Origin of the sequence: Trichocoleus sp. ST-U1, from assembly GCF_039961835.1 — a bacterium.
In the GTDB taxonomy this organism is placed as follows: Bacteria; Cyanobacteriota; Cyanobacteriia; order Cyanobacteriales; family FACHB-T130; genus FACHB-T130.
This window is the reverse complement of record NZ_JAMPJZ010000011.1, coordinates 56,384-108,235: the sequence shown is the minus strand read 5'-3', so window position 1 is coordinate 108,235 and position 51,852 is coordinate 56,384. Positions and strand designations below refer to the sequence as shown.

43 protein-coding genes (1 of these 43 running past the window's edge) are annotated in these 51,852 nt (G+C 46.4%); 22 read left to right on the top strand and 21 right to left on the bottom strand.

The window, feature by feature from the left end; genetic code table 11:
- Positions 1–658 (bottom strand): oligosaccharide flippase family protein (locus NDA06_RS06880; RefSeq protein WP_348251697.1); only part of this gene is annotated, 658 nt, incomplete at its 3' end.
- A gap of 874 nt (positions 659–1,532) precedes the next feature.
- Between NDA06_RS06880 and NDA06_RS06875 the strand changes: the two genes are divergently transcribed.
- The 3 genes from NDA06_RS06875 (at position 1,533) to NDA06_RS06865 (ending at position 2,665) form a co-directional block, all read left to right on the top strand.
- On the top strand, positions 1,533–2,012 hold the full coding sequence (locus NDA06_RS06875; RefSeq protein WP_348231937.1) for a hypothetical protein: 480 nt from the start codon (positions 1,533–1,535) through the stop codon (positions 2,010–2,012).
- Between the two features lie 146 nt (positions 2,013–2,158).
- A complete protein-coding gene (locus NDA06_RS06870) occupies positions 2,159–2,338 on the top strand; it encodes a hypothetical protein (protein ID WP_190532706.1) in 180 nt (59 codons plus the stop codon).
- A gap of 141 nt (positions 2,339–2,479) precedes the next feature.
- Positions 2,480–2,665, top strand: coding sequence for a hypothetical protein (locus NDA06_RS06865; RefSeq protein WP_190678293.1), 186 nt, complete (start codon positions 2,480–2,482; stop codon positions 2,663–2,665).
- Positions 2,666–3,367: 702 nt separating this feature from the next.
- Here NDA06_RS06865 and NDA06_RS06860 read toward each other — a convergent pair.
- The 4 genes from NDA06_RS06860 to NDA06_RS06845 all read right to left on the bottom strand — a co-directional run bounded on the left by NDA06_RS06860 (position 3,368) and on the right by NDA06_RS06845 (position 11,680).
- On the bottom strand, positions 3,368–4,555 hold the full coding sequence (locus NDA06_RS06860) for a glycosyltransferase family 4 protein (protein WP_190411463.1): 1,188 nt from the start codon (positions 4,553–4,555) through the stop codon (positions 3,368–3,370).
- Positions 4,552–5,799, bottom strand: a complete 1,248-nt coding sequence (locus tag NDA06_RS06855; RefSeq protein WP_190430324.1) for a glycosyltransferase family 4 protein — start codon at positions 5,797–5,799, stop codon at positions 4,552–4,554. Before NDA06_RS06855 ends, NDA06_RS06860 begins: the two co-directional genes overlap by 4 nt.
- A gap of 1,097 nt (positions 5,800–6,896) precedes the next feature.
- Positions 6,897–9,110, bottom strand: coding sequence for a polysaccharide biosynthesis tyrosine autokinase (locus NDA06_RS06850; protein WP_190411461.1), 2,214 nt, complete (start codon positions 9,108–9,110; stop codon positions 6,897–6,899).
- 773 nt (positions 9,111–9,883) lie between these two features.
- Positions 9,884–11,680: a serine/threonine-protein kinase gene (locus NDA06_RS06845; RefSeq protein ID WP_190436322.1), complete on the bottom strand. Its 1,797-nt coding sequence runs from the start codon at positions 11,678–11,680 to the stop codon at positions 9,884–9,886.
- 422 nt (positions 11,681–12,102) lie between these two features.
- Between NDA06_RS06845 and NDA06_RS06840 the strand changes: the two genes are divergently transcribed.
- The 7 genes from NDA06_RS06840 to NDA06_RS06810 all read left to right on the top strand — a co-directional run bounded on the left by NDA06_RS06840 (position 12,103) and on the right by NDA06_RS06810 (position 17,505).
- Positions 12,103–12,279: a hypothetical protein gene (locus NDA06_RS06840; protein WP_190430326.1), complete on the top strand. Its 177-nt coding sequence runs from the start codon at positions 12,103–12,105 to the stop codon at positions 12,277–12,279.
- Between the two features lie 56 nt (positions 12,280–12,335).
- A complete protein-coding gene (locus NDA06_RS06835; RefSeq protein ID WP_190430327.1) occupies positions 12,336–13,019 on the top strand; it encodes an S-layer homology domain-containing protein in 684 nt (227 codons plus the stop codon).
- A gap of 148 nt (positions 13,020–13,167) precedes the next feature.
- Entirely contained in the window at positions 13,168–14,010 is an 843-nt protein-coding gene (locus NDA06_RS06830; protein WP_190436622.1) for an FAD-binding domain-containing protein, read from the top strand.
- Between the two features lie 48 nt (positions 14,011–14,058).
- Positions 14,059–14,475, top strand: coding sequence for a hypothetical protein (locus tag NDA06_RS06825; RefSeq protein ID WP_190411456.1), 417 nt, complete (start codon positions 14,059–14,061; stop codon positions 14,473–14,475).
- Between the two features lie 15 nt (positions 14,476–14,490).
- Positions 14,491–15,177 carry a chromophore lyase CpcT/CpeT gene (locus NDA06_RS06820; protein WP_199324054.1) on the top strand — a complete coding sequence of 229 codons (687 nt, stop codon included), beginning with the start codon at positions 14,491–14,493 and terminating at the stop codon, positions 15,175–15,177.
- 48 nt (positions 15,178–15,225) lie between these two features.
- Positions 15,226–16,566 carry a hypothetical protein gene (locus NDA06_RS06815; protein WP_190985545.1) on the top strand — a complete coding sequence of 447 codons (1,341 nt, stop codon included), beginning with the start codon at positions 15,226–15,228 and terminating at the stop codon, positions 16,564–16,566.
- A 90-nt stretch (positions 16,567–16,656) separates the two neighbouring features.
- A complete protein-coding gene (locus NDA06_RS06810) occupies positions 16,657–17,505 on the top strand; it encodes an XcyI family restriction endonuclease (protein WP_190985546.1) in 849 nt (282 codons plus the stop codon).
- Between the two features lie 193 nt (positions 17,506–17,698).
- Here the strand turns inward: NDA06_RS06810 and NDA06_RS06805 are convergent, their stop codons facing one another.
- Complete coding sequence (locus NDA06_RS06805) at positions 17,699–17,917, bottom strand: hypothetical protein (RefSeq protein ID WP_190532721.1); 219 nt, start codon at positions 17,915–17,917, stop codon at positions 17,699–17,701.
- 80 nt (positions 17,918–17,997) lie between these two features.
- Here NDA06_RS06805 and NDA06_RS06800 point away from each other — a divergent pair, with 80 nt between their 5' ends.
- From NDA06_RS06800 to NDA06_RS06770, 7 genes are all read left to right on the top strand, one after another.
- On the top strand, positions 17,998–19,215 hold the full coding sequence (locus NDA06_RS06800; protein WP_347276189.1) for an RNA ligase family protein: 1,218 nt from the start codon (positions 17,998–18,000) through the stop codon (positions 19,213–19,215).
- 168 nt (positions 19,216–19,383) lie between these two features.
- Positions 19,384–20,739, top strand: a complete 1,356-nt coding sequence (locus NDA06_RS06795; protein ID WP_190985547.1) for a sorbosone dehydrogenase family protein — start codon at positions 19,384–19,386, stop codon at positions 20,737–20,739.
- A gap of 33 nt (positions 20,740–20,772) precedes the next feature.
- Complete coding sequence (locus tag NDA06_RS06790) at positions 20,773–22,065, top strand: pentapeptide repeat-containing protein (protein ID WP_190411448.1); 1,293 nt, start codon at positions 20,773–20,775, stop codon at positions 22,063–22,065.
- A gap of 131 nt (positions 22,066–22,196) precedes the next feature.
- Positions 22,197–22,700, top strand: coding sequence for a pentapeptide repeat-containing protein (locus NDA06_RS06785; protein WP_190411447.1), 504 nt, complete (start codon positions 22,197–22,199; stop codon positions 22,698–22,700).
- A 143-nt stretch (positions 22,701–22,843) separates the two neighbouring features.
- A complete protein-coding gene (pyk, locus tag NDA06_RS06780; RefSeq protein WP_190678307.1) occupies positions 22,844–24,628 on the top strand; it encodes a pyruvate kinase in 1,785 nt (594 codons plus the stop codon).
- A gap of 244 nt (positions 24,629–24,872) precedes the next feature.
- Positions 24,873–25,808: an ABC transporter permease gene (locus tag NDA06_RS06775; RefSeq protein WP_190532732.1), complete on the top strand. Its 936-nt coding sequence runs from the start codon at positions 24,873–24,875 to the stop codon at positions 25,806–25,808.
- Entirely contained in the window at positions 25,805–26,464 is a 660-nt protein-coding gene (locus tag NDA06_RS06770; RefSeq protein ID WP_190426660.1) for an HAD family hydrolase, read from the top strand. Before NDA06_RS06775 ends, NDA06_RS06770 begins: the two co-directional genes overlap by 4 nt.
- 10 nt (positions 26,465–26,474) lie before the next feature.
- Here NDA06_RS06770 and upp read toward each other — a convergent pair whose 3' ends face one another.
- The 4 genes from upp to NDA06_RS06750 all read right to left on the bottom strand — a co-directional run bounded on the left by upp (position 26,475) and on the right by NDA06_RS06750 (position 30,986).
- Entirely contained in the window at positions 26,475–27,110 is a 636-nt protein-coding gene (gene upp, locus NDA06_RS06765) for a uracil phosphoribosyltransferase (protein WP_190426659.1), read from the bottom strand.
- A 267-nt stretch (positions 27,111–27,377) separates the two neighbouring features.
- Positions 27,378–28,613 carry a URC4/urg3 family protein gene (locus tag NDA06_RS06760; protein ID WP_190985548.1) on the bottom strand — a complete coding sequence of 412 codons (1,236 nt, stop codon included), beginning with the start codon at positions 28,611–28,613 and terminating at the stop codon, positions 27,378–27,380.
- Positions 28,614–28,685: 72 nt separating this feature from the next.
- The gene (locus NDA06_RS06755; protein ID WP_190678318.1) at positions 28,686–29,951 is read right to left on the bottom strand and encodes a GTP cyclohydrolase II; all 1,266 of its coding nucleotides are present in this window, start codon (positions 29,949–29,951) and stop codon (positions 28,686–28,688) included.
- A 480-nt stretch (positions 29,952–30,431) separates the two neighbouring features.
- Complete coding sequence (locus tag NDA06_RS06750) at positions 30,432–30,986, bottom strand: DUF2808 domain-containing protein (protein WP_190985549.1); 555 nt, start codon at positions 30,984–30,986, stop codon at positions 30,432–30,434.
- Positions 30,987–31,512: 526 nt separating this feature from the next.
- Here NDA06_RS06750 and NDA06_RS06745 point away from each other — a divergent pair.
- Both NDA06_RS06745 and NDA06_RS06740 read left to right on the top strand, forming a co-directional pair.
- Entirely contained in the window at positions 31,513–33,318 is a 1,806-nt protein-coding gene (locus NDA06_RS06745) for an iron uptake porin (protein ID WP_199324055.1), read from the top strand.
- Positions 33,319–33,423: 105 nt separating this feature from the next.
- Entirely contained in the window at positions 33,424–33,624 is a 201-nt protein-coding gene (locus tag NDA06_RS06740) for a hypothetical protein (RefSeq protein ID WP_190426651.1), read from the top strand.
- Positions 33,625–33,734: 110 nt separating this feature from the next.
- Here the strand turns inward: NDA06_RS06740 and NDA06_RS06735 are convergent, their stop codons facing one another.
- The 7 genes from NDA06_RS06735 to NDA06_RS06705 all read right to left on the bottom strand — a co-directional run bounded on the left by NDA06_RS06735 (position 33,735) and on the right by NDA06_RS06705 (position 45,585).
- A complete protein-coding gene (locus tag NDA06_RS06735) occupies positions 33,735–34,835 on the bottom strand; it encodes an ABC transporter ATP-binding protein (protein WP_190985572.1) in 1,101 nt (366 codons plus the stop codon).
- A gap of 146 nt (positions 34,836–34,981) precedes the next feature.
- Positions 34,982–35,788, bottom strand: a complete 807-nt coding sequence (locus NDA06_RS06730; RefSeq protein WP_242033863.1) for a carbohydrate ABC transporter permease — start codon at positions 35,786–35,788, stop codon at positions 34,982–34,984.
- Positions 35,789–35,869: 81 nt separating this feature from the next.
- The gene (locus tag NDA06_RS06725) at positions 35,870–36,781 is read right to left on the bottom strand and encodes an ABC transporter permease subunit (RefSeq protein ID WP_190436357.1); all 912 of its coding nucleotides are present in this window, start codon (positions 36,779–36,781) and stop codon (positions 35,870–35,872) included.
- 127 nt (positions 36,782–36,908) lie between these two features.
- On the bottom strand, positions 36,909–38,237 hold the full coding sequence (locus NDA06_RS06720) for an ABC transporter substrate-binding protein (RefSeq protein ID WP_190985573.1): 1,329 nt from the start codon (positions 38,235–38,237) through the stop codon (positions 36,909–36,911).
- 591 nt (positions 38,238–38,828) lie between these two features.
- Positions 38,829–41,483 (bottom strand): response regulator, encoded by a 2,655-nt coding sequence (locus NDA06_RS06715; protein ID WP_190985550.1) that lies wholly within the window; start codon positions 41,481–41,483, stop codon positions 38,829–38,831.
- 204 nt (positions 41,484–41,687) lie between these two features.
- Positions 41,688–42,149, bottom strand: coding sequence for a response regulator (locus NDA06_RS06710; protein ID WP_190411433.1), 462 nt, complete (start codon positions 42,147–42,149; stop codon positions 41,688–41,690).
- A gap of 70 nt (positions 42,150–42,219) precedes the next feature.
- Positions 42,220–45,585 (bottom strand): PAS domain S-box protein, encoded by a 3,366-nt coding sequence (locus NDA06_RS06705; protein ID WP_190985551.1) that lies wholly within the window; start codon positions 45,583–45,585, stop codon positions 42,220–42,222.
- Positions 45,586–46,006: 421 nt separating this feature from the next.
- Here NDA06_RS06705 and NDA06_RS06700 point away from each other — a divergent pair, with 421 nt between their 5' ends.
- Both NDA06_RS06700 and NDA06_RS06695 read left to right on the top strand, forming a co-directional pair.
- The gene (locus NDA06_RS06700) at positions 46,007–46,192 is read left to right on the top strand and encodes a DUF4089 domain-containing protein (RefSeq protein WP_190411431.1); all 186 of its coding nucleotides are present in this window, start codon (positions 46,007–46,009) and stop codon (positions 46,190–46,192) included.
- The gene (locus tag NDA06_RS06695) at positions 46,189–47,589 is read left to right on the top strand and encodes an AtzE family amidohydrolase (protein WP_190985552.1); all 1,401 of its coding nucleotides are present in this window, start codon (positions 46,189–46,191) and stop codon (positions 47,587–47,589) included. The genes NDA06_RS06700 and NDA06_RS06695 overlap by 4 nt, the downstream gene beginning before the upstream one ends.
- A gap of 320 nt (positions 47,590–47,909) precedes the next feature.
- On the opposite strand, the gene NDA06_RS06690 is transcribed toward NDA06_RS06695, so the two are convergent.
- The 4 genes from NDA06_RS06690 to NDA06_RS06675 form a co-directional block, all read right to left on the bottom strand.
- Positions 47,910–48,098 carry a hypothetical protein gene (locus NDA06_RS06690; RefSeq protein WP_190411487.1) on the bottom strand — a complete coding sequence of 63 codons (189 nt, stop codon included), beginning with the start codon at positions 48,096–48,098 and terminating at the stop codon, positions 47,910–47,912.
- A gap of 193 nt (positions 48,099–48,291) precedes the next feature.
- Entirely contained in the window at positions 48,292–49,608 is a 1,317-nt protein-coding gene (locus tag NDA06_RS06685; RefSeq protein ID WP_242047428.1) for an aminotransferase class I/II-fold pyridoxal phosphate-dependent enzyme, read from the bottom strand.
- A gap of 250 nt (positions 49,609–49,858) precedes the next feature.
- Positions 49,859–50,500, bottom strand: a complete 642-nt coding sequence (locus NDA06_RS06680) for a class I SAM-dependent methyltransferase (RefSeq protein WP_199324057.1) — start codon at positions 50,498–50,500, stop codon at positions 49,859–49,861.
- A gap of 137 nt (positions 50,501–50,637) precedes the next feature.
- Positions 50,638–51,159, bottom strand: a complete 522-nt coding sequence (locus NDA06_RS06675; protein WP_190985555.1) for a hypothetical protein — start codon at positions 51,157–51,159, stop codon at positions 50,638–50,640.
- 208 nt (positions 51,160–51,367) lie between these two features.
- On the opposite strand from NDA06_RS06675, the gene NDA06_RS06670 reads away from it, so the two are divergent.
- Positions 51,368–51,852 carry the 5' portion of an FAD-binding oxidoreductase gene (locus tag NDA06_RS06670; RefSeq protein ID WP_190985574.1) on the top strand. 685 nt of this gene lie beyond the right edge of the window, so 485 of the gene's 1,170 nt are visible here — the first part of the coding sequence; its start codon is at positions 51,368–51,370; the stop codon falls past the right edge of the window.

The following is a 51,852-nucleotide window of genomic DNA, read 5'->3' as shown; positions in this document are numbered from 1 at the left end:
AGACTGAGGTGGAAAATCCGATGCTGTATCCCAGCATCTGCTTAACTAAAACCCAATTCCAAGCAAAGCGGGGACGATATCCGGCACTCCAGTAGAGTAGTGCTAGAGTTTGAACTTGCTGTAGCCACCATCCAGCCACCAGCGCCCAAACTCCGGCTCCCCGAAAAGCCATTGGAAAGGCTATCACGTAGTAAACTAACTGACCGAGAAGTTCAATTAAAGCTACCCGCTTGTAATCTAGATTGCGCTCTAGCCGAGCCATCGGGACTTGATTGAGGAGAACGACGGGAAGTCCCAGAAACAAGACTTGCGCTACCGGGCGAAACCCTTGGATATTCACCCAGCTTTCCACTAAGGGAAGCGCCAAAAAAGCTAAAAGCATTCCTGTAAACGCTTGCAGCAACAGCAGGGTGAAAGCTTGGTGATATACTCCGAGTTCCTCTTCCCCTTCCCGCCGCACCAGATAAACTTCAATGCCTAGCTGGCTGAGCATCTGAAGGTACAAAAATATACTGATGGTGGCAGCATAGAGACCGTATTTCTCCGGTCCTATGACTTTGGTAACTAGCATCACTCCTGCCAGACTGATGAATACTCCCAGTCCCTGACGCAGTACCAGGTAGACTCCTCCCCGCATGACTTGCGTTTTCAGGTTCATGCTTGACCCTCAAAGTAGCAAATATTACGGAGAAATCCTTGATGTTCTACCAATGAAGACTTCCAGAAAAAGAGATTTATAGATAGCGATCGCAGCTTGGGAGTCTTTAGCGGCGCAAGATGCGGGAAAATCGGTAGAATGCTCATCAATTTTTTGAGCAGGTGGCTCAGCTCCAGCACATTTTTCTCCTTAGTTTGCCTTGGTTCATCGCTACTGCATCAGTAGACGGCCTTCTAAGGTCGTCAGCATATTTCATTGAATAAATAGTCAATTGCTACTAACGCTAGTACAGATTGGCAAAAATATCTCAGCAACAGTTAAAGCGATCGTACTTGGGTGCCAATCTCTTTTTAAGCAAGCAAATTTAATTTACCACAGACAACAGTGTGGATTTGTGAGAATTCCCCCCCAAAGTTTAAAGCTTTTATAAAGACACTGAATATTTACACATTTGGCATTGAGCTATGGAAGGCTTGATAATTCTTCATTAGAACTTCAACTTTATGAAATAGATAACTTACATTATTCTCTGCAAAATGTCTGTAATCTTACCAGTGTTTAGGCAATCATGATATTAAAACTTCTCCATCGGGCTGTGGCTCCTGTGTTTATTGGCACTATGCTTGGGTGTACTGCTAGTAGCAATAGGTAGCAACCAACAGCCGATTGTAGGCGCGGATCTTGTGTCCGTACCGATGGCACCCACTTCCTACGTCGCTGGGCTAACGTGTCGATAGGAGGTGGAGGGTTTGTTACAGGTGTTTATACTCACAACGTACAAAAGGATCTGGTTTAGCTCAGAACCGACGTTGGTGGCTTTTATCGCTGGAATGCCGAAGATAAAACCTGCATTCGATTACATGACAGCTTCACAATGAAAGAGAAAACATATTACGGGGAAGAAGCGATCGCAACAGATCCCATCAACCCAAATATCGTTTACATGGCAGCAGGTAAATACTCCCAGCGGCAACCCAAAAGATCAATCTTTAAGTCCACAGAGCGAGGTAAAAACTGGACTAAACTAAACATCAACTTAGGGATAGACAGTAATGTTGAGCATGGCTGGGTGGGAAAAAGACTAGCTCTCAATCCGGCTAACTCCAACATTATTTTCATTGATTCGCGGCACGATGGGGTGTGGAGATACTCGGATGCAGGCGCGACAATGGGCGAAAGTCGCAACTTTATCCCCAACGCTTACCAAAGGCGTTGGCATCTCGTCTGCGTTGGCGGTTCAAGGTGGCACTCAACTTATACAGAAGCAACTTCAACAGACGCTGGATTAACCTGGAAGAAGTTTGCGTCGTTTCCGGCATCAATTACCACTGCGCGTAGCGATATCGGCAACTAATCCAAACTTGTTTGTTGTAGCTGTAAGTAAAGCTCTACCCCTACGCACCACTAATGGCGGCGCTTCAGGGAGTGCAGTGTCTGGACTACCAAATTGCTCAGAATGTCCCTGGTATTGAGATCAGCCCTTGGTGGCGAATAAAGTAGATGGAAATACTTTTTACTATTACAGCGACAGCAAAGTTTACCGCAGCACTGACCAAGGTGCATCCTTTAGCCTTTAGCATTGTCAACTCATCGATTCCCAATATTAAGAGTGACTACTATTCGTATGCGCTGAAAACAGTTCCAGATGCGAAAACTGAAGTCAGGCTCAGCTTAGACTAGGAAGGTTTATTTAACTCCACAGACGGTGGCAAAACGTTCGCTAAGCTGCCTTCAGTAGAAAAGGCGCATTTGTTTACTTTTGGGAAACCGCAGACCGGAAGGACAACTCCAGAGCTTTATTTGTATGGAAAAATTTCTGGTATGGGCGAGGGGATCTTCCGTTCTCTCGACAGAGGCAGAACTTGGATAAGCATTGGTTCTAGCCAAAATCCCATCGCTGGCGAGCCAAATGCGATGGAGGCGAGTTGGCAACAGTTTGGCTTGGTTTTCGTTGGTACCAATGGCAGGGGCATCTACTACGGAACTCCTGACGATTCCAAGGAGTAGGCTGCTTTATCTTCCGCGCCCGTACACGCAATTCGCCCCTGAATACTGGTTAAATTTACCCGAAAAGTACCAAGGCATTAGCCTTTAACAGAAGACGGTTCTTTCACGCTAGTAACACGTTCTGTTAAAGAATGATTTTGTAGTGCTGTTACTTGTGACAACACGTACGAGACGAGGGATTCAACCGTCATCAAGACTACCGAAAATGCCAATACTACGAAACCAGCAGCCGTGAAGAGAAACATGACGCTTGTAGAAATTAGTTTCTTGATAAAGGCGTTCATTTTGGTAAATAGTTTTGTTTACCCCTCTAGGATATGAAACACTACAGGGTCTTGACATCAGTGAATTTTTTGAATTTTTTGTAAAGAACTCCTTTATAAACCCGAAAACATACGGAGACGCTTTAAGTATATTTTTCTACAAATAAATTAAAGGATGTTTTTCTGATTTTGTCCTGAAAGCTAAGTTTTTTTAACTGAATGCTGCTAAATGCTGCTAGTAAATACGTAATTGAATGTAAATATGTGTGTCGCGCTTATAACACTAGTGAAGTGAGTGTTCATGGCTATTTTGTGTAAAAAAAATATAAAGATAATATAAAGACAAAAAATAGTAGGGGCGTACAGCTATTTGTGCGCCCCTATCACCTGGCAGGAAAATATTAAGTTATATTGACAATTTAGAAATGCAACAGCGCTTTTAAGCCTTGACCAGGTCTGATGGAACTGGAATTCGTTTGCCGTTTTCGTTGTCTAGTGGAGCAAGGGCGGTGAGTGTTCTGTACAACTCCAATGTTTCGCTAGTAATCTGGTTCCAGGTATAGTGTGCTTGCACATAACTCTGGGCGTTTTTAGCCATTACCGCCAATTCATTCTGGTGATTGATTGCCCATTCCAAGCTGCGGAGGCAGGAGTCTACATTTTTTACCTGGAAAAGCATCCCTCGGTTTTTGCCAATCAATTGCTGATGCACGGGAATGTCACTACCGAGTACGGGAACACCTTCCTGCATTGCTTCCAACATTGATAGAGGTAATCCCTCCAACTCAGAAGGAAGTACAAACAATCCCGCACCCCGAAGGATTTCTGCAAGACGGGGACCTCTAAGTTCACCTGTGAATATGATGTTCTTATTATTCGCCGCCATCTCGGTGATCTCCGAGGTGAACTCATTGGTATCGCTGGTACCGCCCACCATTACAAGTTTCCATCCTTCTTGCTGAAGATTTTGGAAGGCTTTGATGAGTAAGTCAGGGCACTTTTCCGGTACGAGTCTACCTAAAAATAGAATATAGCGTCCTTGTTCCAGACCTAGCGAAGTTCCATAGCTAAAAGTAGGGTCTGAATCACCCATATTTGAGGGTGCGTTAGGAATATAAATTGTCTCCTTACCGTAAGTTTCCTTAAAGTATGAGCGCAGTTCCTCTGAGACGACGATCATGCTATCAGAGAAGCGGACAGCAGCACGTTCGCCGCGACGGATTAGGTCGCTAGAAGCTTTGTTCCATTTGGCACGTTGCCAATCTAAGCCATGACAGGTAACAACAACTTTTGCCGAGGAAGCAATTTTGGGTAGCCAAGTAAAGAGGGCTGGTCCTAAAGCATGGAAGTGAACGATATCATAACGCTTCGCATTGCAAGCGATCGCTCCCAGCGCCGAACTCAACAGAGCATCCATTCCCTTGATATTCAAGCTGGGTATGGAAACAACCTTCACACCATGAACGTTATAGTGGCTGAGCGAAACATCTCCAGTGTATGAGGAACGGGCAAACAAATCCACTTCATGACCCTGTTCCACAACCCGTGAATAAATTTCTTCACAGTGGTGCTCGATACCACCCTGTTTAGCAGGCAACCCTTTTGCTCCAATTACGGCAATTTTCATGGCGAAACCCCGGTAAAAGTTTTTTGATTAATCTGGCTAGTAGACAAATTCCGCTGTTGCCAGCGGCTTAGCATATCGCTGTAGATATCACCCACGACAGTCTTGGCACTGTAAGGTTTGGCAGCTTTAACGCACGCCTCGATTGGATAATCTCCACCGTTGTGCAGTACCTTCCGCAAGGCATCTGCAATTGCGGCTGGCGATCGCTCCTCGCACACCACTCCACTATCAGTAGTGAGTAGGTTTGGAGTTTCGCCGCATTGGGTTGTCACCACTGGCGTACCACTGGCAAGTGCTTCGAGAACGACCATAGGAAGACCTTCATAGGCGCTCGTTAGTACAAAAACACTACATACACGTTGCAACTGTGCAAGTTCTGCCTGGGCTAATGGTCCCAGCAGCGTTACCTGTCCGGACAATCCAAGGCGGGAAATCTCAGAACGTAGCTTATCCTTTAAGTCTCCATCGCCTGCTATGAGGAGGTGAACATTTGAATCGTTCAGGGCAGCAATGGAGCGGACTAGCAAGACGGGGTCTTTCTGGGCGTGAAGGCGACCAGCAAATAGAATAAAGCGTGTATCTTCCGCTAAACCCATCTGCTGTGCAAGTGTGCGCCTACCTTTCTCTCGTTCATCTAAGGTCAATGGGTAGCAGATTTCGTTATCTACTGTGTTTTTGACGTAGGAAATGCGCTCTGCTATCTCTGGGTAATGCTGCTGGTAATGTTGCACCGATTCAGTATTACACGACAAGATTTGAGAAAACTGACTTACAAGATAGCGTTCGATAGCAAAATATGCTGCTGGAAAACGTTGCCACAGAATCGCATTTTTTTTGTCCGCAGAATTAATTTGCTTTTGAATATCGTTGTGAATAAAGAGAGTCTTTTCTCCTGACCAGTTGCGAGTAAAAAGTGTGGGTTCCAGCCTGTGAAAGTGCATGAAATCCGAACTCAAATTCCGACCCAAAAGGGCAGCCGTATATTTAATAGTGGTTGGTACTAATTTTTTAAAGTTATCGTTTTCTATAAAAAACAAGGGCATAAAGCGGATCTCTCTGCCTGCCAACTGGGCGTCTCTCCATACTCCTATGGGTTGCGATGGATCGTTCTCCGTTCCTACCAGCCGGATTTCAAACTCGCTAGGAGCGTATTTAACAAAAGTGCGTATGACTGTTTGTATACCCCCGATGCTAATGCTACTCGGATTGAACTGGTAGAAGATAGTCAAAACAGGTTTACGCATAACAATACCTATATATAGCTAGGTGTATTGGTTGTTTTTTTGTTGTGGCAAAGATTAATTAAGCAGTCTGTCAGTAGATTTATTTCAGCATGATTGCTTAGCTGACTTGAGAGTCTGAGATTCTCTTCCTCATAATTGCTTAGATTACTGTAAAACCCTACTTAAGTAAATTGAATTTGCCAGATTTTACAGAAAGTTCTCAAATTTCCCACTTGACTTCATGGCAACTTTATAATGAGGTTCAAGACGCTATGAAGGCAAAAAATGGCTCAATTTTAACACTGCCCAATAATTTCTCCCAAACCCGAAAAACCCTGACCCAGCCATTCCTAAGCTTTTACCAAATCTAATACCACCCTGAAAGAGAACTCGTTACTCCTACTACTACTATCAAAAGTAGGAGTTATAAAATACTCCTTATGGAAGATGCGGACTGAGTTTATACGTAAGATTACTTAGTTGTATGAATTGTACTTTGAAATTAACTTTCCGAAGGCTATTACTACTATCAAAAGTAGGAATTATGAATACTTCTTATGGAAGATGCGGACTGAGTTTATACGTAAGATTACTTAGTTTTATGAATTGTACTTCGAAATTAACTTTCCGAAGGCTATTACTACTATCAAAAGTAGGAATTATGAATACTCCTTATGGAAGATGCGAACTGAGTTTATACATAAAGCCGCTTAATTGTATAAATTGTACTTTCGTACTTTACAATTAACTTTCCGAGGCATCGGATATAGACTGCTAACGAAGTCTGTATTTAAAAGTGTAATTTGACAGCCACTATACAAAAATAGAATTTTATTTAATATTCTCTACTAGAAAATATTTCTTTGCCGATCCGCAGTAGCAGCCTGCAAGAGCGAATTTGCTTAGTTGTCCTATTGGTGAGGGGTATCAACGTAACGCATTTAAGCAAGTGTATATCAGCGGTCTTCTCTACACGGAAAGGGGACTCGCCTTTTTCCCATAACAAAATTCTCCTACCCCGAACACGGTTAGGAGAAGAGGATTCGCCATAAGCGTATAGAACGTCCTTACAACGGTACGCTTATGGTTCGAGCTAGAAGTAATCGATTAATGCTTGTTTAAGCGCGATCGCTATTTTTAGGAGCCTTCGCTGTCAGCATTTTTGGCGTACTGGCATCTTCCTTGTAGTATGCCTTGGCATGGTGGAAATAACTATCAGGTTCGTTTTCCACAATCACACCATTGACGACCAAGCCCAAGACCTTCTGACCTGACTGTACCAAAAATTGCTTACAAGCAGCAGCGCTGACAGTATCAACCACGCCTGGGCGAACTACCAATAACATACCATCAGTCATCTTGCCTACTGCCAGAGCATCTGCCACCAGAACAATTGGAGGCGTATCAAGGATTATAAAATCGTAGTCTTTAGAAAAATTGTCAATTAATCCAGCCATCCGCTTTGAGTCAACAAGAGCCAATGGATTAGGAGGAATCACCCCAGAAGGAAGCACATCCAAGTTATCCATCACTTCTCGCACAGCCATCTCAAACTCAGCTTGATTAACGATGACATCGCTCAGACCAATTGCATTAGTCAAGTCCCAGATATGATGCTGCATGGGATGGTGCAGATCCGCATCTATTAATAAAACTCGTCTTCCTAGTTGAGCCATAGCGATAGCCAAGTTGGCACAAACTGTAGACTTGCCTTCTTTGGAAACAGAACTTGTCACCGCAATGACTTTCAGCTCTTGATCTGGACTGAGAAACTTCAAGTTTGCCTGAAGCATACGGTAAGCTTCACTGATAACCGAATGTGGATTATCTCTAACAGGAAGCTGCGGAAGAATTCTTTCTAGTTTCTTACTGCGAAAAGTAACTTTTTTCTTCAAAGAAGGAATCATTCCCAGGACAGTATATTTAAATAACTCCCGCACCTCCTTTGCAGTTTTGATAGTTGGATCTTTCAGGTCTACAAGGAAAGCAGTAATTACATAAAGTAGACTGCCTGCAACAATTCCGGCAGCTATGATTATTAGCTTGCGAGTACCTACGGGCTTTTCTGGAACTGTAGCGGCGGAAATTAAACTAGCGTTGCCTACATTCTGATTTTCCGCAATCTGTACCTCTTGAAGATTTTTCAAAAGAATTTGGTAGGTAGATTGCGCGGCTTCTACTTGCCGTTGTAAATCCCGCTGACCCTGTTGCAATCTAGGTAAAATGTTCGCTCTTTGTTTGTACGCCTCCTGAGCGCGAGATAAAAAAGTCACTTGATTAGCCAAACCTAAGCGTTGCACTTCTGCATTGACTAATTCTGCGGTCAGTTTTTGTTCAAGTTCCCCAATTTGTAAATTTGCTTCGGATACTTGTTGGTTGGTGCCAACAATCTCTCCTACCCGTTCCTGTAGTAAAGCTTTTAATGCCGCTTGTTTGCTTTCGAGATTAATTATTTTGGGGTTTTCATCCTGAAAGCGGGTGCGCTCAACTGTCAACTCGCCTTCAATTTTTTGGAGTTCTATCAGCACTTGCTGAACTGCGGGAGATTGACTGAGCGAGTTTAGAGCCATAGCCCGCTGTGAATTCAGTCCTATCTTACTTTGGAAGGCGGCGACTCTAGCAGTTGCATCTTCAAGTTCAGCTTGAGTTTGCGCTTTTTTGCTGTCTAGCTCTGCGATCGCTTTTACGGCTGAGCTTCCTTCTTCTTCTAGAGCTACAATGTTATTCTGTTCTTTGAAACTACGCAAAGCGGCTTCTGCTTGACGAACAGTGGCTTCAGTCTTCGGTAGCTGCTTACTAATAAATTCGCGAGCCGCCGCTGCTTGAGCGCGGTTATTAAGTACATTCTTCTCGCGATACAAATCCATCAGTTTGTTGACTATCTTTGCAGCTTCCTGGGGATCTTTGCCTTTAACGGATATCTGCAAAACATCGGTTCCTTTGATCCCTTTTACCGTAAGCTGTTTTAGGAAATCAGCAGGTTTTAGGGGATCTCCCTTTTTGTCTTTTAGGTTTAGAGAATTTATCGTCTCTTGTATCAGAGGCTCAGAACGGACTATCTCGGCTTCTGTATCCAGAGGAGTATTCAAGACATTTAGCGGTTCCAACTGTCCGATTTTTGCCCCCGCCTCTGTGACTAAGGCAGAAGTCGTATTTTGCTTCTTAAACAAAAGCCTCCCTTCGGCTTCGTAGGTAGGCTTTTTTAAGAACGCAAATGCGGCGGCGAGTGCAACTGTAAATATAAAGACGGTACTGGCGGGTAGCCAACGCCGTTTGAGGATAAGCCAGTATTTTTTAAAATCTATATCTTCTGTGTATTGTCTAGTTTCCATAAGAGGCTCGTGTAGGAGAGTGGTAATAAGGTTGTTTTGGAGGCAGGTGTATTAGCCGCTCCCAGAAGCGAGTCCTTGCAGTGTAGATTATTTCCTCGCTTATCGAGAGGCAGCATCTGGTAGTTCTTACTCAGCCGACAATTGTATCCTAACAAGGCTAGTAAAAGTTGGAGTGATAAAAAAAACTGTTAATCAATGAAAGGATGAGCTTAAAGCTGTATGCAGTAGCATTCGGCTGGTAGCTCTAGATAAGAGGGATTAACAAAAGCGGGCTGCGAAATTTTTTTGATGCTGACGGACAACCGGACTATGGCAAAGAGTAGAAGTGCGATCGCTTTGGATGAAAGCACCTTAAGCTTACACCTTAAAGCAGGATTAACTGCGCGATCGCTATAGAATCACTCAAACAATTGAGTCGGAAATATTTTATGTCATATCGGAGGCAGTTTTGGGACGATTGCCGGAGTGACTGGAAGATTAATTTGGCACAAATATCTGGGAACATATTTCTGTTTTGTGCGATCGCCCTCAAAATCCTGAGATATCTGTATAAACATCCGATTATTCTTTAGCCAAGGAGATTACCACCAGCCTTAACAAATCGGACGATTGCCAGGATTCACGGCATGAATATCCTTGCTGTGTGAATGAAACCATCCCCGCTCCTGAAGATCAATCTCTTACCTTAAAGCTTTCAACCTGTTTGACAGGTTGAAAGCCTTTGCCTAAACTCCCTAAAAAAAGTTGCACGCGGCGTGAGCCAAATTGCCTGACTACGGCTTAATCAAATGTTGCTCAAACTTGCGATAGTTACCAATTAACCTTGCCCGCTCAAAAGGGGGATAAAACAAGATGGTTCCCAAAGGTAAACCAACTGCCAAAACAGCGCCCATCACCAAAGGATTTAGCAATCCAACTTGGAAGCCAACTCCTAAAGTCATGCCTAACGCCATTGCTAATAGCGACACCCCAATCGCGAGATTGGGACTAAATCCTCTTTTCAAACAACTAACTGCCAGACTCTGCGCCCCAAAACCAGCCATAAATACAGCAAAATCCACCGCTTCAAACCCAACCGCCGCCGAATTTGCCGCTCTAAATTGCTCGCCAAAACCCGTCACAAAAAAAGCGACAATTCCCGCAACCAACAAAGCTACAACCGTGTCTATACCCGCAAACTTAACTTTATACCTGGATAGAAGCTTAGCGACAAACACAGCCCCAGCCGCCGCCGTAGCCGCTGCTGCCACACCAAATGCAGCGACAAACAGCGTGATAAACCCAGCCATGACCACACCCATCGCCCCAACTTGGGCAATCGTTCCGCCCCAAGCGATTCCCTCAATCCAAGCCGCCGAGGCAGCAAGTGTCACCAGTAAAGCGAGCGCGATATAAGGTAGTTTTTTGTTCGCAATCGGAACCGGGGCAGTCTGAATCTTAACAGTAATATCGTGAGTTTCTGGCAGAGAATTTGTGTGTAATAACAGATGTCGCTCGTAGGTCTTATCTGCCATCAACCGGCTGGTATTCACATTGATTTTACACTTCGCCTGATTGTTCTCAAACTTAACGGAATCAAAAGAAATCCAAGTGTGAGTATCTGGTGTATGGGGGGGATCGCTTTCGTGGGGTGCCACTTCCCAATTTCCTTCCAGAAGGGTATCAGGAATCGAGTTCGTAACTGCGATTGTTTGAGTCACCCTTTCACCTAATTTTCTTGCCTTAAATTCTAGGATGGGTTTACTCAGCTTCGCTTCGGGTACGCGAATCACATAGATAGGCTTGAGAGCTTCCAAGGCGATCGCTGCGTTAGGATAGCGGTCTTTTGGTTTGATTTCCACCATCTTTTGCAACCAGTCAATCCACCGCAGACTGAGCTTGGGAACGAGATGCTTGAAATTAATTCGATAATCATCATCAATTAACTGGCTAATCTCAGAAGATTTGATGCCAGTTAATAAGCAAATTAGCGTTGCTCCCAAACTATATAAATCTGAGGCTTCAGTAAGCTGCCGATGGAATAATTGTTCGGGCGGCATGAACCCTAAAGTTCCTTTTGCCACGCTGTTCATCGTTACTTCCCCATCCCCAATTCGAGCCAGACCAAAATCAACTAAAAAAACATTGATGTTGCCATCAACCAAGATATTTTCGGGTTTAATATCTCGATGGATAACAGTGGGAATGCGATTTTGCAGATAAACGAGAATTTCTAATAAAGAAACCGCAATTTTCTTGATTTCATCAGGGTCGAAGCTACGGGGCACGGCTAAAGACGGTGCCTGTTTATACTCCTGAACCATACAAAAGCCATCGGAGGTCTGGAAGGAATCCAGGTAGCGGGGGATTCCGGGATGATTCAGCCCCTGTAACACTTGAATTTCGCGCTGGTAGGCGTCGTAGTCTGACCAGGTGGCGTTGATTTTAGCAAACTGAAACCGTTTAATGACGGCGGGTTGCCGTGTTTTCAGGTTGAGCGCCAGGTAGGTTACTCGACCACCGGCGCGGTTGTGTCCTAATTCTCGGACGACCTGATAACCGTGGCTGGATAAGTCTGGAAAGTTGCTCATGTGTGAGAGAACGAACGCAGGTTGAATGATTCTATGCAACCGCTACGCGAGCAGTTGCAGTTAGCGGGAGCAGCTAGAGCGAGTAGCCGCTAACTTGCGGCATACGCCAGAGCGATCGCGCAATCCGAACAAACCAGGGATGGCAGATAAAGGAAGTGGGTGTACGCCTTTTTTGAGACTTCATCTTTCCCCTTTTCCCAGTTGTCCCTTCTCATCCTAGTTCACCAGCTTAGGAGTAGGAATTTCTGTTTTCGCTGTGAAAGTTCATAAAAATAAAGTGAGTGAGCTACACCTAGTTAAGAACTTGATATCTAAGGATCGTAATTATGACACAGCTATCAGAAGCGAATGTGGCGATTTCTAAGGAAGTTAATAATTCGAGAGGTTCCGATTGTTTAGGTTGGGAGTGTCTAGGCTGATTGTTGCGATCGCCTTCTTCCTATGCGCTCTTAGCCGGGATCGTCGCCAGCGAATGCCACTTTTTGCAACGGCTCCTCGGAAGCATCCACGGTCTTAGCACTGGTTGCAACTTTGCAAACTCCAGATTCGTCACCATTATTGCCAACATCCCCGCTTGGATTGACCCGAATGGGCGATGAAGATTTGGTTCCAGTGTTTATACAGTGAAGTTAGCAACTGAAAAGTGATTTTAATTATGCGTCAGATCCTGGGCACTCTTTCTCTATTGGGGTTTCTACAATGTTTTCCAGCAGTTGTTTCTGCTCAAACACAACCTGCTTCAGACGCCCCATCTGACCCCATCGAACAGGTGATTGCTGCCAAATTAATGACTGCATATCCTGATGGACAGTTTCGTTCAGAACAATTCATCAGTCGTGCAGAACTTGCCTCAATTTTGGTCAAAACTTTTAAACTGGACAAACGAGCGGGTGCCACCAAACAAGAAGTTATTTCAGTTCAAGATGTACCTTCTTCCCACTGGGCATATAACGACATTCAGACAGTTTTAAAAACTGGCATTATGAAGGGATATCGGGGAGATATGTTCTTCCCCAACCAAAAAATCAATCGCGCTGAAGCTTTATCTATCTTTGCCCAAGCTCACGGTGTATTTCAGTTTCCGAATGACACCGTTGCTAAAATTCTTGCGAAGTATCCAGATTCCGGGAATATACCGGATTGGGCTAAAAAATCGATGGCAACTGCACTTTACGAGGGATTTGCTAATCCCGATGAACAAGGCAATCTGAATCCCCTAAATCCGATGACGAGAGGGGATATGGCTTACGCCTTGAGTAAATTTTTGGAGCGACAAGAAGCACCCGCACCGATGTTGGAAGAAGATTTACCTTCGCCAGCGAGCTTACCAATCCAATAAGTTCCGAAAAAGCCGTTTTCTTTGAGAAAACGGCTTTTTTGCTTTTGAAGAGCGCCAGAAGGCGGCTGGCTTGTTACACTCGATAAGTTTGGAGTGAAAAGTTTGGAGCGATCGCTAACCGATGAACGCCACGCCAAATAATCGAGATATGCGGCGAGATTTTGCCAGCCGCGACGATTTAATTACCTATCTCCGCGAACAATTCCCTACCGTCACCGAACGCGATGACGCGATCGCTACCACCGTAGGAGGACGTAAAGCCGCAGAAGCCTTCTTAAGTCAAGTAGATCCCGCCCGTTACGCCAAAACGCGCAATTCTTTTAGTGGCGCAGTCACGCGCCTTTCACCCTATCTCCGCTACGGCGTCTTGAGCTTGGCAGAAGTGCGGGATGCTGTGCTGGACAAAGTGGAAAACCGAGATGACGCACAAAAACTCATCAACGAACTCGGCTGGCGCGATTACTGGCAGCGTCTCTATGCCAAGCTGGGAAACGACATTTGGGAAGATCAAGAGCCTTACAAGACAGGCTACACAGCCAAAGACTATGCCGAAAAGTTACCGGAAGATGTTGACAAAAGTAGCACCGGCATGGTCTGTATTGACAGTTTTAGCCGCGACTTGCACTCCTCTGGCTACCTGCACAACCACGGGCGAATGTGGCTAGCCGCTTACCTAGTTCACTGGCGGCGGATTCGTTGGCAAGTCGGGGCAAGATGGTTTCTGCAACACTTACTGGATGGCGATCCAGCCAGCAATAATCTCTCCTGGCAGTGGGTTGCCAGCACCTTTAGCCAAAAGCCTTATTTCTTTAACCGGGAGAACTTAGAACGCTATACGGATGGCGTCTATTGCCGCCAATGCCCCCTGTACGGTCATTGTGACTTCGAGGGCAGCTACGATGAACTAGAGAAGCGATTGTTTCCTAAAGCTCAAAGCTTCGATCGAAGTGGCGGTAGCAAGAGTTTTCAGCGCGGGAAGAAGCGTCGGTAGTGCGTGAGTTTTGAGTGCGCGAGTTTTGAGTGCGTGAGCCTTGAATTAATGAAACAGCCGATTATTTGGATGCATGGAGACTGTTTAAGTCTTGGAAATCCTGCATTGCAAGCATACCCTGAAAGCCCCGCGATATGGGTTTGGGACGATGCTTTGATTGAAGAGTGGCAGCTGAGTCTCAAGCGGATTACTTTTATTTATGAGTGTTTGCTAGAACTGCCAGTAACGATTCGACGCGGTGATGTCGCTGCTGAAGTTATCGCTTTTGCCAAGGAACACAATGCTGATGGAGTCGTTACAGCAGAGAGTCCTAGCCCGCGATTTGACCACATTTGCGACAAAATTGAGGAATCGCTTCCTATCGAAGTGTTATCTGTTGAGCCATTTGTAAAATACGACGGATATATTGACCTTAAACGCTTTTCTCGCTACTGGCGCGTTGCCGAACGTTATGTTTTTGATTAGCACTGGGAGACTATTGTGAAGAATACAAGAACTCGGAGTTTGATCGCGATCGCCCTTGTCTCTTCAACTGGCACAGCGGCTTATTCGTGTCCGGCGAACAACCTCCAGGCATTGTTACCCATTCAGCAGCAAGTCGGGGAAGTGGTGTCGCATTTGGTAGGAGTGATGGATACTTCCGCACAAGCGCAAGCCAAACCAAAAGCTCCAAATGTGAGAATGACGACCTGTAAAGTTAGTGTGGCGGATACTAAACAAAATCCCCAGGCAATTTTTCTTTATCAAGAACAAGCCATGTCTGAGAATCTTGCTAAACCTTACCGGCAGAGATTCTTAAAAATTTCCCCCACTACCGATAATCAAAGCATTGAATCGCAATCCTTTAAACCCCCAACTCCAGACGCTTTCATTGGGTTGTGCAGTCAGCCAGAAGCCAAGCGGGTTGTGAGATTGAGCGATGTTGGTTCTGCCAAGTGTAGTGTATTCTTGAAACGCGATGGCGATCGCTACATTGGCGAGACACCAGAGGCGGGTTGTCCCAGCGACTACAAAGGCGCTGTCAAAGTAACAAACCGAATTGTCTTGCATTCTACGGGAATGGATACTTTAGATCGGGCTTTTGATGCCGCTGGTAATCAAGTTTGGGGGTCAAAAGGTGAACCTTACCAGTTTCGGCGGGTTAAGCCTTTGACACATAGCAGGTAAATCAATAATATCGTAGATACCCTCCCAAATTGCTCTGAGAGACTATTAGTGAAACAGTTGAGTTTATTTCCCGAATGGGATGCGTCTGTACAATCTGTAAAGCCAACAATTTATTCAGAGTTACAGCGAATTGAGGCAAAGTTTGCACCATTAATTTCTGAAGAATTGCGACTTGGTAAACTTGTTTCCTATGTTGGTAACAAATCCATCCCGATTCTTCGTCTTTATCGCTACAAAGAAGCATTTTCTTGGCAATTAGTTAAGGAGTTTATTACCCGGTTTGAGCTTAAAGAAGAGGATTATCTATTTGAGCCTTTCTGTGGAATGGGAACAACTCTTTTCACGGCTATGCAGCACAATGTTCCCGCAATAGGTATAGACAAGCTTCCAATTGCTACATTTGTTGCGCGCACACTTCCGCTTTTCTCCTCACTAGAAGGACAAACTTTACAAAAAACTTTTACCGCACTCAGAGGAAGAGTAAGCCAAGCTGAACTTGCCGAAGTAGCCTTAGACGTAGCCATTATGAAAGTTGCTTTTGCACCAGATACCTTTCTATCCCTACGCCGTTGGAAAGCAACAATAGACACATTGTCTTCTCCCATGCGAGATATCTTTCTGCTGCTATTTTTATCGATTTTAGAACCTTGTAGTTATACAGCTAAGGATGGGCAATTTTTACGAATGAAACGGGATAGGCTGATTCCCGATCCGGATGAAATAATGCAACAAAAAGTTTACGAAGCTGAAAAAGATATTCAATTAATACGCTGTTTATGGAAGGAAAATAAACAGACGCAACTTCCCCATGTTCAATTAGCAGATGCTCGTGACTTGAGTAGTGTAAATTTCGAGAAAGCACCGACAGCAATTATTACATCTCCACCTTATGCCAATCGTTATGATTATACTAGAACTTATTCATTAGAACTTTGCTTTAATTTTGTTAAAAACTTTGAGGAATTAAAAGCTTTGCGGTTTGGTATTCTTCGCTCACATATCGAATCGAAAGTCGAGGACACCGATAAACCATCTCATCCAGTCATTGAAGAAGTAGTAAACATACTCCGAAATAGGGGGAAAGCACTAAATAATCCTCGAATTCCTGATATGTTGACTGCCTACTTCGTAGATATGCGTAAGGTAATTAAGGAGTGGGCTAGAGTGCTGGCACCTGGTGGAAAAATAGCAATGGTAGTGGATAATGTTCGGTTTGAAGGGGAGATGGTGCCAGTAGACTTAGTGCTTTCAGAAATGGCAGAAGATGTTGGTTTCAAAGTTGAACAGATAATTATAGCTCGCTATAAAGGCAACAGTTCGCAACAGATGGGCAAGTATGGACGGGTTCCTGTCCGCGAGAGTATTGTCATTTGGCAAAAGGAAAAGTAATAAATGGCAAACTTCGGTGGACGCGAAGCTTGGTTAATCGATCAGCTAACGAAGAGTGAGTTTTTCCACGAGAAGCTTCATGAGTGGGGGATGCTAGAAGTTGCCTATCAAATCGAACAAGTTAAAGGGGAAACTCTGCTGTGGGATTGTGAGAATTTAGTAATTTCTAAAACAGCCTGGAACAAGGTCATTCATAGAGGAATAAAGCCAGTAATAATTTTTTCCCATCCCCAAGTATTGATGAGTATTTCGCGTGCTGTTAGCTACTACAGAATGCTGGCAATGGTTTCTCAAAAATCTATGAGTCAGGTTGGACTACAATGCATTAACTACGAGAAAGGGAATGTCTTACCTAATGAGCAAGTAGCCGATAGAATTACTCAACACTTGAACAAAATTATCAGCCTTTTAGTGGAAGCTGATGAACAGATAAACCAGAGAGAATTTGACTTATGGCGAGGGATGGCGGCTGGTTCTCAAGCACAAGGTTCCTGGCAAAACTCAAAGGGAAATAAGATTGAAATTCTTATCCAAGCTATGCTACGCCGCAGACTTCGTGAGGAGAACTGGGTTTCTATGGAAAGCGCCGATGATTTCCGCATTGTCTTGACAGATGGACGAACAATCGCATTCGCTGATGAGCCTGATATCGCAGTTTACCAAGATGACAAGATTGTGGCTGCTGTAGAAATCAAGGGAGGCATAGATAAAGCTGGTGTTTTAGAGCGGATTGGGGCAGCAATTAAAAGTTTGAGCCGAGCTAAAGAGGCTAATTCGGTGTCAACAACGATTCTTGTTCTGCAAGGTGTCTCGTTTACTCCACAAGCTAGAGACGATCTCAGGACGAACCAAAGCCTTGTTAATTACTGGTTCACTGTTGAAGAGGTGTTACAGGACGAGGAAAAGAAAGAAGAACTTTTTAGATTACTTGATATTTGAGCCGTCGTTGTGTTTAGTTTTTTCTGTGGCATCGCACAGCGATCGCATCCCTTCAACCAACCGCGCGATCGCTCTTGATAATCTTGAAGCTTCATCTAGTTGCGATTTTGGCTCGAAATTTTAGAATGCGATCGCTGCTGAGTTCAACGCCCATTGTCCTGGCAGCAGCAATGCACACTTTCTGACTTCGAGATTAAGCAGCAGCGGAGAGGTCAGCCACTACTGCTACCCGTCCTTTGAGTACAGAACGCAGCAGTCTGTTGACGCAACCTCTTTCTTCTTCATCCAAGGACTCATCCAGAGCAGCTGCCATCAGTCCATAACGGTCAGCCAGAGTCAGAATACCAGTTTCGCTGACAGAGGCTAGGATTTCAGAGATAGCACCGGGGAGTAGTTGGATTTGGGGAAGCATGGTTGTTGGGCGTCAACTCTACGATATTTAATATCTCACCCCTTTCCGTCCCGCCGAGCGATCGCTTCGATGAGTAACGTGTGAAAATTCTCAGCCTTTCGAGTGATCTGAGTTACATAGCACTCAAGGCACAAGCGGCTCAATCGCGATCGCATCCCTCAACTAGCCACGCGATCGCATTTTCTCAGCTTCTTTCCAAAAAAATAAAACCGATGGACAAACAAGAAAGCAACTTCACCGGCTGGACGCATATCAGCTATGAAAAAATACCGGAAAGCTCGAATAATTGGAATTTAACAGAATCAGATTATCGCATTTTCAAGAAAACTGCCTGGGTGGTAACTGAAAAAATTCACGGGGCGAATTTCTGTATAATCGCAGACGGATCAGACGTTCGCTTTGCCAAGAGAAAAGAATTATTGCAGCCAGACGAAGACTTTTTTGGATATCAAACGCTTAGATATAAATTAGCCCAACAAGCCAAAGATATATTCAAAATTATCCAGTTGGAACGTCCGGAAACGTTTAGAGTTTCTGTGTATGGGGAATTGTTTGGCGGAGAATATCCCCATCCTGACGTAGCGACTGTTCCTAGTGTTCAGGCTGTCCAAACAGGAATCTATTATTCACCTAAAATTGAGTTTTGTGCTTTTGATATTGCTGTTGAAGAAAATAATAGAACTGCCAAACGAGATTACATAGATTATGAGAAAGCGCTGAAATTATTTCAGCAAGTAGAAATGCTGGGTGCTAAACCGCTATTTACTGGAAAATACGAACAAGCGCTTGCACAGAAGATAGAGTTTAATTCTACTATTCCTGCCTTATTAGGTTTACCCAAATTGCCGTTTAGCAATCAGGCGGAAGGGATTGTCATTAAACCTGTAAAGTCGATCTATATAGATACTCCCAAGGGAAGAATTAGGCCGGTCTTGAAGAGAAAAATTCCAAAATTCGCTGAAGAGAGCCGATTCCATCAGGCAGAAAAGTGGGGCGACCAAAAATTAGCAACATCTTCTCACTATTTGAGTGATGAAAAATGGCTCCATGAGGCGATGCTTGCATTGGTTACAGAAAATAGATTAATGAATACTCTATCAAAAGTAGGCCGGGTTTCTGGTAAAGACCCAAAAGCAATAGACAAAGTTTTTCAATTATTTGTGAATGATGTAATAGAAACATTTAACGAATCTTATGAAAGCATTTTCAAAAGCTTACCTGAGAAAATTCAACAGACTTTAATCGAACAATTGGAGCAGGAATCAAAAAAATTGATAAATAATTACTTCAAAAAATAATATTTAGGAACAGGTGTAGGGTGAGCAGCGGCTAACTAAATACTCGATCTGAAACGAAGAGTGCGAACTGACTTTTTCTGCGCTAGGCTAACGCCTCGCTTCGCATGAGCGCGATCGCACTCTAGTCTTCAATGACTACCCTGGAATTAGAGTTCCCACATTGTTGACATGAAATCGATACGTTTCTTGCTGCTGCTCATCCTGACTACAGTAGCCGCCTGTGACTCAACTCAGGCATCCCTCGACCCCCAGACAACCCGACCAACCGAACAACCGACAGAAACTCCGGCACAGCCGAACCAACAGCTTTCCCAAGCGACGCAAACCAACAACGTGGTGCGAACCGAACCCCTGACACCCCAACCGATTCGCATCAACCTCGATAACTTACCCAAACCCTACGCCAGCGACAGCGCCTCCAACTCGCCCAACGTGGTGCCCATCCCGCAAAACCCCACCCTGCGCGTCCCGGCTGGCTTCGTCGTCAATGTCTTTGCCGATGGATTAGATGCACCCCGCTGGCTGGCACTCACCCCTAACGGCGATGTATTAGTCACCGAAACCCGACAAAACCAGATTCGCCTACTGCGTGACACCAACGGCGATGGCGTCGCTGATGTCCGCCAAACCTTTGCCAGTTCCCAAAATGGGGTAAATATCCCCTTTGGCATGACTTTTGCGGGCGGATACTTCTTCCTCGGCAACACAGGCGAAGTCCGGCGGTATCCCTACACGCAAGGACAACAACAACTCACTGGAACCGGCGAAAAAATCGCTAACTTAACCCCTGGCGGCTACAACCAGCACTGGACGCGCAACGTCGTTGCCTCACCCGATGGGCAAAAGCTCTACGTCTCAGTTGGGTCGGCATCCAACGCTTCAGAAGAAGCCATCCCCCGCGCCTCTGTACAGGTGATGAACCTAGACGGTTCCAACCAGCAAACTTTTGCGTTTGGTTTACGCAACCCAGTCGGACTCGACTTTCACCCCACCACCGGCGAACTGTATACCGCCGTGAACGAACGAGACGGACTGGGCGACGACCTGGTACCCGACTACCTAACCCGCATCCAACAGGGAGAATTCTATGGCTGGCCCTACGCCTACCTGGCACCAAATCTCCTTGACCCGCGTCATCTGGTCAACGGAAAGAGCAAACGTCCCGACCTGGTAGCGAAAACAAAGACGCCCGACGTTCTGTTCCAAGCCCACTCGGCTGCTTTGGGATTGCAGTTTTATGACGGTAATACCTTTCCAGAAAAATACCGCAATGGCGCTTTTGTTGCCTTTCGCGGTTCCTGGAACCGCAACCAAGGCACCGGCTACAAAATTGTCTTTGCCCCCTTCTCTAACGGGCGTCCTCAGGGCTACTATGAAGACTTTCTCACTGGGTTCCTGCTTGACCCCTCTGTCCCAACCACCTGGGGGCGTCCGGTGGGGTTACTCGTGCTACCCGATGGGAGTTTGCTGCTGACGGAAGAAGCCAATAACCGGATTTACCGCATCCAGTATCGTGGCTCTTAAGTAGTTGTTAATCGCGGCTCAAAGAACTGCCCCATGCGCCCAAAACTCGTTAATCAATTTGCTGTCCTTAAGCCCGCGAAGGCGGGCTTGGTTTGTTTAGCTGCGACTTCAGCCGTCGGAGTGTTAACGCTTGGCTTACCAACCCCAGCCCAAGCGGCAAACTCCAAAGACTTGCAGAAGTTACTGACGCTGAAAACTTGCCCTGGATGTGACCTAAAAGATGCCCAACTCAGGGGGATTAATCTCAGAAACGCCGACTTGAAGAATGCCCAGCTTGACGGTGCGGATTTAACGGCGGCTGACCTTTCGGGCGCTAAGCTAGAGGGTGCCCAGCTCAACGGTGCCAAACTAACTGCCGCTAATTTGGAAAAAGCGAACTTGAGACAGGCAAAATTGGCGGCGGCGAATAAAATTGTTGCTGATTTAACAGACGCTAAATTGCGGGGGGCAAACTTATATGCAGCGAACCTCACGGGCGCTAAGCTAGAGCGTGCCCAGCTAGCCCAAACTCAACTGAATTTTGCTCAGTTAGTTGGTGCAAATCTCGGACAAGCGAATTTGATCGAAGCGAATCTTTCGGGTGCCAATTTAGGCGGGGCAAACCTAAAAGACGCTCAGATGCAAATTGTTAACTTAGCTGGTGCCAATCTGACAGGTGCCAAGTTGAATAATGCCCAGTTAGAGACTGCCAATATGGATAGTGTCAACTTGAGCAATGCTGATTTGAGTCAGGCTTCTTTGAATAATGCTGACTTGAATGGGGGAATTCTCACGGGTGCCAATCTGCAAAAAGGATCGCTGACAGCAGCGAATTTCCAAAGTGCTACGCTCACAAATGCCAATTTGACGGGTGCCAATTTGACGGGTGCTGGTTTCAATCGTGCCAATTTGACGGGTGCTAAATTTAACGATGCTGATTTAACAAATGCCAAACTGCCGCTTGCCAATCTTACCAACGCTAATTTAGCGGGTGCTAACCTCCAGGATGCTTATCTGGATAGTACCAATCTCAACGGTGCTAATCTCAGCGGTGTAAACTTGCGTGGGGCGAATTTGCGGTCTGCCAATTTAAGCGGAGCGTCGATGATGGGTACCAACCTAGAAAGTGCCAATCTGACGAATGCTATTTTGACAGGAGCCAATTTGAGTTACACCAATTTCAGCAGTGCCGATCTCCGGGGTGCCAATTTAGGAAATACTAATCTGAGTTATGCCAACTTGACTCAAACAGATTTGGATCAAGCTAGCTTAGCGAATGCCAACCTGACGGGTGCCAACTGGAAGGATGCTAAGCTCAAAGGTGTCATTGGATTGAATGGATATTGAGCGATCGCATTCTATCCCCATTGACTCTTTTGTTCTGATTTTGTGCATTCTATAGCGCGATCGCGCATGGCTACCAAGAGGGTGTTTTGGCAGTTCAATCGATACTCATTTCCTCAGTTGGCTAGCCTCCCATGAAACCAGGAATCCTCGCTGTTGCCCTGTTGATGCCTGTCTGCTTTGCAGTGCCGGTCAAAGCAGAGAATCCAGAACACGTTCAGAGATTATTAATTTATAAAGAATGCCAATTTTGTGACTTGAGCAATGTGAACTTAACTGGGTATGACCTCAGCGGTGCCAACTTGAAGGGTGCCAATCTACTCAATGCCAATCTCACCAGTGTCGTGCTAGCTGGAGCCGATCTTACAGCAGCCACCTTGGAAAATGCGAATTTGAACAATGCGGTTCTTAATGGCGCGAACCTCAGCGGTACGAAGATGCGGTTTGCGAACTTGCAGTATGCGAGTCTACAAGGAGTCAAAGCGAAGGAAGCATTTGACGTGACAGGTGCCGATCTCACCGGGACAATTATGCCTTCCGGTCTAGTTTACAAGCCGCTTGCTGAGGGTCAAAAGAAACCGGCACCTGAGACCGGGAAACCCCTCAACCAAGACCGAAGCGACCCGATAAACCCGTAAAATCAATAAGCTTTTTAGTATAATACCCACACAGTAGAGAGGGGAACCAGCTCCAAAGCCCTAATAGGAGTTGGAACAAATGTGATAGTATCCCTTTGCTTTCCTGTTACACGCAGTCCTCTTCTGTCCCTGAATTTTGCCCCATGCAACTGCGAAATCCCCAGCGCCGGACAAAAATTGTCGCAACGATTGGCCCTGCTACCAGTAGCCCAGAGGTCTTACGCGCTTTAATTGAAGCGGGTGCGACGACCCTGCGCCTCAACTTTTCTCATGGAACTCATGAAGACCATCAGCGGAGCATTCGCTTGATCCGCCAGATGGCTTTTGAACTGAATCAGCCAGTGGGCATTTTGCAAGATTTGCAAGGCCCGAAAATTCGTTTGGGACGGTTTGAAACGGGGTCTATCGTCCTGAATAAGGGCGATCGCTTCATCCTAACCAGTCACCCTGTCCCAGGCACCCAAGAAATTAGCTCTGTCACCTACGAACCTCTAGCAGATGAAGTTCCAAACGGGGCAACGATTCTCTTGGATGATGGCAAAGTAGAAATGCGGGTCGAGCAGGTAGACCCCACTGCGCGGGAATTGCACTGTCGCGTTGTCGTCGGCGGCCCACTTTCTAATAACAAAGGAGTGAATTTCCCCGGCGTCTATCTGTCAATTAAGGCGTTAACTGACAAAGACCGTAAAGACTTGATGTTTGGTCTTGACCAAGGTGTTGACTGGGTAGCGCTGAGCTTTGTCCGCAACCCCCAGGATGTGCTGGAAATTAAAGAGCTGATTTCTAGTGCTGGTAAGCAAGTGCCGGTGGTTGTCAAGATTGAAAAGCACGAAGCCATCGACCAAATGGAAGCGATTCTCTCGCTCAGCGATGGTGTCATGGTGGCTCGTGGTGACTTGGGCGTAGAATTGCCTGCGGAGGATGTCCCCATTCTGCAAAAGCGGCTGATTGCCACGGCGAATCAACTGGGGATTCCAGTGATTACGGCAACTCAGATGTTGGACAGCATGGTGAACAATCCCCGTCCCACCCGTGCTGAAATTTCCGATGTTGCCAATGCGATTTTGGACGGAACCGACGCTGTGATGCTCTCCAACGAGACAGCGGTGGGTAAATACGCCGTCGAAGCGGTGGAGACGATGGCGCGGATTGCCGTGCGGATTGAGCAAGAACAAATCGCCCGTAACGTCCGGGGCACCACTCGCTCGATCACGAATGCGATTAGTCAGGCGGTTGGTCAAATTTCTGAGCAGCTAGGGGCAGCTGCGATTATGTCGTTGACCAAAAGCGGTGCCACTGCTCGAAATGTTTCTAAGTTTCGACCCTCTACGCCTGTTCTAGCAGTGACTCCCCATGTAGACGTGGCGCGGCAGTTGCAGATGGTGTGGGGCGTGAAGCCGCTTCTAGTGCTGGATTTGCCTTCTGCGGGTCAGACGTTCCAAGCGGCAATCAATGTGGCGCTGGAGAAACAGCTGCTGGCTGAAGGAGATTTGGTGGTAATGACTGCCGGGACGCTCCAAGGTATCTCTGGTTCAACCGACCTGATTAAAGTTGAGGTGGTGACATCCATTCTTGGAAAGGGAATTGGGATTGGTCAGGGATCGGTGAGCGGTCGAGCGCGAGTGGCTCGCACTGCCAGAGAGGTGGGCAATTTCAATCATGGGGAAATTTTGGTAGTACCGGGCACAAATGCCGATTATGTGGAAGCAATTCGCAAGGCATCTGGGATTATTACTGAGGATGAAAGCCTAACCAGTCATGCGGCGGTGATTGGCTTACGCCTTGGGGTGCCGGTGATTGTGGGCGTCAAGAAGGCGACGGAAATGATTCGGGATGGGGCGATTTTGACCCTAGATATGCAACGGGGTCTGGTTTACTCTGGTGCAATGGCAGGGACTTCTCAGACGACTCCGGCACTGCCAGTTTAAGTGCGATCGCGTCTGTTTATCTCTCATAAGCGATCGCGCTTTCCCCCAAACCTTCACAATGAGGTAAAGAAAGTAAGGATTTAATTTTTACTACACGAGACCACAAAAAACATAACCTCCAGCCCCCTTCGCATCTCTCTTCCTGCTCCTAATAGGAGCGGGAAGAAGAAATTTTTTATCTGCAAGGGATCTTTCTCCCCTCCCCTCGCAGGGGAGGGGTTGGGGGAGAGGTTCCTCATTCAGCATGGACACTCTCAACTTTTTCACCGACTATCTAATTGCTAGCCTGCGCCTCTCAGTACCATTAGCCTTTGCTGCCCTTGGTGGACTTTTTTCCGAACGATCGGGAGTGCTAAATATTGGACTAGAAGGAATGTTACTCTCCGGGGCATTTGCGAGTGCAGCAGGAGCATTTTTTACTGGCAATGTTTGGCTGGGAATGCTGTTAGCAATCGTCGTCGGGGGATTGGTCGGACTGCTTCATGCCTATCTGTGCGTTACCTTGCGCGTCGATCAATTAGTATCTGGACTTGCCATCAATCTTACAGCCGCAGGATTAACTTCTTTCTGGTCGCGTGTCTTATTTAATAGCGGTCAGGCGCAGCAGCTACCAGGAATTCAAATCATCGGCATTCCCGGATTAAAAAATATTCCAGTTATCGGTAATCTCCTCTTTAATCAAGACCCCTTAATTTACTTATTATTTCTGTTAGTTCCCCTGAGTACATACCTGCTATTTCGTACAAGTTTAGGCTTATCTTTACGTGCCGTCGGAGAATATCCCCGTGCTGCGGATACTGCTGGCGTTTCTGTCACCAAGGTGCGCTATGTTGCAGTCACTCTCAGCGGCTGTCTTGCCGGTTTAGGAGGAGCTTATCTAACATTAGTTCACGTCAGATTCTTTGTAGAGGATATGAGTGCAGGAAGAGGTTTTATCGCCCTTGCAGCTTTGATTTTTGGCAGATGGCATCCCGTCAGCACGGCTTTAGCTTGCTTGTTATTCGGTGCTACAGAAGCTTTGCAACTGCGAATTCAAGCCTTTAATCTGAATATTCCCTATCAATTTTTAGTAATGTTGCCTTATGTCATTGCCCTGTTGGCACTAGTCGGATTAGCTGGCAAATCAACCCCTCCCGCCGCCCTCGGTGTTCCTTACATTCCTGAAAGTCGCGAACAATGAGTCGATATCAGTTAATTATTTTTGACTTTGATGGCACTTTAGCAATTACGCATCCAGCTATCATATCCTGCGTTATCAAAACCTTCCAGACATTTAACATCGACCCGCCAGATGAGGAACAGATTCGCTCAGTCATTGGCGTTACGCTTGCCGAGGCTTTCCCGATTTTCCATCCAGCGATCGCGCCCGAAGAAATTCCTACATGGATTCAAACTTACAGACACTTTTATCAAACAGAAGGTTTATTAAAAATCAATTTATTTTCGGGAGTGAAGCAAGTGATTCAAGCTGCATCTTCCGAGGGTTTGAACTTAGCAATTGTTAGCGTCAAACACACTAAGTTTTTAAAGCTTGCTGTAGAAAAGCTAAAAATTAATACTGACTTCGATCTGGTTATTGGCGATGACGGACAAACGCCAACCAAACCGGATGCAAGATTATTCCACTCAGTCATCCAGCCAATTTATCCAGACATCCAAAGTAACGAAGTTTTAGTATTTGGCGACAGTCATGTAGACTTAATGTTTGCTAAAAATGCTGGATTAGATGCTTGTTGGGCTACTTATGGTTATGGCGATCGCGCAAAATGTTTACCACTCAACCCAACTTTTGTTGTTAACCAGATTTCCGAATTGATTTCAATCATCAAATCCTAAGTGCAAATCGCTACTTTGTCCCGTACAAGCGATCGCCTGCATCCCCAAGTCCTGGGACAATATAACCGTGTTCATCTAATTTTTCGTCAATTGCAGCCGTATAAATAGGCACGTCCGGGTGTTCGCGGCGTAAGTGTGCAATCCCCTCTGGTGCTGCCAGCAAGCACAAAAACTTGATTGACATCGGGCTAACTTCCTTAATTCTGTCAATCGCCGCGACGGCTGAATTTCCGGTTGCCAACATGGGATCGACAACCAAAATATCTCGCTGTTCAATATCATTCGGAACCTTGAAATAATACTCAATCGCTACATGAGTAGTCGGGTCGCGATATAAACCAATATGCCCGACTCTTGCTGAAGGAATCAGTTCCAAAATTCCATCTAAAATCCCCTGTCCTGCCCGCATAATTGAGACAATCACCATCTTCTTTTCAGCAGCCAGCATCGGTGCCAACATTGGGGCAATAGGCGTCTTAATTTCTTCATATTTTAGTGGTAAATCTCGCGTCACCTCGTAAGCTAACAACATTCCGATTTCTTTGAGGAGATTGCGAAATTTTCCTGTGCTAGTTTCCGTTTTCCGCATCAGGGTTAATTTATGTTGGATCAAGGGATGTTCGATTACAGTGACTTCAGCATTCATTAATAAATTCCTCTCGAAAGATGCACAAAGACAAAGCCTACCTACGCAGGCTTAAAAAATAAGCAAAAATTCCTTTTCACTTGAGTGCAATATATAAAAGAACCTCACCCCCAACCCCTCTCCGTAAACGGAGAAGAGGGAATATTTAACCCCTCTCCGTTTACAAGCAGGAGGGAATATTTAACCCCTCCCTGTTTACGGGGAGGGGCAGGGGTGGGGTTAAACTGCATCCAATAGAGCATTGCTATATTCACCAGCTAATTTCTATTAAAACACGGTTCCATCACTCGCAATTTCAATTGGAGGAACGCCGCCTTCTCGTAATTGTGTGGCAATTTTTCTCCCCGCACTCCAAGTTCCTCCTTGTAAAACTTTTACTAGGGGTAATTCATCAGCAGTCATATTCAGTTTTTGTCGAATCGTTGCCGCAATTTTATCTAACAAACTAACCGTTAAAGCCCTCCATTCTACAATTACCTCAGAACCTACTGGATGACGTTCCTGCAAAACTGCTGAATCTTTGACTTGTAACAATCCAGTATCTAGACATAAACCGCCATTACGATATTCGGGCAAACCTGTAAGTTCCTCTAGTCCAGTGATTTTTAAATCGAGTTCCTGAAGGGGTTCTAAAAGAGAATACGTTAACCACTGGGAGAGTTTGTGAAACGGCACATAATTGTCGCTTTTCTTATCTCCCTGTAAAGCGGAATGAATCCAGACATCGCCTAAGTTTACCCCAGCGATCGCAAGTCTCCCCGACCAAATTTCCCCCAACCCCTCCAAAACTGCACTCAACACCTTACTCGCAGCCAGTTGTCCATGATTGCTGCTATCCCACAAATAATTGACTAGATTGCCAAGACGCGGGCTTTCGGTGCCAAAAAACTTAGAATTTTGAGCGAGGACTTGTCCCAAACGCTGTAGCAGCTGAACGCGCCCTTCCACCCCTACTAGCGGATTTTTTTCACTAACTTGGAAACCCTGCGCTAAAGCGTCTTCTGTTAACTGTAGGAGTCCATCGGCATCTACCTGTAATGGTGATTTCGAGTGACTAGAGAAAGCACCTTGAAAAAACATTCGGAAGCTAGCCACGGCTAAGCCTTCCGAACGCCGAAACACTTGTCCCGTTCCTGGTTCGCAATACTCCCAATGGGTGCCTGCGCCTGCATCCAGTAAAACGCTAACAATCGCTAAATCAAACTTAACTTTCGCTTTTTCTAATCCAGTCAGTCTCGTTAAAGCTTGTTCAAGTTCCAAAAGACGAGGCACATTTCCAACTTCAAAATGTCGCCAGCGACTGTGAAAAGGAATATCGAGATCGGGATAGTCATCGCGCATCACCCCGATGACATAATCAGCGCATTTCTCTAACTGGGTTAAATCAACTCGAAAGTAACGCAGTTTATCTTCACAGCCTAAAAGAAAGAGGCGATCGCATCTTTCCCGAATTGCCGCCGGACTCCTCAAATATGCGATCGCTTCCGATTCAGAATTGCTCATAAACAATAAAAACGCAAAGATTAACTTTGCGTACCTTTGCGTAAACCTTTGCGTACCTTTGCGTTAAAAAACCTAATCCCCTAAACCCCGTCCCTTAATTTCTGCCAGAGTTGTCGCAGTGGGCACCTCTCCCGGCGTGTAGTAACCAGCGGCTTGCTTGGCAGCAATTTCCACCCACGCATCTTCTGGAATCCAATCATCGGGAATCGGGATGCGTTCGATTACCTCGATACCAGAATTTGTAATCGCGTTGTATTTCATATCACTCATCGACACCAAGCGGTCAATTCGCGTAATTCCTAGCCAATGCAACACATCCGGCATCAGTTCTTGAAACCGCATATCTTGAAGTCCCGCCACGCATTCAGTCCGGGCAAAATAGGCATCTGCGCGATCGCCTCCTTCCTGACGCTTCCGGGCATTGTAAACTAAAAATTTAGTTACTTCGCCCAAGGCACGACCTTCTTTGCGGAAATAGACAATCACCCCTGCGCCGCCTGCTTGTGCTGTCTGGACGCAAACTTCAATGCCATGCACCAGATAAGGGCGACAAGTGCAAATATCGGAACCAAACACATCTGAACCGTTGCATTCATCATGTACCCGCACGGCAAGCAGTCGGTTGGGATCTGTAATTGCGGCGACATCGCCAATCAGATAAATCGTCGTGCCGCCAATCGGTGGTAAGAATACGTGTAAATCTGGGCGCGTTACCAATTCTGGGAACATCCCGCCTGTTTGCTGGAAGAGAATGCGACGTAAATCGCTTTCTTCAATGTTGAGTCGCTTGGCAATCCCTGGTAAATACCAGACTGGATCGATTGCGACCTTTGTGACGACTAAATTACCGTTATTTTTGATAATTTGACCGTCAACTTGCAAGCGCCCTTTTGCCACAGAATCTTGCAATTCCGGCATATTAATGTGAGCTTTGGTGACAGCAATGGTGGGACGAATATCGTACCCCTCTTCATAAAATGAAGGGAAAACTTCACCCACAATTGCTCCAAATGGATCGAGTGAGACAATTTTGTTCGCATCTGCCCAACTGGGATATGGCCCAATGTGGACAACCGGAGAAGTATTGGTTAAATCGGCGCGGTGATTTGCCTGGAGTGCGCCAGATGCGATCGCAAGTGCCCGATAAACGGCATAAGATCCCGAATGCGTGCCAATTGCATTCCGTTGATTTGGGTTCGCTAATGTCCCAATAATGGGTCCTCGTTTAATCGGATCGCTTTCTCCCCAATGAACGGAAACGGATTTTTTACCCGATTTACCGGGATGGGATGTTAAAACAATATGCTTATGCGAAGATACTTTTTTTGGGTTTTCCATAAATAGCTCACAAGATGCACTCAAGATGTCGTCTAGGGCAATCTACGCAGGGAATTGGAAATAAGCTCTCATCATAGCAAGGGGATTTTGGCTCTCGGAGTATCCTGCACAGCCAAATCTGTTTGTGGTTGCTACCCTTTCATTTAGTATTATTTGCTACAAACTTATACAATTTCCAGATTTTTAAATTAACTTAATAGAAATCTAATCCTATCGCTATACTCCTATGAATTCATCCATACAAACGTTTGTGCTTAACTTTTCTCCTGAGGTTTTTAGAGGATTTTCATCGCTAGTTAGGCTTTATGAGTAAGCTCGATCGGCGCGATCGCGGCAGACGATCCCCGCACTACAATACAACGCCGATACAGAGAAATCATGCTTAACCGAGAATCACTATATTGTCAAGAATATTTACGAAAAAACCGCTAGAGAAAACTCCCCAGCGGTTGCGGCTTAGCTTTATTGATAATACAAACTTTACCGAGCATCAAAAAAGCGCAAAGGACCATAACCTAAAAATTGCTTTTCGGGTTTATCGCCTGTAGGAAACGCTGACACGCCAAAGTTATATATCCCAGAAACACTAGGATTTTCAAAGGGTCCAATGGCAACCGTTACAGTTTGACCGGGTTGAATTGGGGGATCGAATACTAGGTCAACTTCCTGAGTTTTTTTGTCAACTTTTACTTCGCCCAACTTACAATTCTCTTTGGGTTTCTCATTGAGAAACGCTTTAGTTTTGGCAGAATCGAATTCAACTAAATTGCCACCATTTTGACGAATTGTTACTCGATTTAAAGATTGAGACGCCGTTTTTGGTAAGTTAAAAGTGAAGTAATAGCTTGCGCCTCTGAACCGGACGCTGGCTTGACTCGTTCTGGTATTACTTAATTGAAAAGGAACACCAAAAGAACTTCTGCCATTTGAGAATTGAATCGCCTGCGCTGATGGATTGTTTACTCCAGAAGCGCCGACGCCAAAGGTAAGAGTGCCTGCAATTAATGCCAGAGACAATTGCTTAAGACGCTTCATTGTTGTGACCTCCTAGGGGTGCGAGTGTCTGGTAGATGCGATTCACGAACTTGGAAAGCTTTTCTAAAGGGAGAGCCATTTACGGCAAAGCGATCGCGTATATCATCTTCAACAATTATTCATGAAAATGATAAGCAACAATGCTACCTAAGAAGGATGCTTTATCTTTCTTACCTTTTTTATAGCAAAGAATTTTAAAAGTAGCTCCGCCTTGAACATATAATTTTAAACCTTCATTTAAGATTTGAGCGATCGCTCCTAATAATTCCCTTCAGATTTGTGCAGTTCTCATTCGCCGCTTCTAAGTTTACAGAATGTCAATAACTGCATCAAATCAGCTAAAAATCGGAAAATAATAGATAAAATCAAGCTACAGATTAATTTTTAAAGCGCGGTTGAGCAAAGCTGAGAACAACCGAGTTTTAACCTAACTACAAAAGATTTTGAAAAACTAGGGAGTTTTTCACAGGTTGTCTTTGCCGACTCAGCGCTTTCACCAGCGTGTATACAGGTGTGCGGAGGAACTATGTTTAAGCTATTCCGGGCTTTAGGACTTGGTATAGGCATCTGGGGTGTCGCTTTGCTATTGTGCAATCGTGCCGTTGCTATAGAAGCGATCGCCACAGAAATTGCCAATACCGAACCTAATACCACTTCCTTAGAAACAATTGCCTCATCTACCCCAGAAACCCTGGAGTCACCAAAAGCAAACAGCACCGAGCTTTCACCAATAGATGTCAGCTCAGTTGCCGTTCGATCTGAGCCGACTCCTGCCGATCTCAATTCAAATTTACCGGAAGCGCCAGTTATTGAATCAGTTATTGAAACCGGGTTAAGCGAAAAAGCGACAACAATAGGGCAAACCATCGACGGCTTGGAGCTAACCAGCCTAGATGAGCTAGAAGCTGACTCGATGGAGCAAGTCACTTCCGTCACTCAACTTTCCGATGTGCAGCCGACAGACTGGGCATTCCAGGCACTGGAATCCCTAGTCGAGCGCTATGGTTGCATTGCAGGTTATCCCGACAGCACCTTTAGAGGCAACCGCGCACTCAGTCGCTATGAATTTGCCGCCGGGTTAAATGCCTGTCTCAATCGAATCAATCAACTCATTCAAACCTCAACTGGCGAACTTGCGAGCCAAGAAGATTTAGGGACGCTGCAACGATTACAAACCGAATTTGCACCAGAACTTGCAACCTTGTTAACTCGTGTCGGTAACTTAGAGGCATCCGTTACTCAGTTAGAAGAACAACGCTTTTCGACGACAACCAGACTTCGGGGAGAAATCCTGTTTGCCGTCAGTGGAGTGGGTGGCGGTGAAGTCAACAACCAGGATGGCGATGCGAATGTTGTCCTCAGCAACCGAGTTGAATTGAATTTAGATACCAGTTTCTCTGGTCAAGACTTGTTGAGAACCCGATTAGCTGCTCAAAATACTCCTAACTTTGCAACGGTGACGGGAACTAACTTTGCCAAACTCTCATTCACCGGAAACAACGAGAATGACATTCAAATTGGCGGACTGTTCTATCGGTATCCGGTGACAGAACAAGCGATTGTTTACTTTGGTATTATCGGGATTGGCTTTGGTGATTTTACGCCTACCCTCAATCCCTATATCAACAATTCTCTTCTTGGCACCGTTTCTAACTTTGCCGGGGAATCACAGCTATTCGGGTTGAATGGAGGCACGGGGTTTGGTTTAGAATATCGCATTAGTCGAGCGGTGCGGCTGTCTTTGGGATATCTCGCATCGAACACCAATCAAGCGGAAACGGGTCTATTTGGGGGTCGTTACGGCGCGATCGCTCAAGTCACTTTATATCCTACAGACAGTCTGAGTGTGGGTTTGACTTATATTCATTCTTATAACATCGTCACTGGCAAAGGCAGTCGTAACGCCGAAGACCCTTTTAATGGTGCGGCTCTTTCTACCAATGCTTATGGATTACAAGCCTCTTACCAAGTCTCTCCTAACTTCAACATTTCCGGCTGGACGGGGTTAATTAATGCTCGTGCCGAATCCCAACCGAATAAAGGTAGCGACGCCAAAATCTTTACGTGGGCTTTAAGCTTTGCTTTGCCCGATGTCGGTGGACTGGGTAATCTGCTCGGATTCGTGATTGGTCAACCGCCTAAAGCGATTGAAAATGATGTTGTTGGGCGCGAAGATCCCGATACCTCTTTACATTTAGAAGCCTTTTACCGCTATCAAATCACTGATAATATTGCGATTACCCCAGGATTTTTTGTAGTCACAAATCCCGAACACAATGCTAACAACGATCTAATTTATGTCGGCACCGTCCGCACCAGTTTTGTGTTTTAAGAAAGTGTTTTAATCCTGTTACCATTCTGAGCATTACCGAAACGCGATCGCGTTTTGGTGCGTAGCACAGGCAAGTTCCGGAGAGCGTTAGCAGGTGTAGAGGGTATGGCAAAGAAAAAGCCCACACCCAAGCAGGTGTTGCCCGAACATCAGAACCGCTATATATTCCACTCAGAAATGTTATATAGCCCAATAGTTCTCGAATCAGGCAAACCTGACCCCCTCACCCCATTCCTAGTAGGAAATGGGGATGAACTCTTCGCTCCTCTCCGTCAACGGAGAGGGGTTGGGGGTGAGGTTAACTGAGAAATGCTATATACCCAGCTTTAGCAAAGAGCTAGGGAATTAAGTCCCTAGCTCTTTGACCGAGTCAAACTAAAATTTTTTCTGATTGCAAAATGAACCTTTAGTGTTGCCTAACGCCCAACCGCAAGCGGTTGCCGTCTAAAAACAGCATCCCCCGTCTGCACATCAAACCAGTGGATATTCTGAAGTGGCAATGCCAGTGTTATATCTTCGCCACTCCAGCGCCGATCCGTCGGTAACAAGGTACGAATTGTCGTGGGTTCGCCAGCAGAACCCTCAACCCGTACGCTTACTAAGTTGTTCATCCCCAAGTTTTCTACCAAAAACACCCGACCCCGAACGGTGTTTCTATCTTCGGGTTGTGCGATGCGAACATTTTCTGGACGAATCCCCAACACAATCTGCGGCGGCACGGTTGGAACTTCCGGCAGCGGGATTCTATGATTCCCTAGCATGGCGGAATTTCCCTGGCAAGGCAGCGTTAACAAATTCATCTGGGGACTGCCCACAAACCCAGCTACAAATAGATTTGCCGGATTATTATAAATACGTTCGGGGGGGTCAAGTTGCTGCACATCGCCCTTGTTGAGAACAGCGACTTTGCTAGAAAGCGTCATCGCTTCTGTCTGGTCGTGGGTGACGTAAACAACTGGAACGTGTTGAGATTCAAATAATTGCTTAATTTCAGCCCTGACGTTTTCCCGCAACAGCGCATCCAAGTTACTGAGGGGTTCATCTAATAAAAAGACATGAGGACGGCGTACCAAAGCCCGTGCTAGGGCGACCCGCTGGCGTTGTCCGCCAGACATTTGACCCGGTTTGCGGCTCATTAATTCGTCTAATCCCAATACTCTTGAAGCTTCAGCAACCCGTTGTTTAATCTCGTCAGAGGGTGTTTTTTGCAGTTTAAGACCAGAACCGATATTCTCGTAAACCGTCATGTGAGGATAAAGGGCATAGCTTTGAAATACCATTGCAATGTCGCGATCGCCCGGTCGCAAGTTTGTGACATCTTTATCCCCGATCGAGACCCGACCGCGAGTGGGTTCTTCCAAACCTGCAATCAACCGCAGAATGGTAGATTTACCGCATCCAGAAGGTCCAAGTAACGTGAGAAACTCACCATCTTCTACGCTTAAGCTAACGTCTTTGACCGGGATGACTTTCGGATTATAGGTTTTATTTAAGTTTCGGAGTTCGAGTCTAGCCATGATTTTAAACAGGTTGAAGGTTGAAAGTTGCAGAAAGTTGAAGGTTGAAAGTTTTTTTACCTCGGTTTCTGGCTCAGTCTGAGAAAAGGGATGATTTTTAAAGTTTGAGTGATTCATTCATCACTCAAAACTCAAAATTCATCCCTTTATCCTTTAACAGCACCCGCTGTTAAACCTTGGACAATCTTGCGCTGGAAGAACAACACCAGTAAAACTAGGGGCAAAGTCCCCAAGACCGTCGCCGCAGCAATTGGCCCGTATGGAATTTCAAATAGCGACGCACCGCCTAATTGAGCCGCCCCAACCGGAATCGTCTTCATATCTTCACGAGTAATAAAGGTGAGGGCGAAGATAAACTCGTTCCAGGCAAAAATAAAGGTGAGAATCCCAGTTGTTACCAAAGCTGGAACCGTCATCGGCAGTAAGATTTGCGTCAGCATTTGGAACGTATTATAGCCATCGACTTTAGCAGCATCTTCCAAATCTTTTGGCAATTGCTCGAAAAAGCTTCGCAGCACTAAAATCGTCAACGGTAAATTGATAGCAGTATAAGGAACTATCAGCGCCAAATAGTTGTTACCCAAGCGAAATGCCTGGACAATTTCTAACAGTCCCAAGAACAACAAAATTCCAGGGAATAAAGTAATGATTAGGACACCAGCGAGGATAACTTTGCCGCCCCGAAGATGCAATCGTGCCAGAGCGTAAGCAGCGGGTGCCCCAATGGCTAAAGCTAGAGCAGTGGAAGTAATCGAGACGAAGGCACTATTTAAGATGTAGCGCCAAAACGGACGACGAACGAATAACTCAATGTAGTGAGCAAGGGTGTATCGAGTGGGAAAATAGACCGTGGGAACGGCGGCAATATCCTCATTGACCTTGAATGAAGTCAGCAGTTGCCATAAAACTGGCGCTAGGCAGAAGATTACTACCAGGGCAACTGCCAGGGGCATTAAGATTTTTTTCCAGGAAAACTTTTTCCCCTTGGTTGGGGTTGGAGCGGTTGGGCGTTCTTGGGGAATGACAGTCATAACTTAAGCGGCTCCTGAAGTTTTGGCACGAGAGCGACTGAGCAAGAAACTAGCGATCGCTACTGCTACAATCAGCAACGTAAAGGTCACTACCACCAGCGCCGCACCATAACCAAAGTCTAAGTAGCGCATCACGGTGGAGTAGATGTACAGCGAGACCACTTCCGTCGAACCTCCAGGCCCGCCACCTGTCATCACCGCAATCAAGTCGAAAATCCCGAAAGATTGGGCAAATCGAAATAGCAGTGCAATTAAGATTTGCGGCATCAGCAACGGTAGCGTAATTCTAGTGAAGTTTTGCCAAGGGGTTGCTCCATCAATCGAATGGGCTTCGTAGAGGTCAGGCGAAATTGACTGCAACCCAGCCAAGAGCAGAATGCTGATAAACGGCGTGGTTTTCCAAACATCGGCAAAGATCACCGCCATCAATGCCAGCGTTGGATCTCCCAGCCAGTTAATCCCACCTTCTATGAGACCGACTCGTCTGAGAATGTCGTTGACAACGCCAAACTGGTCGTTAAAAATCCAACCCCAGGCAAGACCGATCAGAGCAGTCGGTAATGCCCACGGTAAGATAGCTGTCGTTCGCACCAAGCTTCTTCCCCGAAATTTCTGAGTCAGAACCAGAGCGATTCCCAGCCCTAGTAATAGCTCGATAATGACGGCTGAGGTAGTGAAGACTGTTGTTGTCCAGAAACTCTGCCAGAAACGACCATCCCCCGCCATCCGCCCGTAATTATCCAGACCCACGAAGACAGGTTGCAACTCGGTTCCTAGGTTCTTCGTAAACAAACTCAACCAGAATGCCCGGACAATCGGGTAGCCATAGACCAATAACAGGACAAGCAAGGCAGGCAGTAGTAAGATCCAGCCCGTGCGTTGTTCCCGACCTCGGATTGTATTCAAGTTCATCATGAAGTCAAAGGTAAAAATTCAAAAGACTAACTCTTAAACAAGTAAAAAGTCCAAGGTGAAAAGGCAAAAGAAACCGCAAATGATGCAATTGTTTTGATTTACTTTTGCCTTTTACAGGGTTGCCTGGTTATGCCGACGGTTTCGCTTGACCCGCGTTGAGGAGTCGGCGCGTTTCATTCGCGGCAGATTGCATTGCTTTTTCCGGACTCGTTCGGTTGGTGAGTGCGGCACTGAGGTAGCGTTGCAAAATATCAGAGGCTTGGGCATATTGTGCAATCGGCGGACGTAAGACGGCTTTTTGCACCACCTCTAAAATCTGCGGGTAGTGGGGGTATTTAGCGACAATCTGTGGGTCTGTAAATAATGCCCGTCGGCTGGGCAGATAGCCCTCTTTCAATATGAATTGCCGCTGTGTTTCTTCACTGGTAAAGTATTGAATCGCTTTCCAGGCTTCCTCTGGATGTCGAGAGGATTTAGAAATTCCAAAACCCCACCCGCCTAGGCAAGCCGCCCCACTTTGACCGGCGGCGTGAACCATCGGTTTAATCCCGATTTTTCCCTTGATGGGCGAAGTCTCTTCATTCGCTAAAGGCCAGACATAAGGCCAACTTCTTAAAAACGCTGCCTGACCGTTTTGGAAGAAGCGTCGGGTATCTTCTTCGTGATAGGTTGTCACCCCAGGCGGAGCAACACCCTCCTGAACGGTGCCGCGCAAAAACTCGATGGCTCTTAAGGCTTCCGGTCGATCTAACCCAACTTCTAACGTGTCGGGATTCACCCAGAAGCCACCAGCGCCTTCGAGAACCTCCATAAACATTGCCACCGCTCCTTCGTATTGGCGACCTTGCCAGAGGTAGCCCCATGTTACCTTTCCTGCCTTCTGCAAGGTTTTGGAAGCTGCCATCAAATCTTGAAAAGTTTCTGGCGGCTGCAATCCGGCTTCTGCTAGCAAGTCTTTCCGGTAGTAGAGCATCCCCGCATCAGAACGAATTGGCAGTCGGTACAGCTTGCCTTCGTAACGTCCCCCTTCGACATCATTGGGTGAAAATGCTGCCAATTCGTCTTGGGAAATCCGGTTGCTGAGGTCTAGCAGCCAACCCGCCGCCGCAAATTTTGGCGTCCAGATGATATCCATGACCACCAGGTCATAAGGAGATTCTCCCAAGATGAAAGCAGAGGTATAGAGGTCTTCAACCAAGTTTGTAGCGTTAGGACCTTCAACGATGTTGATGCGAATGCCTGGATTCTCTGCCTCAAAGTCTTTGATCATCCGCTGCAAGGGTGGGGCATCTGGGGCAGGCAGCAACAGGTTGAGCGTGACTGGCTGCTGAGCCATCACGAACCAGCTAAACAATACGATGCCCAAGAAAAGAAGAATAGATATCCCAACGCGACGCAAAGAGCGGAGGTTTGGTAGGAATTTTCGCAGTTTGTTTACCGATTGGCGATAGAACATTGTCGCTTTATCAAGCAAAGGTTTAATAGTTGATTGGGAAACAAATAAAGACAATTAAATTTTCTCAACCGGCTTATTTGATGGCTAGCTTACTCACTTTGCTTAAAATTGCTTAATACTCTGATAAGAAGCCCGAAAAAAAAGCTCGTGCTACAGATAAAGTTTCAGCTTGTCATCAATGCAGATGATTCCCTTGAAAAAGGCAAAGTTTGCAGAAACGTATCCTAGGCTGAACTGAGATCGTCTCTGGTTCTCCTAGGAGTACAAACTGTTTATTTCCGATAGATAAAAATGCTTTGATATCAGTAAATTAATTTCTTATTAATGAGAGATCAACCTTCCAAAGAGATAGCAAGCTATAAACAAAAAACTTTCCTGGGGGGTTTGAGTTGCAAACCTAAAAGTGGTAAAATCCTCGTTAATATAAGATTAAGTTTTATTAAATTTAAAAAAAGTTTGATTAACCTTGGAAGGGTTAAGACTCGCGATCGCTACGAAAAACTCTAAGGTTAAGACTAGCGATCGCTGCGAAAAACTACCCAATTGTACAAACCACAATTTCTATTGATATTCATCTATTAGAATTAGCAGTTATCGATTTGAAGTGCTTGCCGCCAGCTTTGCAACCACATTCGCCAATTCATCTGGCTCAACTGGCTTCGCCAAATGCATCTGAAAGCCTGCCGAGAGAGCCTGCGTGCGGTCTTCTTCCCTCGCATAGGCAGTCAGCGCGATCGCCGGAGTCTCTCCTCCTTGGCTGGCATCCAGTTTCCGCACTTTCCCAAGCAAAGAATAGCCATCCTCGTCGGGCATCCCAATGTCACTCACCAGAACATCCGGTCTGACTTGAGGGATTCGCTCAAATGCTTCTTGTGCCGATGCCGCTGCGATCGCTTCAGCGCCATATTGTTCCAGCATGAAGGTCAGAAATTCCCGCGTGTCAGTATCATCGTCCACAACCAGTACTCGCACGCCATCGAGTAAAGCGCTGCCGACGGAGGATTCAGAACCCAATAAAACATCTTCTTCCATTGTTAGTTTTTTCGCCTCACTCTTGATAAGTGGCAATATTACTGTGAAAGTTGCTCCCTGTCCTTCGCCCGGACTTTCTGCGTAGACAGTCCCACCGTGCAGTTCTACTAAATGATGCACGATTGCCAAACCGAGTCCCAGTCCACCGTGCTTCCGAGTCGTTGAGCCATCCGCTTGTCGGAAGTAATCAAAGACATGGGGCAAAAAGTCAGCACGGATGCCCTTCCCGGTGTCGAGGACTTGAATTTGGGCATAGTTGCGATAAGTCCTGAGTCCTTCATTTGTCATGAGTTCGCGTTCGTTGGCGAATGACTTTTGACCGCTGACCATTGACAGTCTTATCTCAACACGACCGCCTTCCGGCGTAAACTTAATCGCGTTTGAGAGCAAATTCCAAACAACTTGTTGTATGCGGCTGGAATCGCCCGAAACCAGCCCTACAGATGGATCGAGGAAAGACTGAAGCTGAATCGATTTCGCGTCAGCCGCCAGACGCACCGTGTCGATAGCTGCCTCAAGGGTAGAGACTAGGTTGATTGGGGAGATATTTAGACCGACTTTTCCGCGGATGATCCGCGAGACATCCAGCAAATCATCAATGAGCTGTGTCTGCAATTTAGCATTGCGCTCGATGGTTTCAATCGCACGAGCAGTGGTAGCTTGGTCAAACTTTCGGGTGCGGAGTAGTTGCGTCCAACCGAGGATTGGGTTGAGCGGCGATCGCAACTCGTGAGAAAGTATCGCTAAGAACTCATCTTTCATGCGATTCGCTTGCTGAGATTCTTGGTAAAGCTGTGCATTGTCAATCGCCGCCGATGCCATCTGAGCCATTTGTACCAGGATGGCTTCATCCTCTTCGGTGAATTCCCCGTCGTATTTGTCGGAAAGCTGAATTAAACCGATATTTTTTCCATTCCGACCGATCAGGGGTACAGCCAGCCAACCCCGCATCGGTGGGTGCTGGTCAGCCGCCTTCCCAAAACCTCGCCAAGCTGGATGTGCTTCTAGTTCGGCTTGCGTCATCCGCATCGGGCGCTTCATTCTACAGACCAGTGCATAGATGCCAGAACCATCGGTTGTTTCACTGTAATCTCGCCACTGCGCGTACTTATCTGACAGAGAAACTGAGTTAATCGCCTGTTCCCAGTTCTCGCCTACCGTGATGCTAGTGACTGACTGATGTGTCCCGATGATTTCGCGGGACTGTGCGGTAATCAGCGATAGCATTTCGTCGAGAGATAGGGTTGAGTTGATGGAAACGGATGCCTCTGCGAGGCGTTGCAAACGGCTGGTATATTGCCGTTGACGGGTTAACATTTGGGCGCGTTCTAATGCGATCGCTATCTGATCGCAAACAACCTTCATCAATTCAATTTCATCCGGCTCGAAACGGATGCGGTTGCGGGTGCCAAAAGAAAGGATTCCCATGAGCTGACCGTGGGCGAGTAACGGGTGACAAGTATAAGCTGTCATTCCCAGCGATCGCGCCATTTCTATTTTCGGGTCTGTGGATTGCTGAACGTTCTCTGCGACGAAGTGGTGACGCTCTAAAGCGACACGTCCACACACAGTTTCACCCAAATCCAACCACTCTCTTTCTTGGGAAACTTGCTCGGAAACTCCACCACAACAGTTTAAACGCAGAAGTTGTTTTTCCCGATCGACCAAGTAGTTGAAATAAACTTCAAGCCCCAGATGAGAAGAAAGTTCTTGAAATAGGTTTTCGATCAGTTCTTGCGGTCGATCGTTCAACAGTAACTTGCTTGCCGTTTCAGAGAGAAGCTTGAGCCGCTCGTGGCTTTTGTGTAGGTCTTGTTCGGCAGCTTTGCGATCGCTGCGTTCCTGGCTTTCTCGCAAAGCTCGCATGACTGATGGCACCAGTCGCTCTAGCCGTTGCTTCACCACGTAGTCTGTCGCACCGTTTTTCAGAGTGTCAATCGCCAATTCCTCCCCAATCGTCGCCGAGACAAAAATAAATGGCACATCGCAGCAAAGGGAGCGAGCGATTTTCAGCGCTGAGATGCCATCAAACGACGGCAGTGAGTAATCTGAGAGAATCAAGTCAAAAGAGTCTGTTTCTAGTGCTGTAACAAAGTCAGTGCGCGTCTCTACTTGCACCAACTCGCAGTCAATCCCACCATTGCTTAAATTCGCATAGATGAGTTCTGTATCTAGCAGACTGTCTTCGAGTAGGAGGATACGCAGTACTTTCACAGGACTCAAACCTTTTTTTGATTATTCAGCGCAACCGTGGAAATCAACATTACTGCTTAAAGCTGAAAACGAAAGTTTTGATTTTGAGTGATTAGATTTTTTTTTGATTCCAAATTTAAAACTCATAATTTAAAATTTTTTCGTTTATAATCCCTTATTTTCATGAATGAACTCCATTATGAATGCTTAATTTCTTCTACCTGCTTAGACAGTACAGGCAATGGGTAAAGAACCAGGTGGTGGCTGATTGACGATTGCCCAAAAAAGCCCGATTTCCTTGATGGCGTTCACAAATTCATGAAAATCAACTGGCTTCACAACATAAGCATTCACCCCTAAATCGTAACTCCTAATCAGATCTTGCTCCTCCCGTGAAGAAGTCAGCATGACGATTGGGATTACTTTCATCGTAGGGTCAGACTTCAACTGTGCTAGCACTTCCAGCCCATCCACTTTGGGTAATTTTAGATCTAGCAGTACCACGACCGGATTCCCTTCAATCCGCAGCTTAAAAATCCCCCGTCGATAGAGATAATCTAGCGCTTCCTCCCCGTCGCGCACGACCACCACTTCATTCGCTAGATGGTTTTCCTCTAGCGCTGCGAGTGTTAACTCAACATCGTTGGGACTATCTTCAACTAGCAAAATTCGTTTCAATTCTTTCATTCATCCCCCTGTATCAATTAAAAATTAAAAAATTTATTCTTCTTAATTTTTAATTTTGCATTTTTAATTTTCATGTTTTTCCTGCCAATTTTGGCAATGAGAAGTAGAAAGTTGCTCCACCCTCTACCGCACCCTCTGCCCAGGTTCGACCGCCATGACGATGGATAATTCGCTGGACGTTCGCCAATCCAATGCCAGTCCCCTCGAACTCTTGTTGGCTGTGCAGGCGCTGAAATACGCCAAAAAGTTTGTGTACGTACTGCATATCGAATCCTACGCCATTATCACGAATAAAAAAGACAACCTCAGACTCATTGTCAGTGCTGCCAATTTCTATTTCGGCATGGGTGCGTGTCTGCGTGTACTTAATAGCATTCGCCATCAGATTCTGGAGTACCAGCCGTAACATGGAAGGGTCGCCTTGGACTTCAGGTAAGTTTTCAAGTTGCCAAGTTACCGCCCGGTTATTGATTTCCGGCTCTAGATCGCGTTGGACTTCTCGAACCAGCCGATCCATATTAATCGATGCATAGCGCATCTCAGTGCGCCCCATGCGGGAAAAGGCGAGCAGTTCATCGACGAGAACTCCGGCTTGTTTAGTGGTCTGGGCAATCGTTTTGAGATAACGCAGACTGGTTTCATCGAGGGTTGTTGACCCTAGCCGTTTTAGGAGCAAGTCCACGAAACCGCTAATATGGCGAAGTGGTGCCCGCAAGTCATGGGAAACCGAGTAAGAAAAAGATTCAAGTTCTTTATTGGCGGCTTCTAGCTGGGTCGTGCGTTCTTTGACCCGTTTTTCTAAGTTTTCGTTGGCTTGTCGAATCGATGCTTCAGCAAATTTGCGATCGCTAATATCGATACACGAGCCGATATAACCCAGAAAAATGCCCTCTGGCGTAAATCGGGGAATCCCAATATCTAGAAGCCATCGGTACTCCCCATCAAAGCGTCTGAGGCGATATTCCATTTTTAAATCTTGACGGGCATCAAAGCCATTTACATAAGTGTCTAAACAAAACTGGAAATCGTCGGGATGAACTCCTTCCATCCAACCATTGCCCATCTCTTGTTCCGTTGTCCGTCCGGTAAAGTTCAGCCAGGGTTTATTGAAGTAATAACAGAGCTTGTCTAAACCAGACATCCAAATCAAGACGGGAGCCGTATCTGCCATCTGGCGAAAGCGTTCCTCACTTTCGCGTAATGCGGCTTCAGCGTACTTGCGATCGCTAATATTGCGGAAGTATAGCGATAGTCCTCCGGTTTCCGTAGGGTAAGCGCGGACGACAAACCAAGCGTCGAATGGTGGGTAATAGTCTTCCAGTTCCAGAGGCACTTGCTCGGCAATTACCCGCCGGTACATCTGATCGAAGCGGGTGTTGACAACTTCTGGCAACTCTTCCCAGAAGTTCTTGCCCAGAAGTTCTTCCGAGGAACGACCCAAAGTTCTGGCTCCCTCGCGGTTAACGTAGGTAAAACGCCACTCGCGGTCGAAGGCGAGAAAGCCGTCGGTGATGCTTTCGAGAATATTGGAGACTTGCTCTTTAGCAGTTTCTGCTTCCGCACGGGCGATTTGCTCCAAGGATAAAAGCAAAGCGCGTTCTGCCTCTACTTGTTTGCGATCGCTAATGTCCAGTAAAAAGGCGACACCCTCTTGCTGAGAGTCGTTAAGCAAGGCAATCCCCAGAACGATCGGCACTCGCTTGCCGTCCCGTTGGACGTACTCTTTCTCGTAAATATTGGAAACTCCCGTTGCTAGAACCTCTGCGATCGCTCGCTCATCTACGTGTTGGTACTCTGGGGGCGTTAGGTTTTTCCAACTGATTTTTCCCAATTCGGTAAATTCTTCGCGGGTGTAGCCAACCAAGCGGAGGTAAGCGTCATTGGCTTCAGTGATGAAACCATCCAAATTCCAGAAGGCAACGCCGCTCAGGTTGGAGTCGAAGAGTCTGCGGAAGCGCTCTTCCGAGCGACGCAACGCTTCCTCAGATGCTTTGCGATCGCTGATATCGCTAACTAAGCCGACAAATCCTTCAACTTGCCCAAGACTGTCAAACTGGGGAATGTAAGTGGCACTGATGTAGCGGATGCCACCATCTTGATAAGGGATTTCGGTTTCGTAAGTAACTTGTTTTCCTGACAAGACTGCTTCGATATACGGACGAGTCGCTTCATAAGCGGCTTCGCCCAGAACCTCCCGAACTTGCTTTCCATTCACTTGCGTGCCATAATCCCCGAACCATTCTTCATAGGCTTTGTTGTGAAAGCAATAGCGCTGTTCTGAATTGATATAGGCAATCAGGACTGGCAAGGCATTTGTAATCAGGCGGAGTTCATTTTCTTTTTTTTCCAGCGTCTCCTGCGCTTGCTTGCGCTCGGTGATGTCCCGGTAATAAATGCTCAGCCCGTCTTCGGAAGGATAAGCATGGATCTCTAACCAGATGCTTAACGGCTCGTAGAACACCTCGAAATGGACAGCCACCTGCTCGGTAATTGCCCGTCGATATTCTCGCTCAACTTTCGTCCCTACTGACCAAGGCCATTGCTCCCAGTGAGTTTTGCCAATGATTTCCTCCAGTTTTTGCCCGTTGAGCCTCGCTGTTTCATGGTTTACATAGGTGATCCGCCACTGGCGATCCAAAGCGACAAACGCATCAGTGATGCTCTCTAGGACGTTCGTAACGCGACGGGTGGACTCCTGTAGCACCAACTCTGCTTGCTTGCGATCGCTGACATCGGTAATCATGGCAAGCGTGCCGAGGAATTCCCCCCTGTCGCTGAAAATTGGACTGGTACATACAATTGCCCAGAGATCCGAGCCGTCTTTGCGGCGGAACTGCAAGTCATATTGAGCGGTGACGTCTGGGTTGGGTTGTAGTATTTTTTGCAGTGCTTCCTGGCGCGACGCTTCATCCACAAAGTCGAAAATGGATCGTTCCAGGATTTCTTCCACCCTGTATCCCAGCATTTGCGCCATTCGCTGGTTGACGTAGTCTGTCCGTCCTTGGGTATCGATTGTCCAGATGCCTTCGTTGGCAGTATCGATGAGGCGACGATAGCGCTTCTCACTTGCTTGTAGCTTCAGCAGACTCGTCTCTAGCCGCTGTTTTGCAGTGTGTAGTTCTGAGTTCAGCGAGCTGATCAAGAACGTCACCAGAATAAATACACCCAGTCGCACTACAAGGCTCGTGCTGGTGACGTTTACAGAATAGAGCGGCCCTAAGAAGAGGAAATTGGTAACTAAAGCCGATAAAATTGCAGCTAGCAGCCCCGGAACCATGCCACCATACCAGGCACTAATCGACACTGCTGCATAAAAGAAGGGGAAAATGAGCGGTCCCATCAGCGGCTGTAACAGGAGTGTCAGTAGCAGAGCTACCACCACACTCAATACAACCACGCCATAGCTCAAGAGTTGGGAGCGTGTTACTTTCAGCATGAACCTTTCAAGATCGAAATCCAAAGCGCACCTATCACCAAGGCTTTTTTAACCCTAAGGTAGATGACAATTTTTTGGCATTCACCTTATGGATTATTTATGGAGTTGTTAGGATTCGCAATAATTAGCAGCGATCGCGCTCAAAATCGCAACTCGCCACTTTTTCCCAGTATCTTTGGGTTTTAGTATCTAAATTCACGCGAATCTCGTTCATTCAATGCGATCGCTCTGGAAATTTATTCATAAAATTTAAATTAAACTCAGTTGATAAAAACGACATGAAAACAAAAAAATACTTGGCGCATAGAGTTCGCATCTGAATAAACTTATGCAAACCCTCCGCGAAAGTTAGTATGCTTTCATCGAACTAATCGGGGATCTGCCCAAGTAATCCGCACCATTAGCCATTCTCTTTTCCGCAATGACCACTGACGACATCGCTGAAGAATATGTCAATTTGATGGCAAAATTAATTGATTTGCCACTGGCTCCAGAACACCATCCAGGTGTGGTGGAGAATCTGAGTAAAATTGCTGCGATCGCGCAACTCGTCAACGAGTTTCCTCTGCCCGATGAAATCGAAGCCGCACCCGTGTTTCAACCATGAGCCAAGCCTATCCTGACGCTACTCAAATTGCCTATGCCGTGCGGAATTCTGAAGTTTCAGCAAAAGCCGTCGTTGCTGCTACCTTGGCGAGAATTGCCGACCAGAATCAGACGCTGAACTGTTTTACAGCTGTTACGGCTGAGACGGCAATTGCAGACGCCGAAACCATCGATCGCGCGATCGCTCAAGGCGACGATCCGGGTGTTTTAGCAGGGGTACCTTTCGCCGTTAAAAATCTCTTCGATATCGCGGGTTTAACCACCCTCGCAGGCGCAAAAATTAACGCCGAAAATCCTCCAGCGATCCAAGACGCCACCGCCGTCGCCAAACTCAAACAAGCAGGTGCCGTCCTAGTCGGGGCGCTGAATATGGATGAGTACGCTTACGGCTTTGTCACTGAAAACAGCCACTACGGTACATCAGCAAACCCCCACGATCTGACTCGCGTTACCGGAGGTTCCTCTGGAGGTTCTGCGGCTGCTGTGGCATCTGGATTAGTGCCGCTGACGCTGGGTTCGGATACGAACGGCTCGATCCGCGTTCCTGCGGCATTTTGCGGGGTTTTCGGCTTTAAGCCGACTTATGGGCGTTTGTCAAGAGCAGGCGCGGGATTGTTTTCGAGTAGCTTCGATCATATTGGGCCGTTTGCCCGTTCTGTGCGCGACCTAGCTGCCGTTTTTGATGTGTTGCAAGGGCCAGATGGTAGAGATCCGGTTTGTACAACTCGCCCCCCAGAACCGTGCTTGCCGCATCTTAAACGGAGCATTGAGGGGTTGCGAATTGCGGTGGCGGATGTTTATTTTGCCCAAGGTGCAGAACCAGAAGCGTTGGAAGCGGTTGCTAATGTCGCGCGGGCGTTAGGCGTGCAAGAAACTGTCACCATCCCGGAACCCCATCGGGCAAGGGCGGCGGCGTATGTGATTACGGCGAGTGAAGGGTCGAATCTGCATTTAGCTTCCTTGCGATCGCGTCCTCAAGATTTCGATCCGGCAACCCGCGATCGCTTTCTAGCCGGTGCCCTGATTCCGGCAAGCTGGTACATTCAGGCGCAAAGATTTCGGCAATGGTACCGCGATCGCGTTCGGGAAATCTTCAGCGAGGTTGATATTATTCTCGCCCCAACGACTCCCTGCGTTGCTCCTCCAATTGGACAAGAAAAAATGGCGATCGCTGGCGAGGAGGTGCTAGTCCGTCCCCACCTAGGACTCTTCACTCAACCCCTATCTTTTATTGGTTTGCCGGTTCTCTCTGTCCCCATTCATCGCCCCGATGCCATGCCTTTAGGAGTGCAAATCATCGCCGCGCCTTACAACGAGACGCTGATTCTCCGGGTGGCGGCGGTACTGGAGGCACAGGGTATTATTTCAGCGCCGATTGCTAATAGCGATCGCGCTTAACCCGATACATCTCGTTATCGAGATTCAGTTTTTAGAAATCCCATCCCTGATAACGTCGGGGTACGGGGGTTTCTGATCTATCGTTGCCCAAAAGTTAAAGGGTATCCCAAGAAAAAACCTCGGTTGTGTATGCCGAGGTTAATGTCTAGAGAAGAGATATCCGGTTTAGGAAAGTGTTTTAGCCGTGTTGAGCTTTTTCAAACCCCCGATCTTGCTATGGGTGTCAATCGCTCTAACAACCACTCTGTAACACTTCCAGAATTCTTTAATTTTTGAAGTTTCTGCAACAGTAAAGCCATTACACCTTCGTAGGGAGCGGTTTATGTGCGATCGCTTGGATTGGCTGCTACTGCTTTCTTCGGTTTCTTGCCTGCTTTTAGCTCTTGTTTTTCGTCGAAATGCATCTCTAGTGGTTCGCCGACATACACATCAGCCTCCATAAAGAAGCTGTCGGCAGTCATACACTCATCGAGGGTTAGGGTATTCCCTTCTTTATTGGTGTATCGCATGAATGTGTAACCTCGTGTGAACCTATGTAAACTAATATAACATCTTTTTTAATTATCTTGACAGAATTTCAATTTCATAATAAAAATCATGCTTTGGGAGGAGCATCCTGATGCATGCGAATTTAGTCCCACCGCCTCAAGCTTGGGGATATGTGCGTATTCAGTCCGCCTAGTCGCCCTTACATTTTTGCTGTCATGGGGCACACTTCATCGAATTGATTAATTGTGCAAGACACAATAGGTCATTTTCCGGTAAAGATTCAGACACGGGCAGGTAAAGCACATATTGGATCAGCCGTTGTGCATTCTCCGCTGCTTCAGTCGCTGGTTTGTCACCTGACGAAGCGTTATCTATATCTATATCTATAAAGGTCAAACTGGTATTTCCTTGAGTAGCGTCAAAACCAGACTCTCTAAGTTTTGCCATCATTGCTGGGGGATTTGAAACCAGTATGGGAACAACCCAAAACGAGTTGTACTCAGTTTGGCTTCCGGGGCAAGGAATTTCGGGTTTGAGAAGAGACAGAAATTTGCGGGCATTTTTTGACCGTCTTTCAAACCATTGGGTATTGCAGGTTCTTAATCTCCGCCTCAAAAGAACCAGCATCCGAGTCGGAGGACGATACCTAATTTTTGCCAGAATATCTCCTTGAGAAAACCCCCGTGTCATTGAGTTGATCGCGGAGTCGAGATTCTTTCCCAAGTATTTAAGAAAAACCAGTAGAGGGTAATATATCCAAGGAATGGAAAAAAGCTTTAAGCAAAAATACTTAAGGATACGTTTAAAAAACCAAGGCTCGCTCTTGGAGGGATATTGTTGCTCGATCTCTCTCATTTGTTGAGCAAGCGATCGCTCCTGAATGATAGCGATCGCTCCCCCAAGCGCCGTACAGGACTTGATCGGGCCAAAACTAAATAAACTTATATCCGCATCCTTAGAACCGTGATATTTATCTCCAGCAAAAGCTTGGGCACAATCCTCAACCAGGAAAATCTGGTGTTTCTTGCACAGTTCGGCATAAGGCTCCAGATTAATAATCGAACCGAATAAATGTGCCACAATCAAAACTTTACTTTTTTCCGAAATCAGAGATTCCAGTAATTTGATATCGGGTGCAAGTGTATCTAAGGAAATATCCACGGGTATCGGCACTAACCCGTGCCGTTTCACCACATCAACCATATCCCGAATATTGACAGCACTCATCAACACTTCCGATCCAGCAGGAAGGTTTAAAGACTGTAGCAGCAGATCGAGAGCTGTTCTAACTGAAAGCGTAACTAGAACCTTGCTACACTCATCAATTTCTTCGTCCCATCTACGCTTAAATCCAGGCTTATGGAGAATTTTGACGCGATCGTATTGTGTTTCTAAAAGTTCTCGCCCCAGCCAATCAAGTTGAATTTCTCGGATAATTTGCTCTCTGTTTGGGAAGTAAAGAAAGGAAAAAAGACTTGCTATAAGGTCGGCAAAGCTAATATGCAGACGCAATCTAGGATAAACTTTCAACCTTGTTACAGGCGACTTTAAGCTCGACGCTAACGATAAGTTGGTTGTCACATCTTTCACCAGTCGCATTACCCGCCCGGAGCTTAATTCCTGGCTAACAGAATCAAGTCTTCTAAGAGAAGACTGCCTAAGAATTTTAGTTTATTTCAATGGACTTGAGCGATGAGCCTTGAACTTGAGTTTAAGGCGGACTTGGGGCTACACAAAGAGCGCACTCCAAGCACTTCAATTACTTTCCCAAACAATCCTGCTACTTGGTCGCGACACCGGCGATTTGAGGGCTAACAATGGGGAAATCGATCTCAAACTTTTCGTAATTGAGGCGGTCAAAACCAGCGTTTTCCAATGCTACCCAAGTTTCTCGATCTGGGTTGCAACCATCGGCAAGAAATTTCCACACTGGACGCACTCCCTCCTGTACCCGTCGCAAGAAAGTACCTTGGGGTGCGGCGACGTGTTCGAGAAACAAGAAGCGCCCGCCGGGTTTGAGAACTCGCAAGATTTCATGGAAAGTTGCTGTTAAATCCGGCACCGAACACAAGACAAGGGTACTAACGACTGCATCGATACTGTTATCTTCAGCTTCCAGTCGTTGGGCGCTAATACTGCGGATATCGGGATTGTTTAAGCCATTTCGTTCGCCTTCTTTTCGCAGATAAGGATGCATATACGGGTTCGGCTCGATGCCAATCCAGCGAATGTCTTTGGGATAATAAGGGAAGTTAGCACCCGTTCCTGGGCCAATTTCCAACACATCGCCGTGCAAGTCAGAAAATAGATCGCGCTTGCGATCGCTTACCAGTTTTTCATATCCAGCGTTGCCTTTGGATAGCAACCACGCAAATAAGCGCTTATTCCAGCAACAGGGACAGCTTTGCATTTGTAACTCCATAGAAATTTCTTATTATCTACTAGCTGCTGACCGAGTGCTGAGTGGCTGTGCTGGGCGGCTATAAAAATACCCTAGGGGCATGGCAATACCATATCCCTAGGGAACACGAACTTTATACGTTATTTAAGCCCGATTCCTTATTCAATCGTCAACTTAAATGTGTATCTGGAATTGGTCAGCTTATAAGGCTGTGCAACCACAACCCGGTAATCGCCTGTTGATGTTGCCTCGAAATAAATATTTTGTGGGTGTTCCATCACTTCTCCGTTAGGCCAAACGAAGGTGAAGCCAGACAGTCCTTCGTCGTTGTTATCGGCACCTACGCGATCGCCTTCCCAGGTTACTTCTGTAATAATTGTTTGACCTTTCCGTGCCCTGAAAGTATAGATGTCCTTTTTGCCTAGGGGCACCGCTCCCTTAATCGTAGTAGAGCTTCTCCCCTGTGCAAACTGTACGCGCCGATTGACGCCGGTTTGGGGTTGGGCGGCAATTTGGAGGGTAGTATTGCCTACGTTAGTCTTAGAAACATGAATACCGGAAGCGTTGTTAGTGAGTGCTGTCGCCCATGCTTGGGAGTTCAACAATAGAAATGCCCCTGCACCGAGTAGCGCCAGCGTTGAAACATATTTGTAATTAAATTTACGAAGACCGAATGCCATGTGTTAACCTTCCTTTGAACTGAAGACGAGTTGTCGGCATCTGCACTTAGCACCCTTCAACTGCCTGCTTTTTGGTTCTTCAAATCGACGAAAAGCATTTCCAGAAATCAGGCAAAACCAAGGCTCGTTAGGGTTACAGAGCTTTACAGAGCGTGTGTGCGCGGGGAAGGAAAATAGTCATTAGACGCAGGAATGACCAATGGCAATGATGAAAACTTACGACTGGATTGTTGTCGGCGGCGGCATTACAGGCGCGGCGCTGGCTTACGAACTGGCAATCAAAGGCTTTTCGGTTCTTTTGTTAGAGCAACACGCCTCACTGCAAGGTGCCACTCGCTATAGTTATGGTGGAATTGCCTACTGGTCAGGGACGACTGAGTTGACGCGACAGTTATGTGCTGAGGGGATTGAGCGTCACCGCATTTTATCTGAGGAATTAGACACCGATACCCAGTTCCGCGAATTGGATTTAATTTTGACGATTGGTACTGATGACGATCCGGAGAAAGTTGCTGCCAACTACGCTGAGTTTGCAATTCCGCCTCGGTTACTCAGCGTTGCAGAAGCTTGCGAGATAGAACCGCTACTCAATCCAGATGCGATCGCTGCTGCTTTAACGGTTCGTCACGGTCACATTGAACCCGAAAAACTAACTCAAGGCTACACTCAAGCTTTTCGCCGCGCTGGGGGTGA

Excerpts from the sequence above, each read along its gene's own strand:
- NDA06_RS06700 (WP_190411431.1), top strand. The coding sequence starts at position 46,007 with ATGACCACTGACGACATCGCTGAAGAATATGTCAATTTGATGGCAAAA.
- NDA06_RS06810 (WP_190985546.1), top strand. The coding sequence starts at position 16,657 with ATGCTAGAAGTTGCCTATCAAATCGAACAAGTTAAAGGGGAAACTCTG.
- NDA06_RS06790 (WP_190411448.1), top strand. The coding sequence starts at position 20,773 with ATGCGCCCAAAACTCGTTAATCAATTTGCTGTCCTTAAGCCCGCGAAG.
- NDA06_RS06680 (WP_199324057.1), bottom strand. The coding sequence starts at position 50,500 with ATGGAGTTACAAATGCAAAGCTGTCCCTGTTGCTGGAATAAGCGCTTA.
- NDA06_RS06830 (WP_190436622.1), top strand. The coding sequence starts at position 13,168 with ATGCGGCGAGATTTTGCCAGCCGCGACGATTTAATTACCTATCTCCGC.
- NDA06_RS06860 (WP_190411463.1), bottom strand. The coding sequence starts at position 4,555 with ATGAAAATTGCCGTAATTGGAGCAAAAGGGTTGCCTGCTAAACAGGGT.
- NDA06_RS06870 (WP_190532706.1), top strand. The coding sequence starts at position 2,159 with ATGGAAATACTTTTTACTATTACAGCGACAGCAAAGTTTACCGCAGCA.
- upp (WP_190426659.1), bottom strand. The coding sequence starts at position 27,110 with ATGAATGCTGAAGTCACTGTAATCGAACATCCCTTGATCCAACATAAA.
- NDA06_RS06855 (WP_190430324.1), bottom strand. The coding sequence starts at position 5,799 with ATGCGTAAACCTGTTTTGACTATCTTCTACCAGTTCAATCCGAGTAGC.
- NDA06_RS06745 (WP_199324055.1), top strand. The coding sequence starts at position 31,513 with ATGTTTAAGCTATTCCGGGCTTTAGGACTTGGTATAGGCATCTGGGGT.
- NDA06_RS06705 (WP_190985551.1), bottom strand. The coding sequence starts at position 45,585 with ATGCTGAAAGTAACACGCTCCCAACTCTTGAGCTATGGCGTGGTTGTA.
- NDA06_RS06735 (WP_190985572.1), bottom strand. The coding sequence starts at position 34,835 with ATGGCTAGACTCGAACTCCGAAACTTAAATAAAACCTATAATCCGAAA.
- NDA06_RS06720 (WP_190985573.1), bottom strand. The coding sequence starts at position 38,237 with ATGTTCTATCGCCAATCGGTAAACAAACTGCGAAAATTCCTACCAAAC.
- NDA06_RS06805 (WP_190532721.1), bottom strand. The coding sequence starts at position 17,917 with ATGCTTCCCCAAATCCAACTACTCCCCGGTGCTATCTCTGAAATCCTA.
- NDA06_RS06865 (WP_190678293.1), top strand. The coding sequence starts at position 2,480 with ATGGGCGAGGGGATCTTCCGTTCTCTCGACAGAGGCAGAACTTGGATA.
- NDA06_RS06875 (WP_348231937.1), top strand. The coding sequence starts at position 1,533 with ATGAAAGAGAAAACATATTACGGGGAAGAAGCGATCGCAACAGATCCC.
- NDA06_RS06750 (WP_190985549.1), bottom strand. The coding sequence starts at position 30,986 with ATGAAGCGTCTTAAGCAATTGTCTCTGGCATTAATTGCAGGCACTCTT.
- NDA06_RS06775 (WP_190532732.1), top strand. The coding sequence starts at position 24,873 with ATGGACACTCTCAACTTTTTCACCGACTATCTAATTGCTAGCCTGCGC.
- NDA06_RS06770 (WP_190426660.1), top strand. The coding sequence starts at position 25,805 with ATGAGTCGATATCAGTTAATTATTTTTGACTTTGATGGCACTTTAGCA.
- NDA06_RS06760 (WP_190985548.1), bottom strand. The coding sequence starts at position 28,613 with ATGAGCAATTCTGAATCGGAAGCGATCGCATATTTGAGGAGTCCGGCG.
- NDA06_RS06755 (WP_190678318.1), bottom strand. The coding sequence starts at position 29,951 with ATGGAAAACCCAAAAAAAGTATCTTCGCATAAGCATATTGTTTTAACA.
- NDA06_RS06690 (WP_190411487.1), bottom strand. The coding sequence starts at position 48,098 with ATGCGATACACCAATAAAGAAGGGAATACCCTAACCCTCGATGAGTGT.
- NDA06_RS06675 (WP_190985555.1), bottom strand. The coding sequence starts at position 51,159 with ATGGCATTCGGTCTTCGTAAATTTAATTACAAATATGTTTCAACGCTG.
- NDA06_RS06725 (WP_190436357.1), bottom strand. The coding sequence starts at position 36,781 with ATGATGAACTTGAATACAATCCGAGGTCGGGAACAACGCACGGGCTGG.
- NDA06_RS06695 (WP_190985552.1), top strand. The coding sequence starts at position 46,189 with ATGAGCCAAGCCTATCCTGACGCTACTCAAATTGCCTATGCCGTGCGG.
- NDA06_RS06795 (WP_190985547.1), top strand. The coding sequence starts at position 19,384 with ATGAAATCGATACGTTTCTTGCTGCTGCTCATCCTGACTACAGTAGCC.
- pyk (WP_190678307.1), top strand. The coding sequence starts at position 22,844 with ATGCAACTGCGAAATCCCCAGCGCCGGACAAAAATTGTCGCAACGATT.
- NDA06_RS06710 (WP_190411433.1), bottom strand. The coding sequence starts at position 42,149 with ATGAAAGAATTGAAACGAATTTTGCTAGTTGAAGATAGTCCCAACGAT.
- NDA06_RS06845 (WP_190436322.1), bottom strand. The coding sequence starts at position 11,680 with ATGAGCAACTTTCCAGACTTATCCAGCCACGGTTATCAGGTCGTCCGA.
- NDA06_RS06730 (WP_242033863.1), bottom strand. The coding sequence starts at position 35,788 with ATGCCCCTGGCAGTTGCCCTGGTAGTAATCTTCTGCCTAGCGCCAGTT.
- NDA06_RS06835 (WP_190430327.1), top strand. The coding sequence starts at position 12,336 with ATGCGTCAGATCCTGGGCACTCTTTCTCTATTGGGGTTTCTACAATGT.
- NDA06_RS06825 (WP_190411456.1), top strand. The coding sequence starts at position 14,059 with ATGAAACAGCCGATTATTTGGATGCATGGAGACTGTTTAAGTCTTGGA.
- NDA06_RS06785 (WP_190411447.1), top strand. The coding sequence starts at position 22,197 with ATGAAACCAGGAATCCTCGCTGTTGCCCTGTTGATGCCTGTCTGCTTT.
- NDA06_RS06740 (WP_190426651.1), top strand. The coding sequence starts at position 33,424 with ATGGCAAAGAAAAAGCCCACACCCAAGCAGGTGTTGCCCGAACATCAG.
- NDA06_RS06850 (WP_190411461.1), bottom strand. The coding sequence starts at position 9,110 with ATGGAAACTAGACAATACACAGAAGATATAGATTTTAAAAAATACTGG.